Source organism: Streptomyces sp. NPDC007971 (genome assembly GCF_042958635.1).
Classification (GTDB): Bacteria; Actinomycetota; Actinomycetes; order Streptomycetales; family Streptomycetaceae; genus Streptomyces.
In genome coordinates this window covers 396053-444733 of record NZ_JBIBJK010000007.1, presented here as the reverse complement: position 1 = coordinate 444733, position 48681 = coordinate 396053, and the positions used below count along the sequence as shown (strand labels likewise).

Here is a 48681-nt window from a genome sequence, read left to right as displayed (position 1 = left end):
CAAGCAGACCCACCCACTTCGGCTCATCCACCGTCACCACAGCACCCACATCAAGATCATCACACGTCTGAACAGGGCTTACGGGACACCGTTTAATCTCCCTGGCTGCGCAAGGTCTCCTTGAGCTTGGCGATCGCGAAGCCCCACCCTTGAGTCAAGGTCGGGTTCGCGGGCACCGCGATCTCTTCCGGATTGGTCAGGACATCGAGGAGCACGGGGCCTTCGGTGGTGAAGGCTCGGTGGACCGCCTCCTCCAGGTCGTCGGGATCGGTGACACGGATGCCGGTGATGCCCAGGGCCGTGGCGACTGCGGCGAAGTCCGGGTTGTCGAGCTCTGTGCCGAACTCGGGAAGGCCGGCCTGCTCCTGTTCGAGTTTGACCATCCCCAGGCGGCGGTTGTCGAAGACGACGAGTTTGACCGGGAGCCGGTAGGTGCGGATGGTCATGAGGTCACCCAGCAGCATGCTGAGGCCTCCGTCGCCGCAGAAGGCCACCACCTGGCGATTTCGGTCGAGGAGCTGTGCGCCGAGTGCCTGGGGCATGGCGTTGGCCATGGAACCGAGGTTGTAGGAGCCAAGGAGCCGTCGGGTGCCGCGCATACGGACGAACCGCGACAGCCACACCGTGGCCATGCCGGTGTCGGAGGTGAAGACGGCATCGTCGGCGGCGGCCTGGCCGACGGCGGCGGCCAGTGCCTCGGGGCGGATCTGGTGCTCCCGGTTGTCCAGAACGGAACGCACTTTCCCGACCAAGGTGCGATCGTGGCCGGGCGTGGCGAGCCTCTGCTGCCCCTTGCACCACTGCGCGTACTTCTCCTGGGCGCGGGCCAGGTGATCACCGTCGCGGTCGCCGCTGAGGCGGTCGAGCAGTGCCCGTACCGTCGGGCCGACGTCGCCCACCAGCCCGAGGTCGACGGGGACGCGGCGGCCGATGTGCTCGGCGGCCGTGTCGACCTGGATGACCTTCTTGCCGGTGGGATACCAGTCGCGGTACGGGAAGTCGGTGCCCAGCAGCAGAAGAGTGTCGGCGTCCTGCATCGCCTCCGCGGCTGCCGGGTTGCCGATCAGGCCGGTCTGCCCGACCTCGTAGGGGTTGTCGTGTTCGAAGCCCTCCTTCGCCTTGAGCGTGAGGACCATGGGGGCGGCGAGCCGCTGAGCAAGCTGGAGTACGTCGTCGCGGGCCGAGCGTGCGCCCCGCCCCACGAGGAGCGTCACCTTCTCCACGCCGTTCAGCAGCGCCGCTGCCCGTTCGAGGTCGGGGTCGTCGGGGCGAGTGCGGTGGTCGGCGAGGAAGAAGCGCGGAGTGCGGTCGTCGGGCACCTCCAGGCCGCCGACATCCCCTGGCACGGTGAGGACCGCGACGCCTTGGAGCGCGACGGCGGTGCGTACCGCGATCTCGAGCAGGCCGGGGAACTGCTCCGGGGAGGTGACGGTGGCCCGGAAGGCGGCGACGTCCCGAAAGAGGAGGTCGTTGTCGACTTCCTGGAAGTAGTCGGTGCCCACCTCGGCCAGCGGCACCTGGCCGGTGATGGCGAGCACGGGGGCGTGGCTCTTGGCCGCGTCGTAAAGGCCGTTGAGCAGGTGGACGGAGCCGGGGCCGACGGTGCCCATGCACACCCCGAGCCGGCCGGTCAGCTGGGACTGCGCACCGGCCGCGAATGCGGCCGCCTCCTCGTGCCGGCAGCCGATCCATTCAACCGAGTCGGCACGCCGGATGGCGTCCGTGATGGGGTTGAGCGCGTCGCCGACCACGCCGAACACCTGGCGGACGCCGAGTTCGGCGAGGCTGTCGACGAGTACGTGCGCGACCGAGCGAGCCATGTGTCTCTTCCCTGGTTGGCTAGATGGTGAAGTGGTCGGGGTCGGCCGCGGCCCAGTCCTCGGCCCAGCTCGACGGCGGTTCGGCGAGCAACTGCCCCGGTTCGAGAGGGTTGTAGAGCCGGTCACCCGACAGGACAGTGGTCGGGTTCACGCGCCGTCGCAGCATGTGCGGGCGCAGCTGGGCGGGATCGGTGACGCCCATGGAGGCCATGATCTGCAGGGCGCTGTGCACGGTCGCCTCCTGGAAGCGACGCACCCGTTCGGCCTTGTCGGCGACGTCCAGGGCGCGGGCCCGGCGAGGGTCCTGTGTGGTCACTCCGGTCGGGCAGGTGTTGGTGTGACAGCGCTGGGCCTGGATGCAGCCGAGTGCGAACATCATGGCGCGGGCGGCGTTGGTGTAGTCCGCGCCCTGGACGAGGCGCTTGACGATGTCGGCGCCCGTGGCGACCTTGCCGCTCGCGCCGATCTTGATCCGGTCCCGCAGGCCGGTGCCGACCAGGGCGGCGTGCACGGTGGTCAGGCCCTCGGTCAGCGGGGTACCGAGGTGGTCGGCGAACTCCAGGGGCGCCGCGCCCGTCCCACCCTCGGCGCCGTCCACCACGATGAAGTCCGGGGTGACGTCCTCGGCGAGCATCGCCTTGCACACGGCCAGGAACTGCCTCCGCGAGGTCAGGCAGAGTTTGAATCCGGTGGGCTTGCCGTGGGCGAGCTCCCTCATGCGGGCGATGAACTGCACAAGTTCCCGCGGGGTTTCGAAGACGCGGTGGTACGGCGGTGAGATCACCGTCTGGCCCTGGGGCACCTCCCGGACGCGGGCGATCTCGGCGTTGACCTTGCCGCCGGGCAGGACCCCGCCGATGCCCGGCTTGGCGCCCTGCGAGAGCTTCAGCGACACGCACTTGACCTGAGGGTGGGCGGCCTTGTCCGCGAACTCCCGGTCCGAGAAGTCGCCGTCTTTCGTACGGCAGCCGAAGTAGCCCGTTCCGATTTCCCAGATGAGGTCGCCGCCCGGCTTCAGGTGGTGCTCCGACAGGCCGCCCTCGCCGGTGTCATGGGCGAAGCCTCCACGCGCGGCGCCCTCGTTCAAGGCCAGGATCGCGCGGGTGGACAGGGCGCCGAAGCTCATGGCGGACACGTTCAACAGCGCCATGTCGTAGAGCTGGGTGCAGCCCGGTCCGCCGACGCGGATCGTCGGAGGATGGCTGGCGACCGGTTTGGGCGCAAGCGAGGGAACCAGGTACTCGTATCCGATGGCGTCCACAGCACGTTCGGTGCCGAACGGCTCTTCGGCGTCCGTTCCCTTGGCCCGCTCGTAGACGATGGAGCGCACGTCGCGGTCGTAGGGACGGCCGTCGAAGTTGCGCTCGATGAAGTACTGCTGGAGTTCCGGCCGTACGCCTTCCAGCAGGAACCGCATGTGTCCCAGGATCGGGTAGTTGCGGAGGATGGAGTGCCGGCGCTGCAGCAGGTCGCTCACACCGACGGCCGTCAGCGCCAGCAGCACCACGGCCGGTACCCAGCACCATGCGGTGACGAGCAGCGCGAGGGCCACGAACACGACGGCGCAGCTCACCACCACCGCGAAGAACAACAACCGGGCCAAGCCCGAGACGAACGCCCGCACTCTTCACTCTCCTACGCACATCGTGGGAACACTGCGCCCGTCCCCACGCAGAACTGGGGCTCCCTCGGCGGACCGGATGCCACCGACGAGCCGGCAGGACGAGCATCAGGCGTTCGTGCCGCGCGCGGGAATCCGCTCCAGCAGGCCACGCAGGTCGTCGGCGTGCTCTTCCTCCTGAGCGAGCAGTTCCTCGAACACCCGCCGGGTCGTTGGGTCGTCATTTCCGAGCCACTGCACGATCTCCGTGTAGGAGGCCACGGCGACACGTTCGGCCACCAGGTCCTCTTTGAGCATCTCGACCAGGTCCGTGCCGGCGTCGTACTGGGCGTGGGACCGCTTGGTGAGCGTGTCGGGGTCGAAGTCCGGCTCACCGCCGAGTTGGACGATGCGCTCCGCGAGCTTGTCCGCGTGCTTCTGCTCCTCCTCGGCGTGCTCCAGAAACTCCGCGGCCACTGGCTCCGAGTACAGGCCGGCCGCCGTGTAGTAGTGCCGCTTGTAACGCAACGTGCACACGATCTCCGTGGCCAGCGCTTCGTTCAGCACCTTCAGGACACGTTCCAGGTCCGCGCCGTACGCGTCGGTCACCGGCCCCTTGTCGATCTCCTGACGGGCCCGCTTCCTGATGGTTTCGATGTCGGTGAGGAACTCGGCCACGACAGACGAACCGCCCTTCCAAAGCGCGCCGGATACGTCCCGGCATGACTACTGATGTGGTTCGCCGCTTACCCGCTCCGCGGCCGTCTACTACTCCAGCAACCAGCAGCCGCGTTCCCTCGCACCCCGGTGGCATGGCCGCATGACGCCGCCCAGGCAGCGCGGCAGCCCTCCTTCTTGTGCAATGGGCATGGTTCCCTTGCCGCGCTCGCGCGGAGCGAAGAACGCCTCAACCTGGCGCGTCTTGCCGGCTCGGTCCCGGAAAGTGATCGGGACCGGCGGCCACAGCGCTTCGGCTCGGTGACCTCTTCACAGACGAAGGGCGCGGCCGCCGTCCTGCGCGACGCCACACACTGGGACGACGTGGTCACCGAGCTCGGCTACGAGCACCTGCGCCGCCACGACCTCCGGCACACCGGACTGACCTGGTTCGCCGACGCAGGCGTGCAGGTCCACGTCCTGCGACGCATCGCCGGCCACGGATCCCTGACCACCACTCAGCGCTACCTGCACCCGGACGTACACAAGATCACGGCCGCCGGGGCGGCGCTCTCCGCGCACCTCAGCGTGCTGCGCGCACCACGCTCACTGCCGAGCCCGATCGTCGTGACCCGCTGACCTCGGTCAAGGACGCCGGTCCCCAACTGGTCCCCAACAATGATCAAGGGCCGGTTCCGGATACCTCCGAAACCGGCCCTGACCTGCGACTGTCTCCAGTCGGGACGACAGGATTTGAACCTGCGACCCCTTGACCCCCAGTCAAGTGCGCTACCAAGCTGCGCCACGTCCCGGTGCGACCTCGCGCGGGGCTTTTCCGCGCGATCACGCAGGTCAACCCTACCGCACACGTGCGGGTGCCGGTGCCGTCGCGGCCGTGGCGGAGCCCACCGTGCGGCTGGTGCGGCCGACCGGGACGAGGAGGGCGGCGCCTGCCGCGGCCAGGCAGAGCAGGGCGAGCAGGGCCCAGCCGTGGGTGTAGCCGGAGGCGTAGGGCAGTCCGGAGGGCTGGAGCCTGCCGGTGACCAGGACGCTGGTGAGCGCGGCACCGATGGACCCGCCGATGGTGCGGATGTTGGCGTTCATGCCGGTCGCGGCGCCGGTCTGCTCGGGCGGCACGCTGCCCACGATCAGGTTGGCCATCGAGGCGAAGGCCAGTCCGATGCCGAGTCCGAACAGGCCCGCGACGACACCGATCTGCCACCGCGCATCGTGCCAGAGGGTCAGGAAGCCGCAGGCCAGTGCGCCGAGGGCGGCACCCGTGGTGAGCAACGCCTTGGCGCCGATGCGGGGTTCGAGCCGTCCGGCCAGGACACCCGAGAGGAACATCGCGATCAGCATCGGCAGCATGAGCAGTCCCGACTCGGTCACGCCGGCCCCGAAGCCGTAGCCGGCCGCGGGCGGCATCTGGACGAAGCCCGGCAGGAAGGACCAGATCGCGTACATGCCCGCGCCGAACAGCAGGGCGGCCGCGTTGGTCGTCCACACCGCGGGCAGCCGCATCACACGCAGGTCGATCAGCGGGGTGCGGGAGCGGGCCTCGTTGGCCAGCCACAGCGCGAACAGCACCACGGCGGCGGAGCACAGGCCCAGCACCTTCACCGAGCCCCAGCCCCACTGCCCGGCCCGGCTGAGCGGGAGCAGAAGGGCCACCAGCCAGGCCGACAGCAGCCCGGCGCCGAGCCAGCCGACCTTGCCCTCGGCCCGGCGGGGCGACTCGGGGACGTACCGCAGGGCGATCAGGACGGTCGCGGCGACGACGGCCACCGGGATCCAGAACAGCCAGTGGTAGTCGAGTGCCGAGACGATGGGGCCCGCGGCCACCATGCCGACACCGCCGCCCGCGGCGATCACGGCGGACAGGTTGCTGATGCCGGCGCCCACCTCGGACGGGCGGAACTCGTCGCGGATGATGCCGAAGGAGAGCGGGAACAGGGCGCCGCCTGCGCCCTGGACGACCCGGGCGACGATGAGCACGCCGATGTCCGGGGCGAGCGCGGCGACCAGACAGCCGGCGAGAACGGCGAGCAGGACCGCGACGAGGGTGCGTTTCCTGCCGACGAGGTCGCCGACGCGACCGAGGATGGGGGTGAAGACCGAGGCGGACAGCAGGTACGCCGTCATCACCCAGGTCGCGGTGGACTGCGAGGTGTGCAGCGCGTGCTGGACGGTCGGCAGGGCCGGTGCGATCAGCGACTGCAGCATGGAGAACACACCGGCACCGGTCGCGAGGACCGTGAAGGTGAGACGGGTGGACGTGCGGGGCATGAAGGAGCCTCTCCGGAATCCGGGCGCGGAGGGTGGGACGGCTGAAGGGCGGGCGGTGCGCCGCGCGCAGGGCCCGTACCTCCGGGGTGCGGGAGGCCGGCGCCGGGACGCGTCCGGCCACGGCGGAGCCGCCCCCGCGCTGCTAAAGTGGAGGTACCCCTCCACTGTAACGGAGGCATCCCTCCGGTTCAACCGATTCCCTTCCGGGAGGCAGCAGTGACGGCCCCGCCGTTCCCCGTCAGCGACATCGTCGCGTCCCGCCGGCCGCACCGTAAGGACGCCGCCCGCAACTACGACGCCCTGCTCACGGCCGCCCGCGAGGCGTTCGCGGAGCACGGCGCCGAGGCCTCGCTGGAGGACGTCGCCCGCCGCGCGGGCGTCGGCATCGCCACCCTCTACCGGAACTTCCCCACCCGCCGCGATCTCTTCGAGAGCGTCTATGCGGACGAGGTGAACGCCCTGTGCCGGGCGGCCGTGGAGGTCGCCGGCCGGGAGCCCTGGGAAGCCCTGACGACCTGGCTGAACCGGTTCACCGGCTACATGGTCACCAAGCGCGCGGTCCGCGAGGCGCTGGACGACGAGTCGGACATCTTCCTGGCCTGCCGCGAGTCCATGTACGCGGCCGGCGGTCCGCTGCTGGAGCGCGCCCAGAAGGCGGGAGCGGCCCGCACCGACATGGACTTCGGCGACCTGCTGCGCATGGTCGCCGGCATCACGGCGACGGCGTTCGAGGACGATGCCCAGCGCGACCGGGTGCTCGCGATCGCGCTGGACGGAGTACGGGCCGGCCGCTGAGACCCCACGGGTGGCACGCTCCTGCGCGTCCTGTCACGCGCGTTCGAGCACGAGGTCGAAGCGGGCGTGCCGGAACGGGTTCGGCACCCCGAACGCGCGGGCCAGGGAGGGGTCGTCGGTCGGGGCGAAGTCCTGCACCAGGCTGTCCTTGACGGCGAACACCGCGTCCGAGTCCAGGTAGGCGTCGCCGGCCACGAAGACGTGGGTGGTGACCGGGATGTGGCCGTCGGCCTTCGCGATGAAGTGGATGTGCGCGGGACGGTAGGGGTGGCGGCCGGCGGCCCGGAGCAGCGTGCCCACGGGTCCGTCGACGGGGATCGGATAGGAGCTGGGCACACAGGTGCGGAACCGGAAGCGGCCCTCGGCGTCGGCGGTGAACAGGCCGCGCCCGTTGCCGGGCGGCTGGACGTCGGGCCGCTGGACGTCGTAGAACCCGTTCGCGTCGGCCTGCCAGACGTCCACGACCGCGCCGGGCAGCGGGGTGCCGTCGGTGGAGCGGACCCGGCCGCTGATCACACAGGGTTCGCCGTCGCCCACCAGGTCGATGCCGGCGCCGAGCTCCCGCACCGGGGACGCCGTCTGGTGGAAGGGGCCGAGGACCGTCGACTCGGTGGCGCCGGGTGCGCGGTGCCCGTGCAGCGTCTCGACGAGCATGGACAGGCCGAGGACGTCCGAGAGAAGGATGAACTCCTGCCGGGTGTCCGTGCAGGCCTGGCCGGTGGCCGTGAGGAAGCCGATCGCCCGTTCCCACTCCGCCTCGGTCAGCCGGGTCTCGCGGGCGAAGGCGTGCAGGTGCCGGACGAGGGCGGTGAGCAGGTCGCGCAGCCGGGGGTCGGGCGTGGCGCGCAGGCTGTCGACGGCCTGACGGGTCACGGTGCCGACGGCATCGTCCGGCGCAGCGGCTGCGCCCGATGCGGCAGCCCCGTCCCGTCCAGCACCTCCGCCCGGTCCGGCTGTCCCGTCCGATGCTCCGGCTCCGTCCGCTTCGGCGACCCCGCCGGATCCGGCTGCTCCGCCCGGTGCGGCAGCTCCGCCCGCCGGGGCCCCGTCCGATGCGGCTCCGCCCGGTCCGGCGGCTGTTTCGGTCACGACGTCTTCGGTGGTCATAGGGGATCCATGCCCCGTCGGACGCCGATCGCCTACTTGATGACCGCGTTGGCCACCACCACGACCACCCCGAGCACCGCGTCCACCAGACCGATGAGGACGGCGCGGGGCCACCTGCGCGCCGCCCAGCGCGCGGTGACCAGCCCGAGGACGAAGAGGATGGCGATGTTCAGGGCGAACACCGGGTACTCCACGCCGTTCGGCGGCCACCAGCCCCAGCCCGCGCCCGCGAGCAGGAGGACCGTCGGCAGGACGGCCGTGACCAGCGGCCACTCGTCCCGCAGGGCGCGCAGGGCGTCCCAGCGGCTGTGCGGGGCTCGCTCGGCGATGTAATGGGCGTAGCCGTGCGCCATGGCGGAGGCGAACGCGGTGACCAGCAGCCAGAGGGCGTCGTAGCGGCGGCTGGCTGCCGAGCTGTGGCCGTACTGGGTGAGCGCGGCGACCATCGAGCTGGCGAGGACGGCGCCGTAGACGCCGCCGAACAGGACGGCCTCGCGCATGTCGTGCTGCCGGTGCGGCTCGACGGCAGCGGCCGTGGAGTCAGCCATGCTCCCCACGATCACCCGGGCCCCCCGCGCCCGCCAGTGGGCGCGGCCGGTCCGCACGCCCCGACGAAGTGTCCTCCCACCAGCCCCGATGCCGCACACACTGTCGACGGCCGCGCGGCACGGCCCCTGGTTAGGCTCGCCTCATGACGCACAGCTTCACGCTCCACATCCCCGACGCCGATCTCGAACCCGAGCCCCTCGACCCGGAGCAGATCGTCTCCGGGAACCCCGAGGTGACCGGGAAGGTGGTCTGGGAGTCGCCGGACGGCCGGCAGATCCGCGGGATCTGGCAGATCACGCCGGGCGTGGTCACCGACACCGAGGCGGACGAGCTGTTCGTGGTCGTCAGCGGGTCGGCGACCATCGAGGTCGAGGGCGGGCCGACGCTGACGGTGGGCCCCGGCGACATGGCCGTGCTGCGTGCGGGCGACCGTACGACGTGGACCGTGCACGAGACACTGCGCAAGGCGTACTCGATCAATCTGTGAGGCCGGGCGGCGCCACCGTCGTCCCGCGGACCTTCAGGGTCGGTACGGCCAGCTGCACGCGCCCCTCGCCCCCGGGCCGCTCGAAGCGGTCCAGCAGGCAGCGGGCGGCGCGTCGGCCGACCTCGTGCGGAGCGGTGTCGACGGTGGTCAGCCACACATGGCGCAGCCGGGAGATGCTGGTGTTGTCGTAACCGGCCACCGACAGGTCCCGCGGCACCCTCAGGCCCAGCTCCCCGGCCGCCGAGAGCGCGCCGACGCACGACATGTCGTTGACGGCGAAGAGGGCCGTGGGCCGGTCGGGGCGGCTGAGCAGCCGCACGGTGCCCCGGTAACCGCCCTCCTCGGTCAGGTCGCCGGGCTCCACCAGGGGCTCGGCGCCGTGCGCCCGCATCGCCGCCTCGAAGCCGCGCCGGCGCAGTTCGCCGACCGCGCCGTGGCCCGCGAGATGGGCGATCCGGCGGTGGCCGAGGCCGAGCAGGTGCTCGGTGACCAGCCGGGCCCCGTGCTCGTCGTCCCCGGCGACGACGTCCACGTGCGGCGGCTGCGGCTCGCGGGCGCCCGCCACGACCACCGGCATCCGCCGCGCCAGCGCGCCGATCGCGCCCGCGTCCGGCACCGTGCCGACCACCACCAGGCCGTCGGCGCCCAGGTCCAGGAAGGGTTCGGCGAGGTCGTGGCCGATGCGCCGGCTGAGCCGGGCGTCGGCGAGCAGCATGTGCAGGCCGGCCGCGTGCAGCAGGGAGTTCAGGCCGTCGAGGAGGTCCACGAACCAGGGGTTGCGCAGGTCGTCGAGGAGGACGCCCACGGTCCGGGTGCGCTGTTCGCTGAGGCTGCGGGCGGCGGCGTTCGGGCGGTAGCCCAGCTCCCGTACGGCGGTCAGGACGGCGTCCCGCTTCTCGGCACGCACCTGGCCGGAGCCGCGCAGCACCAGCGAGACCAGCGACTTCGACACTCCGGCCCGCTCGGCCACGTCGCGGATCGTCGGCGGTTTCATGACTTGGACCGTTCCATGGAGCAGACCGTGCTGTCAAAGGGTCGACACAGGACCGTTCTCCGTTGCCCGAGGGTTGACGTGCGGACCATGTCCGTACAAAGGTGGCCCGGACAGGATGTGGACCGGTCCAAAGAGGGGCTGTCATGGTGGATGCGCTCGGTGTCGCCGTCGTCGGGTTCGGCTGGATGGGGCGGGTGCACACGCAGGCGTACACCCGCGTGCGGCACCACTATCCGCAGCTGCCCCTGCGTGTCGAGCTGGTGACGGTGGCCGAGGAGGTGCCGGGCCGGGCCGAGGAGGCCGCCGAGCGGTTCGGGTTCGCCTCCGCCACCCGCGACTGGCGCGAGGTGGCCGCCGACCCGCGCGTGCAGGCCGTCAGCATCACAGCGCCCAACTTCCTGCACCGGGAGATCGGCGTGGCGTTGGCGCAGGCGGGCAAGCACCTGTGGATCGAGAAGCCGGTGGGCCTGACCGGCGAGGACGCGCGCGCGGTGGCCGACGCGGTCGCCGAGGCCGGCGTCCAGGGCACGGTCGGCTTCAACTACCGCAACGCGCCCGCCGTGGAGGCCGCCCGCGAGCTGATCGCCTCCGGCGGGATCGGCACGGTCACCCATGTGCGCATCCGCCTGTTCAGCGACTACGCGGCCCACCCGGACGGCGCCCTGACCTGGCGGTACGAACGCGAGCGCGGCGGCAGCGGGGTGCTCGGCGACCTGGCCTCGCACGGCGTCGACCTGGCCCGGTTCCTGCTCGGGGACATCGCCTCCCTGACCGCCGACACGGCGGTCTTCGTCCCGCAGCGGGCCCGCCCGACGAGCGCCACCGCGGGTCATGCGCTCGCGTCCGGCGGCGAGCCGGGTCCGGTCGAGAACGAGGACTACGTCAGCTGTCTGCTGCGGTTCGCCTCCGGCGCGCGCGGGGTCCTGGAGGCCTGCCGGGTCTCGGTCGGCGAGCAGAACAACTACGGCTTCGAGGTGCACGGCACCCGGGGTGCGGTGTTCTGGGACTTCCGCCGCCTGAACGAGCTGGCGGTCAGCCGCGGTACGGCGTACCAGGACCAGCCTGTGAGCACGGTCTACGTCGGCCCGGGCGACGGTGAGTTCGCCGCGTTCCAGCCGGGCGCGGCCAACGCCATGGGCTACGACGACCTGAAGGTCATCGAGGCGTACCGCTTCCTGCGCTCGATCGCCGAGGGCAGGCCCCACGGCACCACCCTGGCCGACGCGGTGCGCAGCGCGGCCCTGCTGGACGCCATGGCCGCGTCGGCGGAGAGCGGGACGTGGGTCGACCTGCGGGCGTCGTAGGCCTGTTGCTGCGCGGGGCGACCTGCCGGCGGCGCAGGCCCGTTGCTGCGCGGACCGGCCCGCCGGTGTCGCACGCGTGGCGCCGCGCGGGTCAGCCCGCCGGTGTCGCAGGCATGTTGTACGGGGTGACCACCTGGATCGCGGACGGCAGGACGGGTCCGGCCGGCGGCAGCGCCCCGTGGTGGCGCATCACCTCGTGGCAGGCCTCGCGCAGATCGTGCCGCAGGTCGTGGTGGAGGACGGCGGACAGTCGGTGCTCGCGCAGCAGACGGGTGTTGTCGTGGTCGAGGTCGTGCGCGACGAACACCGCGCAGGGGCGGCCGAGGTCGGCGAAGGCCCGCAGGGTCGCGTTGTTGCCGCCGCCGATGGAGTACACGGCCCGGATCTGCGGGTCGCGCTCCAGGGCGGCACGGACGAGGTCGTACTGGGTGATGTCCAGGCCCTGCCCCTCGGTGATCTCCACCAGGGTGCGCTGCGGGTGCCGGGCCCGCATGACACTGCGAAAGCCCATCTCGCGCTCTTCCTCGTTGCGGAAGAAGCCGCTGCTCAGGCTGGTGAGGACGTTGCCGGACCGTTCGCCGAGCCACTGGCCCATGAGGTAGGCGGCGGTGGCGCCGGCGGCCCGGTTGTCGATGCCGACATAGGCGAGGCGGCCGCTGGCGGGCAGGTCGGTGACCAGGGTGACGACCGGGATGCCGGCCGCGGTGAGCCGGCCCACGGCGGCGGTGACCTCGGGGACGTCCGGCGCCTTGAGGATCACTCCCTGCGAGCCCCGGCGGGCGATCCGGTCGAGCGTCCTGACCTGCTCGGCCGCAGGCCCCGTCTCGCGGAAGTGGAAGCGGGAGCGGACCACGGCCGGGTGCAGCGCGGGCAGCTCGGCCTCCAGCGCGGCCCGTACGGCCGTGGTGAACCGTTCCGGTGCCTGCACGACGATGTCGACCATGAACGTGCGGCCGACCAGCCGTACCTGGGTGCGCTGGCGGTCCAGGTCGGCGATGGCCCGGTGCACCTCCCGGGCGGTGCTCTCCCGCACCCCTCCCCTGCCGTTCAGGACGCGGTCCACCGTGGCCTCGCTCAGGCCTGCCTGACGTGCGATCTCCCGGAGGGGAAAGGGGTGCCCCATGGGCCGGCTCCTTGAGGGGTTTTTGATGGCTGCCTGCTGGTTGTTCGAGGGGTTTGTACTGACAAGAATGACAGGACCGCGTGGGCCGCGTGGCTTCCGTGAACGAAAGAAGGACACCGATGTCCCTCAGCGCCGCAACAGGCCGGGCCTGGCTGTCCGAGCAGGACTGCGACCTCGACGCCTTCCGCGCTCTCGTGGCACGGACCACGGACCTCGCCGCATACCCGCACGCCGCGTCGGTGGCGGACGGCGTCCTGGTCTACGACGGCGAGCGGCTGCGGGCGGCCGGTGACCGGGGGACTCTGCGTGCCGAACTGGTACGGGCGCTCGCCGACGGCCCCGGGATCGTGGTGGTCCGGGGCGCGTTCCCCGAAGCCGCGGTGGTGGACCGGGTCACGGCCGCGTTCGAGGCGCTGCTCGCCGAGCAGCGGGCCTCCGGCGCGCGGGCCGGGGACCACTTCGCCAGGCCCGGCGCCAACGACCGGGTGTGGAACGCGCTGGAGAAGACGGCGCTGTACGACCCGGAGGCGTTCGCCGACTACTACGCGAACGACGTCCTGGCTCTGGTCGCGGCGGCCTGGCTGGGCCCGGGCTACCAGGTGACCTCGCAGGTCAACGTGGTCAACCCGGGCGGTGCGGGGCAGACCGCGCACCGCGACTACCACCTCGGCTTCCTGAGCAACGCCGTGGCGGGGGCCTACCCGGCGCACGTGCACCGCCTCTCCCCCGTGCTCACGCTCCAGGGCGCGGTCGCCCACTGCGACATGCCCGTCGAGTCCGGTCCGACGCTGTACCTGCCGTACTCCCAGCTCTACGAGCCGGGCTACCTGGCCTGGCGGCTCCCGGAGTTCCGGGCCCACTTCGAGGGCCATCACGTCCAGCTCCCGCTGGCCAAGGGTGATGCGGCGTTCTTCAGTCCGGCGCTGCTGCACGCGGCGGGCGCGAACCGTACGGCGGACGTGCGCCGCACGGCCAACCTCCTGCAGATCTCCTCCGCCTTCGGGCGTGCGATGGAGACGGTGGACCGGGAGGCGGTGGCCAACGCGGTCTTTCCGGTGCTGCTGCAGCGGAAGAAGGCGGGCGCCGACGCACAGTGGCTGGAGAACGTGGTCGCCGCGAGCGCCGAGGGCTATCCCTTCCCGACCAACCTCGACGAGGACCCGCCGGCCGACGGTCTGGCTCCGCCGTCGCAGGCGGACCTGATCCGGCGGGCCCTGCACGAGGAGTGGACGCCGGGGCGGCTGCGCGGGGAGCTGCGGGCCGGCGCGGAGCGGCGCGAGAGCTGAAAGGGCACAGGGCACATGGGACTTCTCGACGACAAGGTCGTCCTGGTCAACGGCGGCAGCCAGGGGGTGGGCGCCGCGGTCGCGCGGGCCGCCGTCCACGAGGGCGCCGCGGTGGCCGTCACGGGCCGCCGCACGGAGCCCGGCGAGGCCCTGGTGGCCGAGCTGGCGGCGGACGGCGGCACGTCGATGTTCGTGCGCGCCGACCTGGGCGACGCCGAGCAGGCGAAGGCGGCCGTGGCCGAGGTGGTCGACGCGTACGGAAGGGTCGACTGCCTGGTGAACTCGGCGGGGCTGACCTCCCGGGGCACGCTGCTGGACACCACGCCCGAGCTGTTCGACGCGCACATCGCGGTCAACCTCAAGGGACCGTTCTTCGCGATGCAGGCGGCGGTCGCCGACATGGTGGCCCGAAAGGCGCCCGGCACGATCGTCAACATCATCACCTCGTCGGCGCACGGCGGACAGCCGTTCCTCGCGCCGTACGTCGCCGCGAAGGCGGGGCTGGTGGGTCTGACCCGGAACGCGGCGCACGCCCACCGCTGGGACCGGATCCGGATCAACGGCCTGAACATCGGCTGGACCGCGACCGAGGGTGAGGACGCCACCCAGCGCGCCTTCCACGGGGCGGGCGACGACTGGCGGGAGCAGGCCGCCGCCCGGCTGCCGATGGGCAGGCTCGGCCGGCCGGAGGAGATCGCGGACTTCGTGGTCCTCCTGCTGTCCGACCGTTCGGGCGTGGTCACCGGATCGGTGATCGACTGGGACCAGAACGTGCTGGGCGGGCTGGACTGAAGAGACCGGGCCCGTCCGGCGGTCGCGGACGGGCCCGTAGGGCGGCCGGCGTCCGGGGCACGGCCCCGGCAGCGGACAGCAACACGCACAAGGAGCAATGGAGCACATGCGTATCGGAATCCTCGGCCTCGGCCGCATCGGCACCTTCCACGCCGAGACCCTCTCCGGGCTCGACGCCGTCGAGTCACTCGTCGTCACCGATCCGTTCGCGGATGCGGCCAAGTCCGCCGCCGAGCGGTTCGGGGCCGAGTTCGCGGGCTCGCCCGAGGAACTGCTCGCCGCCGGCGTGGACGCGATCGTCGTGGCCGCGGCGACCGACGCCCACCCCGCGCTGATCCTGGCCGGCGTGGAGGCGGGCGTCCCGGTCTTCTGCGAGAAGCCGGTCGCCCGCACCATGGCGGAGGGCGTCGAGGTCCTCAAGGCCGTGCAGGGCAGCGATGCGCCGATCCAGATCGGCTTCAACCGCCGCTTCGACGCGGGGTTCGTCGCCGCACGGGCCGCGGTGCGCGCCGGTGAGCTGGGCAAGCTGCACACCGTCCGTTCGACGACCCTGGACCCGGCGCCCCCGCCTGCCGCCTACGTCGCCGCCTCCGGCGGCATCTTCCGGGACTGCTCCGTGCACGACTTCGACATCATCCGCTGGGTGACCGGCCGTGAGGTGACCGAGGTCTACGCGGTCGGCGGCAACCGGGGGGCCGACTACATCAGGGAGGCGGGCGACGCCGACACCACCGGCGCGATCCTCACCCTGGACGACGGCACGATCGCGGTGGTCTCCAACTCCCGCCACAACGCCCGCGGTTACGACGTCCGTATGGAGCTGCACGGCTTCCAGGACTCCATCGCGGTCGGTCTGGACGACCAGCTGCCGCTGCGTTCGGTCGAGCCCGGCGTGAGCTTCCCGGCGGGCACCCCGCACGACTTCTTCATGGACCGCTTCACCGACGCCTACCGCGCCGAACTCACCGCGTTCACCGATGTCGTGGCCGGCACCCGTCCCTCCCCGTGCACGGTCGAGGACGCCCTGGAGGCGGGCTGGATCGCCGAGGCCTGCACGCTGTCCCTGCACGAGCACCGACCGGTGACGATCGCGGAGGTGCGCGGGGCCTGACGTCCCAGGGCACGGCCCGGCCACCGTGCCCCTTCTCCCCGGGGACCACTGTGCGGCTTCTCCGTGGCCGCCACGGTGGTCCCTCTCCGTAGCGGCCACCGTGCCCCCTCTCCGTAGCGGCCACCGTGCCCCCTCCTCGCGGCGGCCACCGTGCTCTTTCTGCACGTCGGCGGAGAGCCGGACGCCCGTCACTCGTGCCCGGCGCGCAGCCCGTCGACGATCAGCTCCAGAATGCGTGCCGCCCGCGCCTCGCTGTTCCGCGCCGGGTCGATCCGCCAGACCACGCTGAGCTGGAGCAGCACGTCCTCCGGGTCGATGCCCGCCTTGAGGGTGCCGTCGGCGGCGCCGGCCTCCAGCAGCACTCCGATCGCGCCCACGAAGGGGGCGTGGGACGGGTCGTCCCGGCGCGCGTCGGTGGCGGCGTGGACGACCTCCGCCACACCGAACTTGAGGCGTCCGTACCGGGCGACCTCGTCGAACCACAGGCGCAGGGCCGTCAGCGGGGGGGTGCGTCGCGCAGCTCTGGGGCGAGGTCGATCAGGTGGTGGAGGTCGTGCCGGTACAACTCCAGGACCAGCGCCTCGCGCGTCGGGAAGTGCCGGTAGAGCGTCCCGATGCCGACACCGGCCCGCTTGGCGATCGCCGTGCGGGAGGCGGCGCTCGACGCGGAGAGCCCCTCGCGTGCCACAGCGAGGATGCGTGCGCGGTTTCCCGGGCGTCTTTCCGGGTCGGTTTCGGGGGCTGCGCGACGGCTGCGGAGGACCTCGTCACCCCCGCGCGGGACGACACCCCGCGGGTGCTGCGCGCCGCGACGGCGGCCGGCGTCCCCCGCGTCGTCCTGACGTCCGCCGCGAGCCCCTCGTCGTACACCGCGGAGGGGGTCACGGACGAATCGCTGTGGACGGGTCCCGACGATCCGACGCTGCTCCCCTACCGCCGCTCGAAGACCCTGGCCGAGCGGGCGGCCAGATCACGCCGGCCCTCGGCCTCGCAACCGGCACAGCACCGAGAAGGCCCGGAGGATGCTGGGCCGGCAGCCGCGGCCCTCCGCACAGACCGTGCTGGACTGCGCCGGGAGTCTGCTCGACCACGGCGCCGTCCGGCCCGGTGCGGCTCAGAGGCAGTAGCGCACGAGCCACTCGTCCGCGCTGTACCGGTCGCGCGCCGGGTCCGGCAGAGTCGCCGGCCTGGTCTCCACCGTGTCCTCCGGGCGTATCCGCTCGGGCAGCCGGCTGAAGCGGCCGGGGCGCGCCGTGCCGGTCACCTCGGCGGCCTGCCGGGGCGTCTCATGGAATTCCGTGCGGTGTGCCATGTCGTCCTCCCCTCCTTGCGGGCGTCTCCCCGTCGTCACCGAGAACGCCCGCACGACCCCGTTCGTTCCCGGCCACCGCCGGACCGAACCCTCAGGCCCCGCACGACCTCAGAAACCTGCGCGTGCGGACCGCGATCGGCAGCGGTTCGTCCGGCTCGCACGGATACATGTCCTGCTCGACGATCGCGAACAGGTCCACGCCGAGCCGCTGTGCCGCTTCCAGGACGGGCCCCAGCTCGGGGACGCCGCCCGGCGGTTCGCACATGACGCCCCGCTGGACGGCCGGCCCGAACGGCACCTCGTGCGCGACGACCTCGGCGAGGACGTCCGGGTCCACCTGCTTGAGATGCAGGTAGCCGATGCGTTCGCCGTAGGTCTCGATCAGTTTGACGCTGTCCCCGCCGCAGTAGGCGTAGTGCCCGGTGTCCAGGCACAGGTTGACCAGTTCGGAGTCGGTGGAGTCCAGGAACCGCTCGACGTGCGCCTCGGTGTCGATGTGCGTGTCGGCGTGCGGGTGGACGACCAGGTCGAGGCCGTAGGTCTCCCTGACCTCGTGGCCGAGCCGTTCCATCCCCTTGGTCAGGTGCGCCCACTGCTCGGCCGTCAGCTCCGGCGGCTCCAGGATCTCGGCGGTCTTGTCGTCCCGCCAGAAGGAGGGGATGACGACGAGGTGCCGCGCGCCCATGGCCCGGGTGAGGGCGGCGACCTGGCCGACATGGGCCCAGGTCTCGTCCCAGACGGACGGGCCGCGGTGCAGGCCGGTAAAGACCGTACCGGCCGACACCTTCAGGTTCCGCCGGCCCACCTCGTCCGCCAGTCGTGCCGGGTCGGTGGGGAGGTAACCGTACGGGCCCAGTTCGATCCAGTCGTAGCCGGCCTCGGACACCTCGTCGAGGAAGCGTTCCCAGGGGACCTGCCGGGGGTCGTCGGGGAACCAGACGCCCCACGAGTCGGGGGCCGATCCGACCCGGATGCGGTCCAGGGCAGGGGGCTTCGCCATGTCAGGTGGTCCCTTCGGGGGAGTGCGCCACGGGAGCGGTGAGGTCCTCCTCTTCCGGGAGTTCCTCGACGTCGACCCCGCGCACCTGGGCAAGCTCGTGCTTGAGGGCCGCGAGTTCGGCGCCGCCGGCCATGTGGTTGGTCAGCTCCTCCAGCGTGATCTCGCTGCGCTCGGCGCTCAGTTCGAGGGTGCCGAGGCGCAGGACGCTGAAGTGGTCGCCGACCATGTAGGCGTGGTGGGGGTTGTGGGTGATGAAGATGACGCCGAGGCCGCGTTCGCGGGCGGCCGCGATGTACTTCAGCACGACGCCGGACTGCTTGACGCCGAGGGCCGCCGTCGGCTCGTCCAGGATCAGCACCCGCGCGCCGAAGTACACGGCGCGGGCGATCGCCACGCACTGGCGCTGGCCGCCGGACAGGGTGCCGATGGGCTGCTCCAGGTCGTCCAGGACGATGCCCATGTTGCGTAGTTCCTGGTCCGCGGTCTCCTTCATGCGGGCGATGTCCAGGCGGCGTACCGGCCAGGGGCCCTTGGTCATCTCCGAGCCGAGGAAGAAGTTCCGCCACACGGGCATGAGGGGGACGGTGGCGAGGTCCTGGTAGACGGTGGCGATGCCCCGGTCCAGGGCGTCGCGGGGGCTGCCGAAGCGCACCGGCTCGCCGTCCACGAGGAAGTCGCCCTCGGTGTGCTGGTGCAGCCCTGAGATGATCTTGATGAGGGTGGACTTGCCGGCGCCGTTGTCGCCGAGGACGCAGGTCACCTGGCTGGACCGCACCCTGAGGTCGACGCCGTGCAGGGCGCGGATGTTGCCGTAGGACTTGCCTGCGCCGCGCAGTTCCACGATCGGGCCGTCCTGGGCGGGAGCGGCGTCCTGGAGTACGGCACCGTGGGTGCCGGTTCCGTTGTTGGTCATCGGGTCCTACCTCCGGGTCGCCGTGCGCTGGACCCACAGATTGATCAGGACGGCGCCGAGGAGCATCACGCCGAGGAACGCCTTGAACCAGTCGGGATTCCAGCCGGCGAAGACGATGCCCTGGTTCACCATGCCGAACATGAACGCGCCGAAGACGGGGCCGATCGCGGAGCCGGCGCCGCCGGTGAGCGAGCAGCCGCCGATGACGGCCGCAGCGATGTAGATCAGTTCCTGGCCGACGCCCTCGCCGGACTGCACGGTGTTGAACGAGAACAGGTTGTGCATGCCCACGAACCAGGCGCCGAAGCCGACCAGCATGAACAGGGTGATCTTGGTGAATTTCACCGGGACACCGACGGCACGGGCGCTCTCCTTGTTGCCGCCGACGGCGAAGATCCAGTTGCCGTACTTGGTGCGCAGCAGCACCCAGGTGGCCAGGGCCGCGAAGACCAGCCAGTAGAAGATCGTGATCTTCACCTGGACGCCGCCGATGTCGACGGAGGACGCGAAGATCTTCCTGGCCTGGTCGAAGCCGTCCATGTTGCTGATGTCGTCGGTGGCGACGTTGCCGGTGACCCACTTGGTGACGGCCAGGTTGACGCCCTGGAGGATCAGGAAGGTGCCGAGGGTGACCAGGAAGCTGGGCAGCCCGGTCTTGACCACCATCCAGCCGTTGAAGGCGCCGACCGCGAGCGAGGCGACGAGGGCGACGATCACGCCGGTCCACACGTTCACCGTCAGCTGGTAACTGAGCATGCTCGCGGTGAGCGCGGAGGTGATCACGGCGACGCCGGAGGACAGGTCGAACTCGCCGCCGATCATCAGCAGGGCGACCGGGAGGGCCATGATGCCGATGGTCGAGGACTGGTAGAGGACCGTGGCGATCGAGCTGCCCTGGCGCAGCGAGGGCGCGGCGACCAGGAAGAAGATCAGGACCGCCACGGCGCCGAGGAAGACGCCCACCTCGGGACGGGCCAGCAGCCTGAGGGCCAGGGGACGCCGGGTGGTGCGGCCGTCGGTCTCCTTGGGGCCGGACGCCGGCGGCCTCCCGACCGCCGGCTCAGCCTGCTGGGACATGCTCATCACCGGGTGCCCTTCGCGGCGAACTGGGAGACCTGGTCGACGTTGGACTTGTCGACGAAGGCCGGTCCGGTGAGCACGGGCTGCTCGCCGCCGCCGCTGTAGTTGCCGTTGTTCTTGTAGAGCCACAGGGAGTCGATCGCCAGGTAGCCCTGCAGGTACGGCTGCTGGTCCACCGCGAACTGGATGTCGCCCTTCTTGATGGCGCTGGTCAGCTGGTTGTTCAGGTCGAACGTGGCGACCTCGGCCTTGCTGCCCGCGTCGCCCACCGACTGCACGGCGGTCAGCGCGTAGGGGGCGCCGAGGGTGACGACGTAGTCGATGGCGCTGTCCTGCTTGAGCTTGGCCGTGATCGTCGACTTCACGGACGGCATGTCGGTGCCGTTCACGTACAGCGTCTCAGTCGTGCCGGAAAACGTCTTCTTCACGCCGTCGCACCGCTGGGTGAGGCCGACGTTGCCCTGCTCCTGGACCACACAGACGGCCTTCTTGGCGCCGACCTCGTTCAGCTTCTTGCCGAACGCCTCGCCCGCGACGCTCTCGTCCTGTCCGAAGAACTCCCGCAGGCCGAGCTTCTTCCAGTCGCTGACCCCGGAGTTCAGGCCGACCACGGGAATCTTCGCCGCGTTGGCCTTGCTGACCACGTCCTTCATGGCGTCCGGCTTGGCCAGGGTGATCGCGATGCCGTCGACCTTCTGGTCGATCGCGTTCTGCACCAGGTTGGCCTGGTTGCCGGCGTTCGGGTCGGAGGAGTAGACCAGCTTGACGTTGTCCTTGGCGGCGGCGGCCTCGGCACCCTTGCGGACGATGTCCCAGAAGGTGTCGCCCGGCGACTGATGGGTGACCAGCGCGACCGTCATCCGCGGGGTGTTCGCCTTGCCCGCCGAGGCGTTCGATCCTCCCTCTTCGGACTTCTTCCCCCCGGAGCTGCTGGAGCAGCCCGCGAGGGTGAGTACTGCCGCTGCGGCCACGGCCACGACGGGGGCCAGTCTGCGGGAGCGGGAGTGAGAAGAGCGGTCCATCGTTCCTGCACCTCACTGTGCTTCGGGGGAAGGGGCGCTATTGCGTTGGGACGGGATCCAAGTCCCTCCGGAGGGCCGCTGTCAATACTTTGTTAAGACATCATTTCACAAGCAGGTCCGAATGTAAGTACAAACCATTGACAGCGCCGCCCGTCGGCACCTACACCTGGGAGGCATGAGCCACTCGACAGGTGAAGCGACGAGCCGCCCGACCGTCGCTCGGGCACTGGTGCGGTTCCCGTGCGCCCAGTACACCGCACGCGACGGCGAACGGCACCGGCTGATCGCCGGCACGCGGGGCACCGTCGGGCACGGCAACGTGGCGGGCGCCGGCCGGGCACCGCTCGAACACGGCGACGCCACGCCCTGCCACCAGGGCCGCAACGAGCAGGCGAGGGTGCGCGCGGCCGTCGGACACGCCCGCAGGCCCGACCGTCCCCGGGCACAGGCCGTCACGGCGTCCATCGACCCGATGACGGCCGACCCGGTCACCGGCGCGGCCCTGGCCACCGTCAACCACCTCCCGGTCACCCTGCTGCCCGGCGACGTCTTCACCACGCCCCGCCGACCCGCCGCCGGAACAGCGGGAGCCTCCGGGCCGGTTCCGCCGGCCGCCGCCGGCATCCGGGAACCGCCCCGCCCTGTCCGCGCTCCGGAAGGAGGTGCCCCGTGACGAGGGCCGGTGACTCCGCCCGTCGGACGACCACGCCCACGCTGGACTCCGTGGACTTCGCCCTGGACCGCACCAGCCCCGTGCCGCTCTACCACCAGCTCGCCCAGCAGCTGGAGGCGGCGATCGAAGACGGGATCCTGGCCCCCGGGAATCTCCTGGGCAACGAGGTCGACCTGTCCGTGCGCCTCGGTCTGTCCCGGCCCACCGTCCGCCAGGCGATCCAGTCCCTGGTGGACAAGGGGCTGCTGGTGCGCCGCCGCGGCGTCGGCACCCAGGTGGTGCACAGCCAGGTCAAACGGCCGCTGGAGCTCAGCAGTCTCTACGACGACCTGGAGTCGGCCGGGCAGGACCCGACCACCCGGGTGCTGCGCAACGAACGCGTCCCGGCGAGCACCGGCGTGGCCGCCGCCCTCGGCATCGCGGAGGGCGCCGAGGTCGTCGTGCTGGAGCGGCTGCGCTGCACGCACGGCCAGCCGGTGGCGTTCCTGTGCAACTACCTGCCTGCCGCCCTGCTCGAACTCGGCACCGAGCGGCTGGAGTCGACGGGTCTGTACCGGATGATGCGCTCGGCGGGCATCACGCTGCACAGCGCCCGCCAGTCCGTCGGCGCCCGCAGCGCCACCGCCGAGGAGGCCGCACTGCTGGACGAGGCGGAGGGCGCGGCCCTGCTCACCATGCAGCGCACCGCCTACGACGACACCGGCCGGCCGGTGGAGTACGGCACCCATGTCTACCGGGCGTCGAGGTACGCCTTCGACTTCCAGCTGCTGGTCAGACCCTGAAGCGGAACCACTCGTGTTCACACAGCTCCCGTGGGCGTCCCCGCCCCGGGAGCTTCTTTGCCTGCCCTTCAACGAAGTTGCAGGTAACGATGACGATTACGTTTCGGGCAAGACGCCTTCCCGTGCGACCCGAGCTATTGACGCATGAGCGGACATGGGGCTGTTATTACGCCCACGATGTTCGGTCGAGTTGGTTTCTGATCGGTTTCGAGAACCTTTCGGTGATCGACTCATCCCCTTGACCGAACCCTGTAATCCTCAGGAGCCGCCATGCGCCTCTCCCCTTCCGGTCGTGCCGTCCCGGGTCCCAGCCGCCGTTCGCTGCTGCGCGGAGCGGGCGGTGCCGCCCTCCTCGCCGGTGCCGGCATACCCCTGCTGTCCGCCTGCGGCGGCAGCGGCTCGTCCTCCGACCCGAAGACCGTCACCCTCGGCTCCAACGCCTCGGACGCGGTGCCGAAGAAGGCCTTCGAGAGTGTCTACGCGGCCTTCAAGAAGCAGTCCGGCCTCACCGTCGATGTGAACACGAAGGACCACAACACCTTCCAGGAGCAGATCAACTCGTATCTGCAGGGCACACCGGACGATGTGTTCAACTGGTTCGCGGGCTACCGGATGCAGTTCTTCGCGGCGAAGAAGCTGGCCACGCCGATCGACGACGTGTGGGCGAAGATCGGGGACAACTTCCCCGACGCAATGAAGAAGCTCAGCAAGGGCGAGGACGGCAAGTACTACTTCGTCCCGCTGACCACGTACCCCTGGGCGGTCTTCTACCGCAGAAGCGTCTTCCAGCAGCACGGCTACAAGGTCCCCGGCAGCTGGGACGAACTGGTCGCCCTGTGCAAGCAGATGAAGAAGGACGGACTGGTCCCGATCGCCTTCGGCGACAAGGACGCCTGGCCGGCGATGGGCACCTTCGACCAGATCAACTTCCGCCTCAACGGGTACGACTTCCACGTCCAGCTGATGGCGGGCAAGGCCTCCTGGACCGACGCCAAGGTCAAGGCCGTCTTCGACCACTGGAGCGAGCTGCTCCCCTACCACCAGGACGGCTTCATGGGCCGCACCTGGCAGGACGCCGCCCAGTCGCTCGTGTCCAAGAAGGCCGGCATGTACCTCCTGGGCTCCTTCGTGGCCCAGCAGTTCACCAACAAGGCCGACCTGGACGACCTCGACTTCTTCCCCTTCCCGGAGATCAACTCCGCGTACGGCCAGGACACCGTGGAGGCGCCCACCGACGGCTTCATGGTCAGCAAGAGTCCGAAGAACCACGCCGGTGTCCTCAAGCTGCTGGAGTACCTCGGCAGCCCGGCGGCCGAGCAGCTCTACCTGAAGACCGACCCGAGCGTGGTGGCCGCCTCCAGCAAGGCCGACACCTCCGCGTACTCGACGCTGCAGAAGAAGGCGTTCGAGATGATCAGCGGCGCCAAGACCCTGACCCAGTTCATGGACCGCGACTCCCGCCCCGACTTCACCTCGACGGTGATGCAGCCCGGGCTGCAGAAGTTCCTCCAGAACCCGAAGGGCGTGGACGGCTTGCTGTCGTCGATCGAGCGCCAGAAGAAGCAGATCTTCGCGTCCTCGTGAGCAGCCCGATGACGACGGACACGACGACGAAGTCCCCGGAGGCGGCCCCCGTGCCGCCTCCGGGCACTGCGCTTGGGAAGAAGCGGGCCACGCAGGGCCACCGGCGCCTGCTGACCCGCCGTGACCGCATCACGCTCGCCCTGATGGCGGGCGTGCCCACGGTCCTGCACGTGGCCCTGGTCTGGGTCACCGCGCTCGCCTCCATCGCGCTCGCCTTCACCACCTGGGACGGCATCGGGTTCGGCTCGATCAAGTGGGTGGGCCTCGACAACTTCACACAACTCTTCGACGACAACCCGCAGTTCTGGCCGGCCGTCCAGCACAACGTCATCTGGTTCGTGGTGCTGATCCTGATCCCCACGCCGCTCGGTCTGTTCCTGGCCGTGCAGCTGGACAAGAAGATCCGGTTCAGCCGGGTCTACCAGACGGCGTTCTTCCTGCCCGTCGTCATCTCGATGGCGTGCATCGGCTTCGTCTGGCAGCTGGTCTACAACCCCGACACGGGCCTGATCAACAGCATCATCGGGGCCAACAAGCCCGGCCACTACATCGACTGGATCGGCGACCCGAAGCTCAATCTGTGGGCCGTTCTGATCGCCGCGTCCTGGCGGCACACCGGCTACATGATGATCCTGTACCTGGCCGGCCTGAAGAGCGTCGACCCGTCCCTGAGGGAGGCCTCGGCGCTGGACGGGGCCAATGAGTGGCAGACGTTCAAGAGCGTCATCTTCCCGACCCTGCGCCCGACCAACACGGTCGTCCTCGTCGTCACCATCATCGAGGCGCTGCGCGCCTTCGACCTGGTCTTCGTCTTCAACAAGGGTGCCCAGGGCACCGAGTTGCTGTCGATCCTGGTGACCAACAACATCATCGGCGAGTCGAGCCGCATCGGTTACGGGTCGGCCATCGCCGTCGTCCTCCTGGTGATCTCCCTCGCGGTGATCATCCCGTATCTGGTGGCCACCTTCCGGAAGGAGCGGCGATCGTGAGCGCCCCCACCATGACCGCTCCGCCGAAGCGGCGCGCCCCGCTCCGGCCCGCCCGGGTCCTGCTGCACGTCTTCCTCGCGGGCACCGCCCTGGCCTGGCTCGCCCCGCTGCTCTGGGCGGTCTTCTCGGCGCTGCGTCCCTACAGCGAGACCAGCGCCAAGGGCTACGTCTCCTGGCCGGACACGCTGAACCTCGACAACTTCAAGAACGCGTTCACGCAGTCGGACATGCTGCACTACTTCGGCAACACGCTGGTGGTCGCCGTACCGGCCGTACTGCTGACGCTGTTCCTGTCGTCGATGGTCGCGTTCTACGTAAGCCGCTTCGACTTCCGGCTCAACCTCGCGCTGCTGCTGGTGTTCACGGCGGGCAACCTGCTGCCGCAACAGGTCATCATCACCCCGCTCTACCGGCTGTACCTGCTCACGAACCTGCCGGGCATCACGGCGAGCGGCAAGCTGTACGACTCGGCGCTGGGCCTGGTCCTGATCCATGTGGCCTTCCAGTCCGGGTTCTGCGCCTTCGTGCTGAGCAACTACATGCGTTCGCTGCCGCACGAGCTGACGGAGGCCGCACTGGTCGACGGCGCCTCGGTGTGGCGGCTGTACTGGCAGATCACGCTGCCGCTGTGCAAGCCGGCCATGGCGGCCCTGGCGACCCTGCTGTCCATCTGGATCTACAACGACTTCTTCTGGGCCCTCGTCCTCATCTCGACCGGCGAGAACATGCCGATCACGTCGGCCCTCAACAACCTCTCCGGCCAGTACTTCACCGACCCCAACCTGGTGGCCGCGGGCGCCCTGCTCACCGCGATCCCCACGCTGATCGTGTACTTCGCGCTCCAGCGCCAGTTCGTCAGCGGCCTGACCCTGGGCTCCAACAAGGGCTGAGGCCCCCGCAGCCGAAAGAGGCCGAAGAGAACTCTCACGGTCGCGTCCGGGGACGTGGGGGCGGTCCGGGAGCCGAGCGACCGGTGAGCGGCGGGGCGGAGGCGAGGAAGGGGGAAGGCAGAGGCGGGAGCGGAAACCGAATCCACAAGTCGCACCACTTGAAGTGTCGACCCGCTGCTGATGGGATGCGCGGCACCACGAACACCGTCGGACCGGAGGTTTCCGTGCTGCGCGCGATCCTGACGACGGGCGCGGTCATCGCGGTGCTGCTCGCCCCCACCACCGCACCCGCCGCTGCCGCCGCCCCTGCCCATGCCGCAGTCCCTGCCGCTGCCTCTGCCTCTGCCTCTGCCTCTGCCTCTGGCGACGAGACCGCGCAGGCCATTCCCCGGCTCACCGACCGTCACGGGCGGGTCCTCACCCTGCACGGCTGGAACATCGAGGACAAGGTGCACCGGGGCGACCAGGCCCTCTCCGGCATCACCGAGCGCCACCTGCGCGACATGCGGGCCAAGGGCTTCGACTTCGCCCGTCTGCTGGTCTTCTGGGACGACCTCGAACCGAGGCCGGGACAGTACAGCCAGAGCTATCTGCGCAGGATCGAACGCATCCTGGACTGGGCCGAGCGCTACGACATCAAGGTCCTCATCGACGCCCACCAGGACGTCTTCGGACCCGCCTTCGGCCACCGCGGGATCCCCGCATGGGCGACCAGGACCGACGGACTGCCGTTCACGCCCCATCCGGACGACTGGTTCGCCGAGTACTTCGAGCCCGCCGTGCAGCGGGCTTTCAGCCATCTCTACGAGGACCCGGACCTGCGCCGGGCGCAGGCCAGGATGTGGCGGACCCTCGCCGGCCGCTTCGCCCGGCACCCGGCCGTGCTCGGCTACGACCTGATCAACGAGCCGATGGGCGAGCTGCACCCCGGGGAGGACCTCGCGACGGCCGCGCGGCGGATCGAGCGCGACCAGCTCACGCCGATGTACAACCGCCTGGCCCGCGCAGTGCGTTCGGCCGACGACGACGCCTGGGTGTTCGTCGAGCCCACTCCGATCGTGGGCGAGGGCGTGCCGACCGGCCTCGGCCGCGTTCACGATCCGCGGGTCGTGTACGCGCCGCACTTCTACAACGCCGCCATGGAGGCAGGCGGGGACTACGATCCCGGCGCCGGCTGGATCGAGGCGTACGAGCGGGCCGTCACCGACTACCCGGCGCAGTACCGGGTCCCCGTCGTGATCGGCGAATGGGGTCCGCTCGACAGCACGCTGCCGAACATGCGCCGCTTCTACCGTGACGCGATGGCCTCCCTGGGCCGCTACGCCTCCGGCTGGGCGGGCTATGTGTGGTGCTACGGCGGCGGGTACTGCGCGGTCGACGACACGGGCGCGTTCCGCACCAACAAGGAGCTGACCGCCGAACCGTACGCGCAGAGCGTCGCGGGCACGGTCCGCTCCGCCTCGTACGACGCCGTGCGGGGTGTGTACCGGCTGGCCTACCGCGCGGCACCCCACGGTTCCCGGCTGACCGAGCTGTCCCTGCCGCCCGGCAGCTGGCGGGTCGAGGCGGACGGCGCGCTCGTCGTCCGCCGTACCCCCGGCCGGGCGTGGGTGCTGGCCGCTCCGGGCAGTCGAGTGGGTGTCACCGTCGTAAGGAAATGTGCCGCCCGCGCCGCAACTGCACACTCCGGCACTGACCGAGGCAGATGAAACCCTGCAGAAACAGCGACGGCCGCCCTCTCATGAGCTGAGAGAACGGCCTCCGACCTGCATTTCTGCACAGTCGGGACGACAGGATTTGAACCTGCGACCCCTTGACCCCCAGGAGTAGGGGTCAAGGGTATTTTCTGGATGTAGCAGACTTAATCGGGGCGGATAATGTGCATAGCAGGCTCCGTCGTGCACCATCGCGCACACCGCGTGGTCCCCAACTGGTCCCCACGACAGTGGGGACGACGAACGACGTTGTCTGCTCAGAGAGGCGTCCCCCTCGGTCAAACAGGCGGCTCAAGAGGAACCTTCCCTGAAGGCATTCAGCACCCGCTTCAGGTCCTTGCCCCCAGAGACGTCCGCCGTCGCCGCCTTGGTTGGTTTGGCTACTCCGGACCGAGGTGAATGTAGGGGACCCACCGGGTGGGTGGGCCGCGGCGGGCGGGACGGGCTCGATCGACGGCGCCACGCGTCCCGATCAGGAGGAGGCGAGGGACACATGCCGCCCCCCTGGGCGGGGAAATACTGCCTCTTCAGTACAGCACCGTCCCGCTGCGGCCGCTCATGCGGATGCCATAACCAGCTCAAGAACTCGCCTGCCCCCCATCAGAACTAGCCTCAAATGAACGTCACTTCAGCGTCAAGGTATCGCCCGTAACGCCCACACCACACACGATGCGCGCCAGCAAAACTGCAGGTCAGGAACCCTTTGCGGCCGACTCACATCTCATTGACTACGGACCCCCGGAAGGCCGTGGAGTGAGGAACCTACCGTTCCTGATGCCCTGCGGTAGGCATCACTCCTCGACAGCTGAGAGCAGGCTGGCAACTGCCACGACAAGCAGGCGACGGCCACAGAGGGATGTGGGGCGACATGCACGAGCCAGGCAATATTCCGTTGGAGACGGAACGGCTGCAAGGACACGCCGAACGCGCCTTCGTCGAGGTACAACGGGCGGATACGAAAGCAACGGCTTTGTGCGGAATAGCCGGTGGCCTGCTGGCTGCGGGGGTGGCCGTGCTGTCGAGTGCACACGACATGGCCCCCATCGCGGTGTTCTTCTTGGTCCTGGTGTGTCTTTTGCTGATGGCCGCGATAGGGGCTGCGCTGCTCGCGCTGCGGCCCGTGGTCCCAAGGGCGGGGCTGCATACCGAATTGATGGGCGAGGCGCTCGTACACCACCGGGTCGGTGTGATTTCAGGCTGGACACCCGTGCGTCTTCACCGGCCAGGAGGCGGGAGGCGACGGACAGAACTTGAAGGGGGCTGGTCAGCAGGTCCTGTACTTCACGCTCTTTGAAAAGGATGCGCCCGTCGTCCCCGACCACAAGGTCCAGAAGTTCCGCGCCTCTCCGCACTGGCCACAGGGCAACCTCGTGCACGACAGCCCTGCCCAGCTCGATTCCAGGTCTGCACGTGGCGAGAATCCGGGCCGTCGGGTGAGCGGCCAGCAGAAGCCTGGCCTCGTACAGGAGCTGTGCAACCTGCTCGGGTGAGAGCCTATCGAGATCGTCGATCACGATACGCCCGAGTCCACTCGGCGGCTCGCCGCCCGCGCGCGTGATGGCATCCAGCAGATCCGGTACGGCCTTGCCCGCATCCACCCACACAGGGATCACTGCATCAGGGTCCCCCGCAGCCTCGCGGAGCCCTTCCCGCCACCAATTCTCGGCTTCCTCACTCTTGCCGGCGCCCATCGGAGCGACCAGCACCGCCAGAGTGCCGACAGGGACGGTCACCACCTGCGATGAGGATTTGTCAGCCCAGTCCAGAACGGCATCGACACGTTCCTCGGGCCCAAGACTCAGTCGTGCCTCACGGCGGTATTGCGAGGCACGGGTCGCAACGGTGAGGGCATCTGACCTGGACTTGTGTCCGGCGGACACAGCGTCGCGCAACTGCGCGAGGACGTCACCAGAGGTGATGGCACCAGCATAGGTACGGCGGATGGAGTCATACCGATCGAGGTAGCGGCACAGCTGGTCGTAGGACCATACTGCCCAGCCCTTGAGCCCGAGGCGTGCCGCATACGTGGACACGAATTGCTCGATCTGGGCAATGCCTCCGCTGCCCGGCACGGGAGTCAGGATCACATTGGTGGTGAAGATCAGATACTCGGGCGGCCGCTCCCGCTTCGAGGCCGGGCTGAGCCACGCTTCGAGTTCCTCTTTAACCTGCCCCTTCAGCCACGAGACCGCATCCTGGGGCTGTTGATCCGTACGCTGTCGAAACTTGGCCTGCACCACCCCGTAGCCGTCCCATGCGTCAAGCTCGCTCGGGTAGGGCACCCGCCCCTCGAACGTTGCCTCACGCCCGCCGTCCCTGCCGTCCCCGAAGACGGAGACGCCCGGCCCGAGGATCGCCTGGGCCAGAGCCTGCGACACGTGCTCGAACTCCCGGGTGCTCAGCCCGCTGAGGTTGTGATCCACCCCGCCATGATGCCGCCGCGGCTATCTCCCGACCGCCTATTGGAACATTTTCCCCGGCCGGGCCTCTGCGACAACGCCAATTCACGTGGCTTGACCAGCCCAGCGACACACCTGACGTCCCATCAGAACGAGCATCAAATGAGCGTCACGAGCGTCATTTCAGCGTCAAGGTATCGCCCGTAACGCCCACACCGCACATAATGCGCGTCAGTGACACCGCAGGTCAGGAGCCCTTTCCGGCAGGCTCAAGGATCGCCACGCACTCCACATGATGCGTCATCGAAAAGAGGTCGTCCCAGACGAGTCACGAAGAACACCAGCTCAGGGACTGTTTTCCGGCTCATTGCTCCGCGTGCGTCCGCCGAGAGCGTCAAACGAGCGTCAAGACCAACGGTCCATTCCTCCTCATCACTCGCGACCGGCATTCGGGACTTCAAGGACAGCTTCCTCCTGCGCCACCAGGACGTGCTCGAGCAGTCGCAGCAGGAAAGGCGAGCCTTCGATGCATGCCGGAATCCGGTTGGGGTACTCGACGCCATTCGGGCTTGAACAGAGGAGAAACATGGACGACGTCGCCGCTCCCAGCAGGGAAATCGCTCCCCTGTCCGGGCATCAGGCGCGTTCTGGCGCCCTGCTCGACGGAACGCTGGAAAACCTGCGGGCGTCCGCCATCGCGGTCGACGACGATGGCCTCATCGTCGCGGTCAACAGCGCGGCCCAGAGCCTGCTGGGCAGAGAAGCCTCAGAGCTCGTCGGTCAGGACTTCCACGACCTGCTGCACCGGGACAGATACGGGCACTCGGTGCCGCGCACGCGCTGCCGAATAAGGAAGGCCATCCTCACGGGGGACACCAGACATGGGGACGCCGACTGGTTCGCCTGCGGGGACGGCACTCTCGTCCAGTTGTCCTGGCTGGTCACGCCCTACTCACCCGGTCCGGGCGGGACAGGTGCGCTGGCGATGCTGTACGAGCCGAAGCCAGGGGACGTGCGCCACACCGGCGGCGGGCACTCCGCGTCGCTGACGGAACTGGACCGCCTGTCCCTGCTGGCGGAGACGACCACGCAGCTCACGTCCACCCTGGACGTGGACGAGGCGCTGCACCGACTGGCGGCCCTGACCGTGCCCCGGCTCGCGGACTGGGCCGTGTTCGACCTGCTCACCGAACGTGACGAAGTACGACGCGTTCTCGTGATGGAGCACAAGGACGGCATTCTCGTCGAGCGGGACGACCTGCAGGGCCCGATGCCTCCCGTGCCGGCAGAGTCACCGATGCCCCTGTCACGGGCCCTGCGCGGCGCCGCCTCCTCCCTCGCCGGCCCCGCCACCTACCAAGGTCCGCCCGACTCCGGCATAGCGGTCGAGCAGCAGCGCCTCTTCACCGCGACAGGTATGCACTCCGCCGTCATCGCACCCATTCGCGGACTGCGCGACGTACTCGGCGCCCTGACCCTGGGCCGCGCCCAGCGTCACGACCCCTTCACCCCTGCCGACCTGCCGCTGCTGGAGGACCTCACCCGCCGGGCGGGCCTGGCGCTGGACAACGCGCGCCTGTACCAGCGCCAGCGCAAAGTCGCCGAGACCATGCAACGCCACCTGCTGCCCCAGCTGCCCGTCCTGCCCGGGCTGGCGATGACCGCGCGCTACGTACCCGCTCCGGACGCCTCATCCGTGGGCGGTGACTGGTACGACGCCTTCGCTCTGGCCGCCCACGCCCACGCACTGGCCATCGGCGACGTCGTCGGACACGACCTCGACGCCGCAGCCGGCATGGCGCAGGTCCGCAACATGCTGCGCGCCTTCGCCTGGTCCCACCCCGAGGCCGCACCCAGCGCCGTCGTCACTCGGCTCGACGATGCCGTGATGCACATCGCCGAGGTACCCATGGCCACCATGATCCTCGCCAGGCTCACCCTCGGGGATGACACACTGTGGCGCCTGCGCTGGACGAACGCCGGCCACCCGCCACCCCTGCTCATCACCCACGACGGTCAGACCCGCTACCTCGACGAGGCGCACGGCATACTCCTCGGAACCGGAGTCACCAGACCTCGCCCCGACGCCGTCACCGTCCTGCCACCCCAGGCCACGCTCCTGCTCTACACCGACGGACTGGTCGAATCCCCGCACCACTCCATCGATCACGGGCTTGACCGGCTGCGCCGACACGCGGCCTCCCTCGCCCACCGCTCCCTCGACTCCTTCTGCGACTTGCTGCTGGACCAGGTCCGCCCCAGTGACAACGATGACGACGTCGCCATGATCGCGCTGCGCACACCCCCTCCCGTAGGACGCGCCTGACCCGCGCGTGAGTCAGATCGAGTGGGCGGAACGGGAGACTGTCGAAGGTCCCGAGCCGGTGGGCTGAGGCTTCGAACGCCTCTCTCCGCCGCGCGAGAACTTCGCGCTGTGCGGGCCCCGCACTGCCCCGCCGGTGAGCGGGACCAGCACGCGGTGTCCGCGTGCCGGTTCGCCGCGGAGGACGGGCACCGTGGGCATGCGGGGTCGGGGCGGCCAGGAGGAGCTGTTTGGTGAAGGCGTACGGCAGGTTCTGCGGTGCTCTCGGTATCGGCGACATGGTGTCCAGGTCGGCTCCGGCGTATGACCATCACCTTCGACGGCGGACTCGGCCCAGCACGACATGCGCCGCGGCTGCCGGCCGCCGAACAGGCCGCCCGGGCCCAGTCGCAGCACCTGTACGACCTGACCGCCGCCCTGGCCGGCGATCACCCTCGCGGAGGTTTCCCGCGCCGTCAGCGAGGCGGCGCCGACCGCTCTGGAGGCCACCGCGGCGGAGCTCTGTCTGCATTCGGCACGGCTGGTACCGCCCTTGCAGCCGGAGGACAACGGCCTTCCGGCCGGTGCGGGCGGCTGGACCGACCTGGACCGGCCGTCTTCCTCCGACCGCCCGCTCGCTCGTGAAGCCGCGGACGCGGTTCCCTTTGCCCTGTCGCTGGAGGCGGACGGCGTCCACCTGGGCATGCTGATCGTCTACGGCTCAGACAGCTCCACCGCTCCCGAGTATGTGACGGCCGCGCGATCCGTGCGAGCCAGCCGGCGCCGCACGCGTGAAGCAGGCACGCCGTGCCCGCGGTCCCACAGACCGATCGTCCTCCCGGCGGCACACGAAAGCCGCTCACCGGGGCGATTCCAGGGCCGGTCGGCGGGGCCGCTCGGCCACAGGTAGGCGCCCTCTGGCGGCCCTGCCGCAGGACGAGACGTAGCGCACCGCGAGTTGGCGCATCTGGCCGCTGAGAACCGGAAACGGCTTCGGTCACCGGTGGACACGCTGCCGCGACGGCCCGCCGCATGGTCGTCCGCGCCCTTGCTCGCCGCGGTCCATGCCGTCCGGGAGTCGCGCCGCGGGACCTCCGCACGCCGCCGCAGCCCGGCTGGGGGCACGGCCACCCGTAAGGCCGGGGGCGGGGACACGGCAGGAGGTCGCGCGGGTTCCATCGCGGTGCGGGTCCCGCCCCCGACTGCAACACGCCTACCCTGCTGCCGTTTGGGACACCTATGGACTGTATGACCTCTTACGTACCAGCTCGCCTAACGTCCGGCATGCGCACGGGGCCCGGCCGTCATGTCGGCCGGACCCCGTGATGAAGGCGCGCTGCGGGTCAGATCACCATCGGTACCAACGACCTCGGCCGCCACCGGCGGTGGTGGAGCGCATGACGAAGCCGAGAAGCCACAGCACCAGGACGACGACGGCGACCCACCAGAGGATCTTGATGGCGAAGCCGGCACCGAAGAGGAGCAGGGCAAGAAGCAGAACAAGCAGCAGGGGAACCATGTCTATCAACCTCCTGCACTCTCGTCTGCCCTGCAATTCCGGCGCCATTCACCGAATACGCCTTGTTTGTGAAAGGAGCGCCGGGGCACAAGCGGGTTACCGCGACAGCGGCACGCGAGCTATCAGGAGGTACTCTTCCATGACTGCCGGCGAGAAGGCCAAGGCAAAGATCGAGCAGGCCGAGGGCAAGGCCAAGGAAGCCGTGGGAAGCGCCATCGGAAACGACCGTATGGCTGCTGAGGGGCGGGCTGAGAAGAGCACGGGTGATGCCCGTGAGGCCAAGGAAAAGGCGAAGGACGCGTTCAAGCACTAAACCTGAATTCTCCATCGAGAATTCGAAAGGGGCCTGCCCGGCGTGACTCCGGGCAGGCCCCTTTCGACGGATCGCCGAGGGCCGAACACGCCAGCACTGAGTCTCGCCTCAACTGCTCATCGGCCTTCTCGCCCGCCACCATGCCGACGATTTCCCGTCCATGACCGTCGCTCAAGTCGCCACCAGGCCCGCACCCGCAGGCCCCCGGCGGACACGGGAACGTGCCGACGGCTCTGTTCACCACACGGTAGATGGCCGGACAGTCGTCGGCGGCATGGACGTTGATCATCCTCGGAGGGGCGGGAGCCCTGTGGTCGGGGTCCAGCTATCTGAGCGTCTTCCGCCGGGCGTTGCACGCCATGCATCGGACCAGCGCACACCGGCCGCTCTGGCGCACTGCTCCACGTATCGCCGCCACGGCCCTCGTCCTGATCTCCCTACTTCTCACGTCGGCCCTCGCACTGTTTCTCACTGGCAGCCTGGCCCGGCGTCTGGGCCGCGTGCTGTCTCTGGGCACCTGGCCCCAGGCCGCCTGGGACACACTGCGGTGGCCGGTCGTGGCCGCCGTCGCCGCCGCCTGTGGACGCTCACGTAATTCCCCAGGACTGAGTTCACGTAATTCCCCAGGTCCTGATGCGCCGTAGCATGGTGGGGAGTCAGGCACGAACTATGGCGAGGGGGCATGAGGTGGTTCGTGACAATCAGGCAGCGAGCTTCCGAGCCGCGCTGTCGCCGGAGCGGATCGCCGAGATCGACGAGATCATCGGTCGCATCACCCGCTGGGCGCGGGGACGCGAAGACATCGTCGGTCTGCTTCTGGTCGGATCATGTGCTCGCAACGCTGCGCGACCGGACTCCGACATCGACATCGTCCTGCTCACCACGGACGAGCCCCGATATCTCCTCGACGATGCCTGGGCCATGGAGCTCGGGCTGGGCGAACTGATCCGCGCTCAGTCGTGGGGAGCGATCACGGAGCGACGCTATGCCACGGCCTCTGGCCTGGAAGTTGAGATGGGCATCGGCTCTTCGACCTGGGCAAAGACCGATCCCGTCGATCCTGGAACACATCGCGTCGTTACTGACGGTGCTCGTTTGCTGCACGACCCAGCAGGCATCCTCGCTGGCCTTCTCGCCGCTTGCTAGGTGATTGGTTTATCGGGCTTGTTGGTGGGGTTCTTGGGCCGCTTGTTCGGGCGGTAGCTGGGGCCGTTCATGATGACCTGGTGGCTGGTGTTGATGAGTCGGTCCAGGAGTGATTCGGCGACGACGGGGTTGGGAAAGAGGGGATACCAGTCGCTGGGCGCCCGGTTGCCGGTGATGATCAGGGATCGGCCTTGCCGTTCGGAGACGAGTTCGTAGAGGTCGTCGGCCTGGGCCGCGGACAGCTGTCGCATCGCGAAGTCGTCGAGGATGAGGACGTCGGGGCGGACGAGTTCGCGGATCCGTTTCTCCCAGGTGCGGTCCGCGTGGCCGCCGGCGAGGTCGGCGAGGATGCGGCTGGTCTTGGCGAAGCGGACGTGAGCGCCCTGGCGGACGGCGAGGTGGCCGAGGGCTTGGGCGATGTGGGTCTTTCCGACGCCGACCGGTCCGAAGAGGATGACCGACTCGCCGGCATGCAGCCAGCGCAGGGCTCCCAGGTCGCGGATCTGGGCGGCGGGCAGTTTCGAGGAGGCGGCGAAGTCGAACTCTTCCAGGGTGACCTGCTGCTCGAACTTTGCCCGCTGCAGCCGTCGTTGGAAGGCGACGGTCTCGCGGCGGGTGATCTCGTCCTGGCAGAGGACCTGGAGGAAGTCGAGGTGGCCGAGCTCGCCGCCATGCGCCTGGGCGAGGCGGGCGTCGAGGGTTTCCAGCATGCCGGACAGTCGCAGAGCCTTGAGCGACTCTCGCGGGGCGGCGTCCATCACGGTCATTGGGCTTCCACCTCGGCTTCGTCGTGGACATGGTCGTCGTGGTTGTCGCCCGTTGTGTCGGGGGTCGTGACGGTGGCGAATAGCCGGGCGGGGCCGTGGAGGAAGGCTGCGGCTCCGGCGTCTCCGCTGGTTTCGGGCTCTGGGTCGGTCTCGATGCCGGCGATGAGGATGCCCTTGATGGTGCGGTAGGACGGGTCGCCGACCGCGATGGCCCTCGCGCAGGCGGCTTCCAGCCGCGTGTCGCCGTACTTCTTCCGCAGCCCGAGAACCCGCTGGGCCGCGCGGAGCCGATAGAGGACGTTGACCTCCAGCAGCTGGTCGATGACCTCGCGGCAGGCGTCGCCGACCTCGGACGCCTGGCTGCGGCACCAGACCGGCGTCCGCATCTGGAAGGCGATCTTCTCCGGCGGATAGTCGCTCTTGTCGGTGCGTTTTCCCTGGTCAAGGGCGGTGTGAGTCTTGACGAGCTGGCCTTCGTGGAAGACTTGCACCATCGTGGCGGTGGAGCGGACATCGACCTTGCGGCCGATCAGCTTCCACGGCACCGAGTAGAGGGTGCGGCCGACCTTGATGTGGATGTCCGGGCCGACGGTGGCCGTCGACCAGCGGGCCAGCACGAACGGAGTGGGCGGCAGGGGCAGCAGTTCTGCCGCCTCCAACGCGTCGAACACGGTCATCGGGGCGGCCCCGCCCAGCGGCCGACACTTCCGTCGCCCGGCGACCTGTTGACTCCACGTCATGGCCTCGGCCTGCATGTGTTCGATCGAGGTGAACTCCCGGCCTCGCCAGAACGAGTCGCGGACATAGGGCATCGGCCGTTCGACCCGGGGCTTGTCCTTCGGTTTCGCGGCCCTGGCGGGATCGACCAACGCGCCGTAGTGGGTTGCGAGTTCGGCATAAGCTTTGTTGATCTTCGGGTCGTAGAGGTCGGGCTTGTCGACCCCGGTCTTGAGGTTGTCCGGGACGAGTCGGCGCGGGACGCCGCCGAAGTAGCGGAAGGCTGCGACGTGCGCTTCCGTCCACGCGTGCTGGTCGAGGTGCAGCACCGGCCGGACGAACATGTGCCGCGAGCACGGAAGGACCATCACGAACGCCCAGAACCGGTGGCGTTTTCCGGTCCGCGGGTCGATCCACTGCCCGAGGAAGCCGTAGTCGATCTGGGCCTCCGATCGGGGCTCGATGTCGTCGCGCAGCACGGTGACCTGTGACTTCGCCACCTCGTCCGGCAGCGTCGCGTGCGCCCAGCGGCGGAACGAGGAGATCGACACCTGCAGCTTGTGCTCGTCACGGAGCCGCTGGTGGATCGTCGAGACGGTCACCGTCCCGAGCAGGCTCGGGAAGAGGGCACCCGGCGGCACATCGGCGGTAGCGCTTCTGTTGGGGGTCTGACTCGGATTCGCCGTCTACACCTCCCATGTCAGCACCTATCACCATCTGTACGGTTCACTGGCGGGCGTCGTGGTCTTCCTGCTCTGGCTGTGGCTGCCCAACCTGTCCCTGCTGGTCGGCGCTCAGTTCAACGCAGAGCTGGCGAAGCCCGTGCACGGGGAATGAGCCGGTCTTCCAGTAGCGGCGGGACCGCCCGCGGCCTTCCCTTCGGCCGGTTCGCTCAGTACGGCACGCACGCGCCGACACCGCACGAACCGTGAGCTGGCCGCTCGGTCGCCTGTGGCGCTGTCTGCCCGTCGGCCGCGTGGGCGGTCGCGGCCTCCGGCCTCGCGCGGTGCGCCGCGTCTCGGGGTGGGAACGGTGCTCGGAGCGCCGTATCCGTCATCGGCCCGTACCCGATGGCGGCGAGTGTGGAGGCGGACCGCACCACGCGGCCGCGAGGCCCCGCCCGATCGGCAGGACCTCGCAAGAGTGAGGCGCTACACCCGACATCGCCCCCGCTCCGCAGGACGCCCGGCTGCCGTCCCGCTGCCGGGCCCCCGACCGTCAGACGGTGCTGAGCATGCCTTCACGCAGGCGGGCCAGGAGGCGGGAGATCAGGCGGGAGACGTGCATCTGGGAGACACCGAGACGTTCACCGATCTGGGCCTGGGTGAGTTCCTCCACGAACCGCCAGTGGATGATCTTGCGGTCGCGTTCGTCGAGTTCGGCGAGCATCGGGGCGAGGGCGTGGAAGTCCTCGATCAGGCCGAGGGCGGCGTCCTCGTCGCCGATGAAGTCCGCCAGCGCGGCCTCGCCGTCCTCGCTGCCGTTGATCGCCGCGTCCAGGGAGGCGGACCTGTAGCCGTTGGAGGCCAGTTGGGCCTCGACGACCTCGTCCTCCGGAAGGCTCATCAGCTCGGAAAGCTCTTGGGTGGTCGGTGTCCGGCCCAGTCGGCTGCGCAGTTCCTCGTTGGCGCGGGCGAGTTGGACGCGGGCTTCCTGGAGCCGGCGCGGGACATGTACGGCCCAGGAGGTGTCGCGGAAGAACCGCTTGATCTCGCCGACGATGTACGGCACGGCGAAGGAGGTGAACTCGACCTCGCGGGTCAGCTCGAAGCGGTCGATCGCCTTGATGAGTCCGATCATGCCGACCTGGACGATGTCCTCCATCTCCTCCGGCCCGCGGCTGCGGAACCGGCCGGCCGCGTAGCGGACCAGGGACATGTTCATCTCGATCAGCGTGTTGCGCGCGTACTGATACTCGGGCGTTCCCTCCTCCAGGACGGCCAGCCGGTCGAAGAACGGCTTCGACAGCTCCCGCGCGTCCTTCGGCGCGACCTTGGAAGGGTCCGTGATCTCCGGCACATCCACCGTCTGCTCGGCGGTCAGCACGGTCGTCGTCGGCATCATGGCGCCCTCCCAGTCGATCAGCCTCGTCGTCGCCGGTTCATCGTCCGGCAGGCACGCGCCTACCCCGTCCGCCGATCGGCACTCCTCGAACTGTTGTCAGTTCCCGCCGGACTCTCCATGGCTGCGTACGATTTCCTTCACCTTGGCGACCGCGAAACCCCAGCCCTGCTCGATGGTCGGCTTGGCCGGGACGGCGATCTCGTCGGGGTTGGTGAGGACGTCCAGCAGGACCGGGCCCGGACTGCCCAAGGCGCGTCGCACGGCGCCCTCCACGTCGGCCGGGTCGGTCACACGGATGCCGGTGATGCCCATGGCTTCGGCCGCGGCGGCGAAGTCGGGGTTGTCCAGCACGGTGCCGAACTCGGGCAGGCCGGACTGCTCCTGTTCGAGTTTCACCATGCCCAGCCGGCGGTTGTCGAAGACGACGAGCTTGACGGGAAGGCGGTACGTCTTCAGGGTCATGAGGTCGCCGAGGAGCATGCTCAGTCCGCCGTCGCCGCAGAAGGCCACGACCTGGCGCTCGCGGTCCAGGCACTGGGCGCCCAGGGCCTGGGGCATGGCGTTGGCCATCGAGCCGAGGTTGTAGGAGCCGATGAGGCGCCGCTCGCCGCGCATCTCGACGAAGCGCGAGAGCCACACGGTGGCCATGCCCGTGTCAGAGGTGAAGACGGCGTCATCGGCCGCGATCCGGTCGACGGCCGCGGCCAGTGCCTCAGGGCGGATGTCTTGGGCGCGGTTGTCCAGCGCGGAGCGGATACGGCCCACCACGCCCTTGTCGTGCGACGGATCGGCGAGCCGGGCCTGACCGGTGCGCCACTGGTCGAAGCGTTCACGCGTCGTCTCCAGGTGCGAGCGGTCACGTGCGCCTTCGAACCCGGCGGGCGCGGCGGCGAGGTCGTCCAGGAGGTCGCGTACGGTGGCGCCGGTGTCTCCCACGAGCCCGACGTCGACCGGTACCCGGCGTCCGATATGGGTGGCCTCGGTGTCCACCTGGATCACGGTCCGGCCCTCGGGATACCAGTCCCGGTAGGGGAAGTCCGTGCCGAGCAGCAGCAGGGTGTCCGCGTCCTGGAGGGCCGCGGCGGCGGCGGGGTTGCCGATCAGCCCCGTCTGGCCGACCTGGAAGGGGTTGTCGTCGCCTTCGAAGCCCGCCTTGGCCTCCAGGGTGAGCACCATCGGTGCGGCCAGGCGGTCGGCGAGGGTGAGGACGTCCTCGCGAGCGGCGCGGGCGCCCTCACCGACGAGCAGGGTGACCCGTTCGGAGCGGTCGAGGAGTTCCGCGGCGCGGTGGACGGCCGACCCGTCGGGCCGGCTCACCGGGGCGTTCAGGGAGAACCGGGCCGGCCGGTCGGCGGTCAGTTCCCGCTCGCCCAGGTCGCCCGGCACCGTGAGAACGGCGACGCCCCTGCGGCCCAGTGCGTGACGCACCGCCGTCTCCAGCATCTGCGGAAGCTGGTCGGGAGAGGTGATGGTCGCGCGGAACACGGCCACATCCCTGAAGAGGGCGTCGTTGTCCACCTCCTGGAAGTAGTCGCTGCCGAGTTCGGCGAGCGGCACCTGGCCGGCGATGGCCAGGAGCGCGGCGTGGCTCTTGGCCGCGTCGTACAGCCCGTTGAGGAGGTGGACCGAACCGGGTCCGACCGTGCCCATGCACACACCGAGGGTGCCGGTGAGCTGCGATTGTGCGCTCGCGGCGAAAGCCGCCGCCTCCTCGTGCCGGCAGCCCACCCATTCCAGGCCCTCGGTGGTGCGGATGGCGTCGGTCAGCGGATTGAGCGCGTCTCCCACGACGCCGAACACCTGGCGCACGCCGAGTTCGCTCAACGCGTCCACGATGACGCGGGCAACAGTGCGGGTCACGTAGTCCTCCAGGTCACACGGTGAAACGGTCGGGGTCGGCGGCCTGCCAGTCGGCCGCCCAGGAGGCGGGCGGCTCGGCGAGCAACTGCCCTGGTCCAAGCCACTCGTACAGCTCCTCGTAGGAGCGCTCGGTGCAGGGGTCGACGCGCCGCCGGAGCATGTGCGGACGCAGTTGGGCGGGGTCGGTGACGCCCATGGACGCCATGATCTGCAAGGCGCTGGCCACGGTCGCTTCCTGGAAGCGCTGTACGCGTGCCGTTTTGTCGGGGACGTGGAGGGCGCGGGCTCGGCGGGGGTCCTGGGTGGTGACGCCGGTGGGGCAGGTGTTCGTGTGGCACCGCTGCGCCTGGATGCAGCCGACGGCGAACATCATCGCCCGCGCGGCGTTGCCGTGGTCGGCACCCTGCACCATGCGTTTGACCAGGTCGGTCCCCGTGGCGATCTTGCCGCTCGCCCCGATCTTGATGCGGTCGCGCAGGCCCGTGCCCACGAGGGCGTTGTGCACGGTGAGCAGACCCTCGGTGAGCGGGACACCCACATGGTCCGCGAACTCCAGCGGTGCCGCACCGGTCCCACCCTCGGCGCCGTCCACCACGATGACATCAGGCGCAGTGCCCTCCTCCAGCATGGCCTTGCACACGGCCAGGAACTGCCGGCGGGAGCCCACACACAGCTTGAACCCGGCTGGCTTGCCACCGGACAACTCGCGCATGCGAGCGATGAAGCGCACGAGTTCGCGCGGGGTGGAGAACACCCGGTGGTACGGCGGGGAGATGACCGTCCGCCCCTCGGGCACGTCGCGGACCCGGGCGATCTCGGCGTCCACCTTGGCTCCCGGCAGAACACCGCCGATGCCGGGCTTGGCACCCTGCGACAGTTTCAGGGACACGCACTTGACGTGTTCGTGCGCGGCCTTGTCGGCGAACTCGGCCGCGTCGAAGTCGCCTTGCCCGGTACGGCAGCCGAAGTATCCGGTGCCGATCTCCCATACGAGGTCGCCACCAGGACGCAGGTGGTACTCCGACAGGCCGCCCTCACCGGTGTCCTGTGCGAAACCTCCCGCCGCCGCACCCCCGTTGAGAGCGAGGACGGCGTTGGCGGACAGTGAGCCGAAGCTCATCGCGGAGACGTTCAGCAGCGCCATGCCGTAGGGCCGGCCGCAGTCCGGACCGCCGATCCGCACGCGCGGCGGAGTCTTCGGGACCGGGCGCGGCGCCATCGACGGCACCAGGAACTCGTGACCGGGCTGGTACACGTCCCGTTCGGTGCCGTACGGCTCCTCCGCGTCGGTGCCCTTGGCTCGCTCGTAGACGATGCTGCGCACATCCCGGTCGAAGGGGCGCCCGTCATAGTTCCGCTCGATGAAGTACTGCTGCAGCTCCGGGCGTACGCGCTCCAGGAGGTAGCGGGCATGGCCGAGGACGGGATAGTTGCGCAGCACCGAGTGCCGCCGCTGCACCAGGTCCCAGGTGCCCAGCACCCCCGTGAACAGGAGCGGAACGGCCGCGAACCACCAGTAGGGCGAGAGCCCGAGCGCCGCGGCCAAAGCCCGAGAGCGGCCACCAGAGTCAGGAAGACGATTCCCACGCGTGTCACACCTGACGCCTTGCCCGGATATCGATCGCCGTGCGCGACAGCCGGGCACTGGACGCTCCCAGTCGCGGTGTCCGCCGGACAGGCCGTGAGCCCTCGGCCACGCTCGTCAGGGTGGTGGACCGCATGGACAGGACCCGGGCGGCAACCTGACCTCCCACTCGGCGCGGAGATGGGACCGAACCGAGGTTTCGACGGTCGTCGGGCCGGCAAGACGCGGCTGGCCTACAGCAGGTCAGCAGCACTGAGATGTCCACCGCGAGGGAACCGTCCGCTCGGCCCGGTGCAGCCACGCAAACAGGTCGAGCGAACCACCCGGGCCGCAAACCCGCAGATCAGGAGCCCTTCGCAGCCGGCTCAAGGATGGCCACACACTCCACATGATGCGTCATCGGAAACACATGGACGACTCCACGAACCGCCCTGTCCGCGCCTTAGCGACCACCCCGTGGCGCACCTTGACCGGGTCAAAGTGCGCCACAGCCCCCGTCAACCGCCTTGGTCCCCAAGTGGTCCCCAAGAATGATCAAGGGGCCGCTTCAGATCTCCTCTGAAGCGGCCCCTGACCTGCGACTTCGTAAAGTCGGGACGACAGGATTTGAACCTGCGACCCCTTGACCCCCAGTCAAGTGCGCTACCAAGCTGCGCCACGTCCCGATGCGCTCACTCGCGGTGACCCGCGTGATCGCGTGGAAAGAACTCTACCCCACCGGCGGGGATGCGCCGACAAGGGTCCGGGCGGGGTGGGGACAATCGGTCGTATGGGAGACGCAGAGGCAGCGGCAGGGGCCGAGCCGGCGGGCGGCCGGGACCGGGACATGGACGGTCGATACGCGAGCGGCCGGGACCAGGACGGACGGGACGTGGAAGGGCGGGACGTGGACGTGGACGGGCGGGACCCGGACGTGGACGGGCGGGACCCGGACGTGGACGGGCGGGACCCGGACGTGGACGGGCGGGACCGGGACGTGGACGGGCGGGCGCGCAGCGCCCGGCCGCGGGACGGGCTGGGGCGGCCGCTGCCGTACGGATCGGAGGGTGTCGCCCGGCAGCCGGAGGGCGTCGTGCGGACCCCGCGGGAGACGGTTGCCGAGGCACAGGAACTGCTGGACGCGGGCAAGCCCTTCCACGCCCACGAGGTGTTCGAGGACGCCTGGAAATCGGGGCCCGAGGCCGAGCGGACACTGTGGCGCGGGCTGGCCCAGCTCTCGGTGGGGCTCACGCACGCGGCCCGCGGCAACGCCACCGGCGGGGCACGGCTGCTGCGCCGCGGCGCGGGCGCGGTCCAGGAGTGGTCCGCCGGGCGGGACGAGGAGCGGCCGTACGGGATGGACCTCGCGGGCCTCGTGCGATGGGCACGGGAGTTGGCCGGGCGGGTGGACGGCGGCTCCGGGCCCGTCGACCCGGTGGCGGAGGCGCCTCGGCTCGGCCCCCGAGGGACCCCGTAGCGCTCGGTGCGGAGGCGATGGACGCATGGTCGGTGGCATGGGGCAGACTCGGGGCGTGCGAAAGATTCATGTCATCGGTATCGGCGCGGGCGACCCCGAGCAGCTGACCCTGCAGGCCGTCAGGGCGCTGCGCGGCACGGACGTGTTCTTCCTGCTCGACAAGGGCGAGGTGAAGAACGATCTGACGCAGCTGCGCCGGGACATCCTGGACGCACATCTGCCCGAGGGGTCGTACCGGTTGGTGGAGGCCCGCGATCCGGACCGGGACAGGAAGGCGGGCGGGGCGTCGTACTCGCCGGCCGTCGAGGACTGGCGCAGCGCCCGCGCCGGGATCTACGAGCGGCTGATCACCGACGAACTGGGCGAGGACGGCACCGGTGCGTTCCTGGTGTGGGGGGATCCGTCCCTGTACGACAGCACGCTGGGGATCCTGGAGGAGGTGCTGGCCCGGGGCGCGGTGGAGTTCGCGTACGACGTGGTGCCCGGCATCAGCAGCGTCTCCGCGCTGGTCGCCCGGCATCGCACGGGGCTGAACCGGGTCGCCCGGCCGGTGCAGATCACCACCGGACGGCGGCTGGCCGAGGGCTTTCCGGACGGCGTGGACGACGTGGTCGTCATGCTGGACGCGCACCAGGCCTTCCGGCAGTACGCCGACCAGGACATCGACATCTACTGGGGGGCGTACATCGGCACCTCGGACGAGATCCTCGCGTCGGGTCCCATCGGCGAGGCCGGCCCCCGCATCGAGCGGCTGCGGGCCGAGGCTCGCGAGCGCAAGGGGTGGATCATGGACACGTACCTCCTGCGCCGGCACCCCGGGGAGGCCTGAGCCGCGAGCGGCGCACGGACGGGGCCGAAGGGGTGTCCCTGCGGCCGACTGCGTCCCAGCCGGCCGCCCGACGGGGTGCCCCTACGGGCGGCTGAGTCCCAGCCGGTCGAGTACGCCCGCCACGTCCGCCACCGCGGTCACACCGTCGGGGAGCGGGGGCCGTCGTACGACGACCACGGGCAGCCCGAGGTCCCGAGCGGCCGTCAGCTTCGCGGACGTCGCCCCGCCGCCGCTGTCCTTCGTCACCAGGACCTCGATCCGGTGGGCGCGCAGCAACTCCGTCTCGTCGGCGAGGCCGAACGGGCCACGCGCGAGGATCACTTCGGCGTCCGGCGGCAGGGGCGGCCCCGGCGGCTCCACCGACCGTACGACGAAGTGCAGGTCCCCGAGGTGGGCGAAGGCCGCGAGGCCGAGGCGGCCGGTGCTGAGGAACACCCGTCGGCCCAGGCCGGGCAGGGTCTCGGCGGCCTCGGCCAGGGAGTCGACGTCGTACCACCGGTCGCCGGGGCCCGGGCGCCAGCCGGGGCGGCGCAGGGCGACGGCGGGGACACGCGCGGCCGTCGCGGCGCGGGCCGCGTTCGCCGTGATCGCCTCGGCGAACGGGTGCGTGGCGTCGACCAGGGCGTCGACGTGGTGCGCGCGCAGCCAGTCGGCCAGGCCCTCGGCGCCACCGAAACCGCCGATCCGTACCTCGCCGTCCAGTTCCCCCGGCCGGGTCACGCGGCCCGCCAGGGACGTGGTGACCCGGAGGCCGGGGCGGGCCGCCAGTTCGGCCGCGAGGCGGCGGGCCTCGGTGGTGCCGCCGAGGATCAGGACGTGCGGGGACATGAGGGTGAGCGTAGGGGATGTCCCCGGGCGCCGGGCCCCGGGCGCTGCTCCTGCCCGTTAGGGTCCGGGCATGGGTTCCATGGCGTCCGTGCGGGCCGTGCTCATCGACATCGACGGGGTGCTGACCGTGTCCTGGCGGCCGTTGCCGGGCGCGGTGGCGGCCCTGCGGGCGATCCGGGAGGCCGGTCTCGGGGTCGCGCTGGTGACCAACACGACGTCCCGTACCCGGGCGTCGATCGCCGGGGCACTGGCCGGCGCGGGCTTCGCGGTGAGCGCCGAGGACATCCTGACGGCACCCGCGGCCACCGCCGCTCATCTGGCCGGTGCCCGCTGCGCCCTGCTGAACAGCGGGGACGTCCGGGAGGACCTGGCGGGTCTCACTCTCGTCGACGAGGAGGACGACGGCGCGGCCGTGCCGGACGTCGTGCTGCTCGGCGGCGCGGGGCCCGAGTTCGGGTACGCCGAGCTGAACCGGGCCTTCGGGCAGCTGCAACGGGGTGCGCGGCTGGTCGCCATGCACCGCAACCTGTACTGGCGCACGGACGCGGGGCTCCAGCTGGACGCGGGGGCGTTCGTCGCCGGTCTGGAGGCGGCCGCCGGCACGAGGGCCGAGGTGACCGGCAAGCCGTCGCGGGCGTTCTTCGAGGCGGCGCTCGGGCGGCTGGGCGCCGGGCCGGGCGAGGCGCTGATGATCGGGGACGACATCGAGTCGGACGTGCTCGCGGCGCAGCGGCTCGGCATCACCGGCGTGCTGGTGCGCACCGGCAAGTTCCTGCCCGAGGCGGTCCGGCGGGCGAGCGGCAGCCCGGACCACGTGCTGGACTCCTTCGCCGGTCTGCCCGGACTGCTGGGGCTAGCGCACTAGGAGCTGGACGGCGCCCAGGATCGTCGCGGCGATCACCAGCTGCTCGAACAGCCGCTGGTTGATCCGGTCCACGGCCCATCGCCCGAACAGCGCGCCGGGCACGACGAACACGGCGAGCGCCGCGTCGAGCAGCAGGGAACGGCCGTCGATCAGGCCGAGTCCGGCGCTGAAGGGCACCTTGGCCACGTTCACGATGAGGAAGAAGAACGCCGACGTGCCCAGGAAACCAAGTTTCCGGAAGCCCGCCGAAAGGAGATACATCGACATCACCGGCCCGCCCGCGTTGGCGACCATCGTGGTGAACCCGCCGAGGACGCCGTAGGACCGGGCCTTCATCCGGCCCGCCCGGGTGGTGACCGCGTCCGGCTCGTCGGCCGCCTCGGTCCGGCGCCGCCGCCACAGCGTGATGCCGGCCATCAGCAGCAGGATCGCCCCGATCGAGGTCCGTACGATCGCGTCGTCGGCCCACATCAGGAACAGCGTGCCGCCCACCACGCCGGCCGCCACCGCCGGGAACAGTCGCCACAGCGTGGGCCAGTGGGCATGCCGCCGGTAGGTGAGCACGGCGAGCACGTCGCCCGCGATCAGGACGGGCAGCAGCACCCCGGTGGACGCACGGGCCGGCAGGACGGCCGCGAAGATCGCGAGGCTGACCGTGTTGGCCCCGCTGACGGCGGTCTTGGAGAAGCCCACGACCAGGGCGGCGAAGGCGAGGGCGGCGAACTGCCAGCCGGATATGTACCAGAGAGTCATCGTGTTCATGCGGAGACCGATGGTAGACGCACGCATCCGGCGGTGTGAGGACCGTCTCGCAGGGCGGTCCTCACACCGGGTCCACCACGGTGACCGGTTCACCGGGCCCACCATGACGAACGGCTCACCGGGCCCGTCGCGACGAACGGCTCACCGTGCCGACCACGGCAGCCGGTTCCCGGGCCTGCAACGACAGTCGGCCGCCCGGCCCGTCGCGACGGGCCGCTCGTCGGGACCACAACGACAGCCGGTCGCCGAGGCCGTCACGACGGCCGGTTCGCCGTAACCGCGGACGCGCCGGTTCGCCGGGGTCACGACGACGGGCGGCGCGCCTGGGACAGGGGGTGCATCGACGACCGGCGCGCCGGGGGCCTCAACTGCCCGTGTACTGCGCCCTCAGCTCCCGCTTGAGCACCTTCATGCTCGGCCCGAGCGGCAGCACGTCCGCGAACTCCACGCGCCTCGGGTACTTGTGCCGGCCCAGGTGTTCCTTGGACCACGCGGTGATACCGGGGGCGTCGGGGGCGGTGCCCTGCGCCGGTACGACGACGGCGCACACCTCCTCGCCGTGCAGTTCGTCGGGCAGGCCGATCACGGCGACCTGGGCGATGCCCGGGTGGCGCATCAGGACCTCCTCGACCTCCCGCGGGTAGATGTTGTAGCCGCCGCGGATGATGACGTCCTTCTTGCGGTCGACGATCCGGAGGAAGCCCTCCTCGTCCTTGGTGCCCAGGTCCCCGGTGCGGAACCAGCCGTCGACCAGCGCCTCGGCGGTGGCCTCGGGGCGGTGCAGGTAGCCGGAGAAGACGTTGTGGCCGCGGATGACGACCTCGCCCAGCTCACCGGGCGGCAGGAGTTCGACCTTGCCCTCGATCTCGGCGCGGGCGATCTCCACGTCGACGCCCCACAGCGGGTGCCCGATGGTGCCGGCCCGGGTGCCGAAGTCGGGCTGGTTGACGGTGGCGGCCGGGGAGGTCTCCGACAGCCCGTACCCCTCGTAGATCCGCGCGCCGAACGCGGCCTCGAAGCGCTCCAGTACGGCCACCGGCAGGGAGGCGCCGCCGGAGACGCACACGCGCAGCTCGGGCAGCGCGCCCGCGTCCGCGGCGGCCGCGGCGAGGGCCACGAACATGGTCGGCACTCCGTGGAAGGTGTTCACCTTCTCCGCGACCATCAGCTCGATGGCGCGGGCCGCGTCGAAGCGGGGCAGCAGGACGAGCGTGGCGCCCGCCCGCCAGGTGGAGTTGAGTGACACCGTCTGGCCGAAGGCGTGGAACAGCGGCAGCGCGCCGAGGGCGATGTCGTCGGCGCGGATGTCGTGGGCGTCGAAGGCGTTGACGGTCGCGTTCATGACGAGGTTGAAGTGACTGAGCACCGCGCCCTTGGGGACGCCCGTCGTACCGCTGG

Annotated in this window: 43 protein-coding genes, 2 tRNA genes and 3 pseudogenes (1 of these 48 running past the window's edge); 21 read left to right on the top strand and 27 right to left on the bottom strand. The window is 70.2% G+C overall.

Annotated elements, in window-relative coordinates; all coding sequences use genetic code 11:
* Positions 1 to 92: 92 nt before the first annotated feature.
* The 3 genes from ACFZCP_RS17890 to ACFZCP_RS17880 all read right to left on the bottom strand — a co-directional run bounded on the left by ACFZCP_RS17890 (position 93) and on the right by ACFZCP_RS17880 (position 4098).
* A complete protein-coding gene (locus ACFZCP_RS17890) occupies positions 93 to 1820 on the bottom strand; it encodes a thiamine pyrophosphate-dependent enzyme (protein ID WP_391427939.1) in 1728 nt (575 codons plus the stop codon).
* Between the two features lie 19 nt (positions 1821 to 1839).
* Positions 1840 to 3378, bottom strand: coding sequence for a glutamate synthase-related protein (locus tag ACFZCP_RS17885; RefSeq protein WP_391427963.1), 1539 nt, complete (start codon positions 3376 to 3378; stop codon positions 1840 to 1842).
* Positions 3379 to 3549: 171 nt separating this feature from the next.
* On the bottom strand, positions 3550 to 4098 hold the full coding sequence (locus tag ACFZCP_RS17880; protein WP_391427938.1) for a ferritin-like domain-containing protein: 549 nt from the start codon (positions 4096 to 4098) through the stop codon (positions 3550 to 3552).
* A gap of 324 nt (positions 4099 to 4422) precedes the next feature.
* Between ACFZCP_RS17880 and ACFZCP_RS17875 the strand changes: the two are divergent.
* Positions 4423 to 4716, top strand: a pseudogene (locus ACFZCP_RS17875) (tyrosine-type recombinase/integrase); the annotation flags it as partial.
* A 99-nt stretch (positions 4717 to 4815) separates the two neighbouring features.
* Here the strand turns inward: ACFZCP_RS17875 and ACFZCP_RS17870 are convergent.
* Both ACFZCP_RS17870 and ACFZCP_RS17865 read right to left on the bottom strand, forming a co-directional pair.
* A tRNA-Pro gene (locus tag ACFZCP_RS17870) sits at positions 4816 to 4889 on the bottom strand.
* Between the two features lie 46 nt (positions 4890 to 4935).
* Positions 4936 to 6363: an MFS transporter gene (locus tag ACFZCP_RS17865; protein ID WP_391427937.1), complete on the bottom strand. Its 1428-nt coding sequence runs from the start codon at positions 6361 to 6363 to the stop codon at positions 4936 to 4938.
* Positions 6364 to 6579: 216 nt separating this feature from the next.
* Here ACFZCP_RS17865 and ACFZCP_RS17860 point away from each other — a divergent pair, with 216 nt between their 5' ends.
* Positions 6580 to 7158, top strand: a complete 579-nt coding sequence (locus ACFZCP_RS17860) for a TetR family transcriptional regulator (protein ID WP_391427936.1) — start codon at positions 6580 to 6582, stop codon at positions 7156 to 7158.
* 33 nt (positions 7159 to 7191) lie between these two features.
* Here ACFZCP_RS17860 and ACFZCP_RS17855 read toward each other — a convergent pair whose 3' ends face one another.
* Together ACFZCP_RS17855 and ACFZCP_RS17850 are read right to left on the bottom strand one after the other, a co-directional pair.
* Positions 7192 to 8031: a dioxygenase gene (locus tag ACFZCP_RS17855; RefSeq protein WP_391427935.1), complete on the bottom strand. Its 840-nt coding sequence runs from the start codon at positions 8029 to 8031 to the stop codon at positions 7192 to 7194.
* A gap of 266 nt (positions 8032 to 8297) precedes the next feature.
* Positions 8298 to 8813, bottom strand: coding sequence for a hypothetical protein (locus ACFZCP_RS17850; protein WP_391427934.1), 516 nt, complete (start codon positions 8811 to 8813; stop codon positions 8298 to 8300).
* A gap of 143 nt (positions 8814 to 8956) precedes the next feature.
* On the opposite strand from ACFZCP_RS17850, the gene ACFZCP_RS17845 reads away from it, so the two are divergent.
* The gene (locus ACFZCP_RS17845; RefSeq protein WP_391427933.1) at positions 8957 to 9301 is read left to right on the top strand and encodes a cupin domain-containing protein; all 345 of its coding nucleotides are present in this window, start codon (positions 8957 to 8959) and stop codon (positions 9299 to 9301) included.
* On the opposite strand, the gene ACFZCP_RS17840 is transcribed toward ACFZCP_RS17845, so the two are convergent.
* Positions 9291 to 10295, bottom strand: coding sequence for a LacI family DNA-binding transcriptional regulator (locus tag ACFZCP_RS17840; protein ID WP_362682221.1), 1005 nt, complete (start codon positions 10293 to 10295; stop codon positions 9291 to 9293). The two genes, ACFZCP_RS17845 and ACFZCP_RS17840, sit on opposite strands and share 11 nt — an antisense overlap.
* 143 nt (positions 10296 to 10438) lie before the next feature.
* On the opposite strand from ACFZCP_RS17840, the gene ACFZCP_RS17835 reads away from it, so the two are divergent.
* Positions 10439 to 11599, top strand: a complete 1161-nt coding sequence (locus ACFZCP_RS17835; RefSeq protein WP_391427932.1) for a Gfo/Idh/MocA family oxidoreductase — start codon at positions 10439 to 10441, stop codon at positions 11597 to 11599.
* Between the two features lie 91 nt (positions 11600 to 11690).
* On the opposite strand, the gene ACFZCP_RS17830 is transcribed toward ACFZCP_RS17835, so the two are convergent.
* Entirely contained in the window at positions 11691 to 12722 is a 1032-nt protein-coding gene (locus ACFZCP_RS17830) for a substrate-binding domain-containing protein (protein WP_391427930.1), read from the bottom strand.
* A 119-nt stretch (positions 12723 to 12841) separates the two neighbouring features.
* On the opposite strand from ACFZCP_RS17830, the gene ACFZCP_RS17825 reads away from it, so the two are divergent.
* The 3 genes from ACFZCP_RS17825 to ACFZCP_RS17815 all read left to right on the top strand — a co-directional run bounded on the left by ACFZCP_RS17825 (position 12842) and on the right by ACFZCP_RS17815 (position 15911).
* On the top strand, positions 12842 to 14008 hold the full coding sequence (locus tag ACFZCP_RS17825) for a phytanoyl-CoA dioxygenase family protein (RefSeq protein WP_391427929.1): 1167 nt from the start codon (positions 12842 to 12844) through the stop codon (positions 14006 to 14008).
* 15 nt (positions 14009 to 14023) lie between these two features.
* A complete protein-coding gene (locus tag ACFZCP_RS17820; protein WP_362682233.1) occupies positions 14024 to 14800 on the top strand; it encodes an SDR family oxidoreductase in 777 nt (258 codons plus the stop codon).
* A gap of 106 nt (positions 14801 to 14906) precedes the next feature.
* Positions 14907 to 15911, top strand: coding sequence for a Gfo/Idh/MocA family oxidoreductase (locus ACFZCP_RS17815; RefSeq protein ID WP_391427927.1), 1005 nt, complete (start codon positions 14907 to 14909; stop codon positions 15909 to 15911).
* 188 nt (positions 15912 to 16099) lie between these two features.
* Here ACFZCP_RS17815 and ACFZCP_RS17810 read toward each other — a convergent pair whose 3' ends face one another.
* The 7 genes from ACFZCP_RS17810 to ACFZCP_RS17780 all read right to left on the bottom strand — a co-directional run bounded on the left by ACFZCP_RS17810 (position 16100) and on the right by ACFZCP_RS17780 (position 21238).
* Positions 16100 to 16396 (bottom strand): hypothetical protein, encoded by a 297-nt coding sequence (locus tag ACFZCP_RS17810; protein WP_391427962.1) that lies wholly within the window; start codon positions 16394 to 16396, stop codon positions 16100 to 16102.
* 11 nt (positions 16397 to 16407) lie between these two features.
* Positions 16408 to 16599: a TetR family transcriptional regulator gene (locus ACFZCP_RS17805; protein ID WP_391427926.1), complete on the bottom strand. Its 192-nt coding sequence runs from the start codon at positions 16597 to 16599 to the stop codon at positions 16408 to 16410.
* 426 nt (positions 16600 to 17025) lie between these two features.
* Positions 17026 to 17223, bottom strand: coding sequence for a hypothetical protein (locus ACFZCP_RS17800; RefSeq protein WP_362682239.1), 198 nt, complete (start codon positions 17221 to 17223; stop codon positions 17026 to 17028).
* A 91-nt stretch (positions 17224 to 17314) separates the two neighbouring features.
* A complete protein-coding gene (locus tag ACFZCP_RS17795) occupies positions 17315 to 18223 on the bottom strand; it encodes a TIM barrel protein (protein WP_391427925.1) in 909 nt (302 codons plus the stop codon).
* 1 nt (position 18224) lies between these two features.
* Positions 18225 to 19136 (bottom strand): ATP-binding cassette domain-containing protein, encoded by a 912-nt coding sequence (locus ACFZCP_RS17790; protein ID WP_391427924.1) that lies wholly within the window; start codon positions 19134 to 19136, stop codon positions 18225 to 18227.
* A gap of 6 nt (positions 19137 to 19142) precedes the next feature.
* Positions 19143 to 20219, bottom strand: coding sequence for an ABC transporter permease (locus ACFZCP_RS17785; protein WP_362682248.1), 1077 nt, complete (start codon positions 20217 to 20219; stop codon positions 19143 to 19145).
* Positions 20219 to 21238: a substrate-binding domain-containing protein gene (locus tag ACFZCP_RS17780; protein WP_391427922.1), complete on the bottom strand. Its 1020-nt coding sequence runs from the start codon at positions 21236 to 21238 to the stop codon at positions 20219 to 20221. Before ACFZCP_RS17780 ends, ACFZCP_RS17785 begins: the two co-directional genes overlap by 1 nt.
* Positions 21239 to 21413: 175 nt before the next feature.
* On the opposite strand from ACFZCP_RS17780, the pseudogene ACFZCP_RS17775 reads away from it, so the two are divergent.
* From ACFZCP_RS17775 to ACFZCP_RS17750, 6 genes and pseudogenes are all read left to right on the top strand, one after another.
* Positions 21414 to 21834: pseudogene (locus tag ACFZCP_RS17775) on the top strand (3D-(3,5/4)-trihydroxycyclohexane-1,2-dione acylhydrolase (decyclizing)); the annotation flags it as partial.
* A 73-nt stretch (positions 21835 to 21907) separates the two neighbouring features.
* The gene (locus ACFZCP_RS17770) at positions 21908 to 22693 is read left to right on the top strand and encodes a UTRA domain-containing protein (RefSeq protein ID WP_391427921.1); all 786 of its coding nucleotides are present in this window, start codon (positions 21908 to 21910) and stop codon (positions 22691 to 22693) included.
* A gap of 270 nt (positions 22694 to 22963) precedes the next feature.
* Complete coding sequence (locus tag ACFZCP_RS17765; protein ID WP_391427920.1) at positions 22964 to 24277, top strand: extracellular solute-binding protein; 1314 nt, start codon at positions 22964 to 22966, stop codon at positions 24275 to 24277.
* An 8-nt stretch (positions 24278 to 24285) separates the two neighbouring features.
* Positions 24286 to 25266: an ABC transporter permease subunit gene (locus ACFZCP_RS17760; protein WP_391427919.1), complete on the top strand. Its 981-nt coding sequence runs from the start codon at positions 24286 to 24288 to the stop codon at positions 25264 to 25266.
* Positions 25267 to 25277: 11 nt separating this feature from the next.
* The gene (locus tag ACFZCP_RS17755; protein WP_391427960.1) at positions 25278 to 26156 is read left to right on the top strand and encodes an ABC transporter permease subunit; all 879 of its coding nucleotides are present in this window, start codon (positions 25278 to 25280) and stop codon (positions 26154 to 26156) included.
* Positions 26157 to 26341: 185 nt separating this feature from the next.
* Positions 26342 to 27865 carry a cellulase family glycosylhydrolase gene (locus tag ACFZCP_RS17750; RefSeq protein WP_391427918.1) on the top strand — a complete coding sequence of 508 codons (1524 nt, stop codon included), beginning with the start codon at positions 26342 to 26344 and terminating at the stop codon, positions 27863 to 27865.
* A 797-nt stretch (positions 27866 to 28662) separates the two neighbouring features.
* On the opposite strand, the gene ACFZCP_RS17745 is transcribed toward ACFZCP_RS17750, so the two are convergent.
* A complete protein-coding gene (locus ACFZCP_RS17745; RefSeq protein ID WP_391427917.1) occupies positions 28663 to 30294 on the bottom strand; it encodes a P-loop NTPase fold protein in 1632 nt (543 codons plus the stop codon).
* A 562-nt stretch (positions 30295 to 30856) separates the two neighbouring features.
* Here ACFZCP_RS17745 and ACFZCP_RS17740 point away from each other — a divergent pair.
* Complete coding sequence (locus tag ACFZCP_RS17740; RefSeq protein WP_391427916.1) at positions 30857 to 32596, top strand: SpoIIE family protein phosphatase; 1740 nt, start codon at positions 30857 to 30859, stop codon at positions 32594 to 32596.
* Between the two features lie 1324 nt (positions 32597 to 33920).
* Here ACFZCP_RS17740 and ACFZCP_RS17735 read toward each other — a convergent pair.
* Positions 33921 to 34091, bottom strand: coding sequence for a hydrophobic protein (locus tag ACFZCP_RS17735; protein WP_097251945.1), 171 nt, complete (start codon positions 34089 to 34091; stop codon positions 33921 to 33923).
* A gap of 139 nt (positions 34092 to 34230) precedes the next feature.
* Here ACFZCP_RS17735 and ACFZCP_RS17730 point away from each other — a divergent pair, with 139 nt between their 5' ends.
* The 3 genes from ACFZCP_RS17730 to ACFZCP_RS17720 all read left to right on the top strand — a co-directional run bounded on the left by ACFZCP_RS17730 (position 34231) and on the right by ACFZCP_RS17720 (position 35550).
* Complete coding sequence (locus ACFZCP_RS17730) at positions 34231 to 34404, top strand: CsbD family protein (RefSeq protein ID WP_391427915.1); 174 nt, start codon at positions 34231 to 34233, stop codon at positions 34402 to 34404.
* A 251-nt stretch (positions 34405 to 34655) separates the two neighbouring features.
* Entirely contained in the window at positions 34656 to 35048 is a 393-nt protein-coding gene (locus tag ACFZCP_RS17725) for a YhjD/YihY/BrkB family envelope integrity protein (protein WP_391427914.1), read from the top strand.
* A 43-nt stretch (positions 35049 to 35091) separates the two neighbouring features.
* The gene (locus tag ACFZCP_RS17720; protein ID WP_391427913.1) at positions 35092 to 35550 is read left to right on the top strand and encodes a nucleotidyltransferase domain-containing protein; all 459 of its coding nucleotides are present in this window, start codon (positions 35092 to 35094) and stop codon (positions 35548 to 35550) included.
* Here the strand turns inward: ACFZCP_RS17720 and istB are convergent.
* Positions 35547 to 36317, bottom strand: a complete 771-nt coding sequence (gene istB, locus ACFZCP_RS17715) for an IS21-like element helper ATPase IstB (protein ID WP_391427912.1) — start codon at positions 36315 to 36317, stop codon at positions 35547 to 35549. The genes ACFZCP_RS17720 and istB overlap by 4 nt on opposite strands.
* Positions 36314 to 37636: an IS21 family transposase gene (gene istA / locus ACFZCP_RS17710; protein WP_391427911.1), complete on the bottom strand. Its 1323-nt coding sequence runs from the start codon at positions 37634 to 37636 to the stop codon at positions 36314 to 36316. The genes istB and istA overlap by 4 nt, the downstream gene beginning before the upstream one ends.
* Before the next feature lie 28 nt (positions 37637 to 37664).
* Here istA and ACFZCP_RS17705 point away from each other — a divergent pair.
* Positions 37665 to 37871, top strand: a pseudogene (locus ACFZCP_RS17705) (YhjD/YihY/BrkB family envelope integrity protein); the annotation flags it as partial.
* 381 nt (positions 37872 to 38252) lie between these two features.
* On the opposite strand, the gene ACFZCP_RS17700 reads toward ACFZCP_RS17705, so the two are convergent.
* From ACFZCP_RS17700 to ACFZCP_RS17685, 4 genes are all read right to left on the bottom strand, one after another.
* Positions 38253 to 39098 (bottom strand): SigB/SigF/SigG family RNA polymerase sigma factor, encoded by an 846-nt coding sequence (locus tag ACFZCP_RS17700; protein WP_391427909.1) that lies wholly within the window; start codon positions 39096 to 39098, stop codon positions 38253 to 38255.
* Positions 39099 to 39194: 96 nt separating this feature from the next.
* Positions 39195 to 40958, bottom strand: coding sequence for a thiamine pyrophosphate-dependent enzyme (locus tag ACFZCP_RS17695; RefSeq protein ID WP_391427908.1), 1764 nt, complete (start codon positions 40956 to 40958; stop codon positions 39195 to 39197).
* A gap of 13 nt (positions 40959 to 40971) precedes the next feature.
* Positions 40972 to 42504 carry a glutamate synthase-related protein gene (locus ACFZCP_RS17690; protein WP_391427906.1) on the bottom strand — a complete coding sequence of 511 codons (1533 nt, stop codon included), beginning with the start codon at positions 42502 to 42504 and terminating at the stop codon, positions 40972 to 40974.
* 630 nt (positions 42505 to 43134) lie between these two features.
* A tRNA-Pro gene (locus ACFZCP_RS17685) sits at positions 43135 to 43208 on the bottom strand.
* A gap of 290 nt (positions 43209 to 43498) precedes the next feature.
* Between ACFZCP_RS17685 and ACFZCP_RS17680 the strand changes: the two genes are divergently transcribed.
* Both ACFZCP_RS17680 and cobF read left to right on the top strand, forming a co-directional pair.
* Positions 43499 to 43999, top strand: a complete 501-nt coding sequence (locus tag ACFZCP_RS17680) for a DUF309 domain-containing protein (RefSeq protein ID WP_362683254.1) — start codon at positions 43499 to 43501, stop codon at positions 43997 to 43999.
* A 55-nt stretch (positions 44000 to 44054) separates the two neighbouring features.
* Entirely contained in the window at positions 44055 to 44828 is a 774-nt protein-coding gene (cobF, locus tag ACFZCP_RS17675; protein ID WP_391427905.1) for a precorrin-6A synthase (deacetylating), read from the top strand.
* 81 nt (positions 44829 to 44909) lie between these two features.
* Here cobF and ACFZCP_RS17670 read toward each other — a convergent pair whose 3' ends face one another.
* The gene (locus ACFZCP_RS17670; protein WP_391427904.1) at positions 44910 to 45656 is read right to left on the bottom strand and encodes a cobalt-precorrin-6A reductase; all 747 of its coding nucleotides are present in this window, start codon (positions 45654 to 45656) and stop codon (positions 44910 to 44912) included.
* Between the two features lie 79 nt (positions 45657 to 45735).
* On the opposite strand from ACFZCP_RS17670, the gene ACFZCP_RS17665 reads away from it, so the two are divergent.
* Positions 45736 to 46521 carry an HAD-IIA family hydrolase gene (locus ACFZCP_RS17665; protein WP_362683257.1) on the top strand — a complete coding sequence of 262 codons (786 nt, stop codon included), beginning with the start codon at positions 45736 to 45738 and terminating at the stop codon, positions 46519 to 46521.
* Here the strand turns inward: ACFZCP_RS17665 and ACFZCP_RS17660 are convergent.
* Together ACFZCP_RS17660 and ACFZCP_RS17655 are read right to left on the bottom strand one after the other, a co-directional pair.
* On the bottom strand, positions 46510 to 47283 hold the full coding sequence (locus ACFZCP_RS17660; RefSeq protein WP_391427903.1) for a TSUP family transporter: 774 nt from the start codon (positions 47281 to 47283) through the stop codon (positions 46510 to 46512). The two genes, ACFZCP_RS17665 and ACFZCP_RS17660, sit on opposite strands and share 12 nt — an antisense overlap.
* A gap of 364 nt (positions 47284 to 47647) precedes the next feature.
* Positions 47648 to 48681 carry the 3' portion of an AMP-binding protein gene (locus ACFZCP_RS17655; RefSeq protein ID WP_391427902.1) on the bottom strand. 478 nt of this gene lie beyond the right edge of the window, so 1034 of the gene's 1512 nt are visible here — the last part of the coding sequence; its start codon lies off the right edge, out of view; its stop codon occupies positions 47648 to 47650.

Bases quoted from the DNA above. Each gene is read 5' to 3' on its own strand.
- ACFZCP_RS17890 (WP_391427939.1), bottom strand. From the start codon at position 1,820: ATGGCTCGCTCGGTCGCGCACGTACTCGTCGACAGCCTCGCCGAACTC.
- ACFZCP_RS17865 (WP_391427937.1), bottom strand. From the start codon at position 6,363: ATGCCCCGCACGTCCACCCGTCTCACCTTCACGGTCCTCGCGACCGGT.
- ACFZCP_RS17850 (WP_391427934.1), bottom strand. From the start codon at position 8,813: ATGGCTGACTCCACGGCCGCTGCCGTCGAGCCGCACCGGCAGCACGAC.
- ACFZCP_RS17845 (WP_391427933.1), top strand. From the start codon at position 8,957: ATGACGCACAGCTTCACGCTCCACATCCCCGACGCCGATCTCGAACCC.
- ACFZCP_RS17840 (WP_362682221.1), bottom strand. From the start codon at position 10,295: ATGAAACCGCCGACGATCCGCGACGTGGCCGAGCGGGCCGGAGTGTCG.
- ACFZCP_RS17835 (WP_391427932.1), top strand. From the start codon at position 10,439: ATGGTGGATGCGCTCGGTGTCGCCGTCGTCGGGTTCGGCTGGATGGGG.
- ACFZCP_RS17830 (WP_391427930.1), bottom strand. From the start codon at position 12,722: ATGGGGCACCCCTTTCCCCTCCGGGAGATCGCACGTCAGGCAGGCCTG.
- ACFZCP_RS17825 (WP_391427929.1), top strand. From the start codon at position 12,842: ATGTCCCTCAGCGCCGCAACAGGCCGGGCCTGGCTGTCCGAGCAGGAC.
- ACFZCP_RS17820 (WP_362682233.1), top strand. From the start codon at position 14,024: ATGGGACTTCTCGACGACAAGGTCGTCCTGGTCAACGGCGGCAGCCAG.
- ACFZCP_RS17815 (WP_391427927.1), top strand. From the start codon at position 14,907: ATGCGTATCGGAATCCTCGGCCTCGGCCGCATCGGCACCTTCCACGCC.
- ACFZCP_RS17800 (WP_362682239.1), bottom strand. From the start codon at position 17,223: ATGGCACACCGCACGGAATTCCATGAGACGCCCCGGCAGGCCGCCGAG.
- ACFZCP_RS17795 (WP_391427925.1), bottom strand. From the start codon at position 18,223: ATGGCGAAGCCCCCTGCCCTGGACCGCATCCGGGTCGGATCGGCCCCC.
- ACFZCP_RS17790 (WP_391427924.1), bottom strand. From the start codon at position 19,136: ATGACCAACAACGGAACCGGCACCCACGGTGCCGTACTCCAGGACGCC.
- ACFZCP_RS17785 (WP_362682248.1), bottom strand. From the start codon at position 20,219: ATGAGCATGTCCCAGCAGGCTGAGCCGGCGGTCGGGAGGCCGCCGGCG.
- ACFZCP_RS17780 (WP_391427922.1), bottom strand. From the start codon at position 21,238: ATGGACCGCTCTTCTCACTCCCGCTCCCGCAGACTGGCCCCCGTCGTG.
- ACFZCP_RS17765 (WP_391427920.1), top strand. From the start codon at position 22,964: ATGCGCCTCTCCCCTTCCGGTCGTGCCGTCCCGGGTCCCAGCCGCCGT.
- ACFZCP_RS17760 (WP_391427919.1), top strand. From the start codon at position 24,286: ATGACGACGGACACGACGACGAAGTCCCCGGAGGCGGCCCCCGTGCCG.
- ACFZCP_RS17755 (WP_391427960.1), top strand. From the start codon at position 25,278: ATGACCGCTCCGCCGAAGCGGCGCGCCCCGCTCCGGCCCGCCCGGGTC.
- ACFZCP_RS17750 (WP_391427918.1), top strand. From the start codon at position 26,342: ATGCGCGGCACCACGAACACCGTCGGACCGGAGGTTTCCGTGCTGCGC.
- ACFZCP_RS17740 (WP_391427916.1), top strand. From the start codon at position 30,857: ATGGACGACGTCGCCGCTCCCAGCAGGGAAATCGCTCCCCTGTCCGGG.
- ACFZCP_RS17735 (WP_097251945.1), bottom strand. From the start codon at position 34,091: ATGGTTCCCCTGCTGCTTGTTCTGCTTCTTGCCCTGCTCCTCTTCGGT.
- ACFZCP_RS17730 (WP_391427915.1), top strand. From the start codon at position 34,231: ATGACTGCCGGCGAGAAGGCCAAGGCAAAGATCGAGCAGGCCGAGGGC.
- ACFZCP_RS17725 (WP_391427914.1), top strand. From the start codon at position 34,656: ATGGCCGGACAGTCGTCGGCGGCATGGACGTTGATCATCCTCGGAGGG.
- istB (WP_391427912.1), bottom strand. From the start codon at position 36,317: ATGACCGTGATGGACGCCGCCCCGCGAGAGTCGCTCAAGGCTCTGCGA.
- ACFZCP_RS17700 (WP_391427909.1), bottom strand. From the start codon at position 39,098: ATGATGCCGACGACGACCGTGCTGACCGCCGAGCAGACGGTGGATGTG.
- ACFZCP_RS17670 (WP_391427904.1), bottom strand. From the start codon at position 45,656: ATGTCCCCGCACGTCCTGATCCTCGGCGGCACCACCGAGGCCCGCCGC.
- ACFZCP_RS17665 (WP_362683257.1), top strand. From the start codon at position 45,736: ATGGCGTCCGTGCGGGCCGTGCTCATCGACATCGACGGGGTGCTGACC.
- ACFZCP_RS17660 (WP_391427903.1), bottom strand. From the start codon at position 47,283: ATGAACACGATGACTCTCTGGTACATATCCGGCTGGCAGTTCGCCGCC.